Source organism: Fictibacillus sp. 23RED33, assembly GCF_015903925.1.
GTDB classification, from domain to species: Bacteria; Bacillota; Bacilli; order Bacillales; family Fictibacillaceae; genus Fictibacillus; species Fictibacillus phosphorivorans.
On sequence record NZ_JACZDX010000004.1, the window covers coordinates 57,672 to 114,792 of the forward strand.

At 40.0% G+C, this 57,121-nt stretch carries 60 protein-coding genes and 1 riboswitch (2 of these 61 only partly in view); of the genes, 46 read left to right on the plus strand and 14 right to left on the minus strand.

Annotated features, from left to right (window positions below):
- From IHV09_RS14805 to IHV09_RS14855, 11 genes are all read left to right on the plus strand, one after another.
- On the plus strand, positions 1-128 hold the 3' portion of the coding sequence (locus IHV09_RS14805; protein WP_197191931.1) for a hypothetical protein. It extends 70 nt beyond the left edge of the window; the window shows 128 of its 198 coding nt (coding positions 71-198); the start codon falls outside the window, past its left edge; its stop codon occupies positions 126-128.
- Between the two features lie 382 nt (positions 129-510).
- Entirely contained in the window at positions 511-1,749 is a 1,239-nt protein-coding gene (gene sstT / locus IHV09_RS14810; RefSeq protein ID WP_197132302.1) for a serine/threonine transporter SstT, read from the plus strand.
- 133 nt (positions 1,750-1,882) lie between these two features.
- Positions 1,883-2,278 carry a VOC family protein gene (locus tag IHV09_RS14815; protein WP_197132305.1) on the plus strand — a complete coding sequence of 132 codons (396 nt, stop codon included), beginning with the start codon at positions 1,883-1,885 and terminating at the stop codon, positions 2,276-2,278.
- A 176-nt stretch (positions 2,279-2,454) separates the two neighbouring features.
- Positions 2,455-3,558 (plus strand): sugar ABC transporter substrate-binding protein, encoded by a 1,104-nt coding sequence (locus tag IHV09_RS14820; RefSeq protein ID WP_197264837.1) that lies wholly within the window; start codon positions 2,455-2,457, stop codon positions 3,556-3,558.
- 92 nt (positions 3,559-3,650) lie between these two features.
- Positions 3,651-5,171, plus strand: a complete 1,521-nt coding sequence (locus IHV09_RS14825; protein WP_197132307.1) for a sugar ABC transporter ATP-binding protein — start codon at positions 3,651-3,653, stop codon at positions 5,169-5,171.
- Positions 5,172-5,183: 12 nt separating this feature from the next.
- Positions 5,184-6,359 (plus strand): sugar ABC transporter permease, encoded by a 1,176-nt coding sequence (locus tag IHV09_RS14830; protein WP_197264838.1) that lies wholly within the window; start codon positions 5,184-5,186, stop codon positions 6,357-6,359.
- 176 nt (positions 6,360-6,535) lie between these two features.
- Positions 6,536-7,513, plus strand: a complete 978-nt coding sequence (locus IHV09_RS14835) for a sugar ABC transporter substrate-binding protein (protein ID WP_197264839.1) — start codon at positions 6,536-6,538, stop codon at positions 7,511-7,513.
- On the plus strand, positions 7,510-8,973 hold the full coding sequence (locus IHV09_RS14840; RefSeq protein ID WP_197264840.1) for a sensor histidine kinase: 1,464 nt from the start codon (positions 7,510-7,512) through the stop codon (positions 8,971-8,973). The genes IHV09_RS14835 and IHV09_RS14840 overlap by 4 nt, the downstream gene beginning before the upstream one ends.
- Positions 8,951-10,471 carry a response regulator gene (locus IHV09_RS14845; RefSeq protein WP_197264841.1) on the plus strand — a complete coding sequence of 507 codons (1,521 nt, stop codon included), beginning with the start codon at positions 8,951-8,953 and terminating at the stop codon, positions 10,469-10,471. Before IHV09_RS14840 ends, IHV09_RS14845 begins: the two co-directional genes overlap by 23 nt.
- Positions 10,472-10,493: 22 nt before the next feature.
- Positions 10,494-11,585, plus strand: coding sequence for a D-xylose ABC transporter substrate-binding protein (xylF, locus tag IHV09_RS14850; RefSeq protein WP_197264842.1), 1,092 nt, complete (start codon positions 10,494-10,496; stop codon positions 11,583-11,585).
- Between the two features lie 111 nt (positions 11,586-11,696).
- Positions 11,697-12,410 (plus strand): VCBS repeat-containing protein, encoded by a 714-nt coding sequence (locus tag IHV09_RS14855; protein ID WP_197264843.1) that lies wholly within the window; start codon positions 11,697-11,699, stop codon positions 12,408-12,410.
- A gap of 49 nt (positions 12,411-12,459) precedes the next feature.
- On the opposite strand, the gene IHV09_RS14860 is transcribed toward IHV09_RS14855, so the two are convergent.
- Positions 12,460-12,918: a TspO/MBR family protein gene (locus tag IHV09_RS14860; protein ID WP_197191924.1), complete on the minus strand. Its 459-nt coding sequence runs from the start codon at positions 12,916-12,918 to the stop codon at positions 12,460-12,462.
- Positions 12,919-13,316: 398 nt separating this feature from the next.
- Between IHV09_RS14860 and IHV09_RS14865 the strand changes: the two genes are divergently transcribed.
- The 3 genes from IHV09_RS14865 to IHV09_RS14875 all read left to right on the plus strand — a co-directional run bounded on the left by IHV09_RS14865 (position 13,317) and on the right by IHV09_RS14875 (position 16,568).
- On the plus strand, positions 13,317-14,438 hold the full coding sequence (locus IHV09_RS14865) for an NADH-dependent flavin oxidoreductase (protein WP_197264844.1): 1,122 nt from the start codon (positions 13,317-13,319) through the stop codon (positions 14,436-14,438).
- A gap of 120 nt (positions 14,439-14,558) precedes the next feature.
- A complete protein-coding gene (locus IHV09_RS14870) occupies positions 14,559-15,344 on the plus strand; it encodes an SDR family oxidoreductase (protein ID WP_197264845.1) in 786 nt (261 codons plus the stop codon).
- 111 nt (positions 15,345-15,455) lie between these two features.
- Positions 15,456-16,568 carry an NAD(P)/FAD-dependent oxidoreductase gene (locus IHV09_RS14875; protein WP_197264846.1) on the plus strand — a complete coding sequence of 371 codons (1,113 nt, stop codon included), beginning with the start codon at positions 15,456-15,458 and terminating at the stop codon, positions 16,566-16,568.
- A 395-nt stretch (positions 16,569-16,963) separates the two neighbouring features.
- On the opposite strand, the gene IHV09_RS14880 is transcribed toward IHV09_RS14875, so the two are convergent.
- On the minus strand, positions 16,964-17,464 hold the full coding sequence (locus IHV09_RS14880; RefSeq protein WP_197264847.1) for a hypothetical protein: 501 nt from the start codon (positions 17,462-17,464) through the stop codon (positions 16,964-16,966).
- A 97-nt stretch (positions 17,465-17,561) separates the two neighbouring features.
- Between IHV09_RS14880 and IHV09_RS14885 the strand changes: the two genes are divergently transcribed.
- The 6 genes from IHV09_RS14885 (at position 17,562) to IHV09_RS14910 (ending at position 22,115) form a co-directional block, all read left to right on the plus strand.
- Entirely contained in the window at positions 17,562-18,146 is a 585-nt protein-coding gene (locus tag IHV09_RS14885; protein ID WP_197264848.1) for a vWA domain-containing protein, read from the plus strand.
- Positions 18,147-18,284: 138 nt separating this feature from the next.
- Complete coding sequence (locus tag IHV09_RS14890) at positions 18,285-18,671, plus strand: GntR family transcriptional regulator (protein WP_194270816.1); 387 nt, start codon at positions 18,285-18,287, stop codon at positions 18,669-18,671.
- Positions 18,668-19,570 carry an ABC transporter ATP-binding protein gene (locus IHV09_RS14895; protein WP_197264849.1) on the plus strand — a complete coding sequence of 301 codons (903 nt, stop codon included), beginning with the start codon at positions 18,668-18,670 and terminating at the stop codon, positions 19,568-19,570. Before IHV09_RS14890 ends, IHV09_RS14895 begins: the two co-directional genes overlap by 4 nt.
- On the plus strand, positions 19,551-20,294 hold the full coding sequence (locus IHV09_RS14900; protein WP_197264850.1) for a hypothetical protein: 744 nt from the start codon (positions 19,551-19,553) through the stop codon (positions 20,292-20,294). Before IHV09_RS14895 ends, IHV09_RS14900 begins: the two co-directional genes overlap by 20 nt.
- Entirely contained in the window at positions 20,291-20,998 is a 708-nt protein-coding gene (locus IHV09_RS14905) for a hypothetical protein (RefSeq protein WP_197264851.1), read from the plus strand. The genes IHV09_RS14900 and IHV09_RS14905 overlap by 4 nt, the downstream gene beginning before the upstream one ends.
- A 16-nt stretch (positions 20,999-21,014) precedes the next feature.
- Positions 21,015-22,115 carry a threonine aldolase family protein gene (locus IHV09_RS14910; protein ID WP_197264852.1) on the plus strand — a complete coding sequence of 367 codons (1,101 nt, stop codon included), beginning with the start codon at positions 21,015-21,017 and terminating at the stop codon, positions 22,113-22,115.
- A 72-nt stretch (positions 22,116-22,187) separates the two neighbouring features.
- Here IHV09_RS14910 and IHV09_RS14915 read toward each other — a convergent pair whose 3' ends face one another.
- From IHV09_RS14915 to IHV09_RS14925, 3 genes are all read right to left on the minus strand, one after another.
- The gene (locus tag IHV09_RS14915) at positions 22,188-22,802 is read right to left on the minus strand and encodes a TasA family protein (RefSeq protein ID WP_191754436.1); all 615 of its coding nucleotides are present in this window, start codon (positions 22,800-22,802) and stop codon (positions 22,188-22,190) included.
- Positions 22,803-22,884: 82 nt separating this feature from the next.
- Entirely contained in the window at positions 22,885-23,430 is a 546-nt protein-coding gene (gene sipW, locus IHV09_RS14920; RefSeq protein ID WP_197264853.1) for a signal peptidase I SipW, read from the minus strand.
- Positions 23,399-24,058: a DUF4047 domain-containing protein gene (locus IHV09_RS14925; RefSeq protein WP_197264854.1), complete on the minus strand. Its 660-nt coding sequence runs from the start codon at positions 24,056-24,058 to the stop codon at positions 23,399-23,401. The genes sipW and IHV09_RS14925 overlap by 32 nt, the downstream gene beginning before the upstream one ends.
- 154 nt (positions 24,059-24,212) lie before the next feature.
- Between IHV09_RS14925 and IHV09_RS14930 the strand changes: the two genes are divergently transcribed.
- From IHV09_RS14930 to IHV09_RS14965, 8 genes are all read left to right on the plus strand, one after another.
- On the plus strand, positions 24,213-26,030 hold the full coding sequence (locus IHV09_RS14930; RefSeq protein ID WP_370568983.1) for a M4 family metallopeptidase: 1,818 nt from the start codon (positions 24,213-24,215) through the stop codon (positions 26,028-26,030).
- A gap of 149 nt (positions 26,031-26,179) precedes the next feature.
- The gene (locus tag IHV09_RS14935) at positions 26,180-27,421 is read left to right on the plus strand and encodes a helix-turn-helix domain-containing protein (protein ID WP_197132364.1); all 1,242 of its coding nucleotides are present in this window, start codon (positions 26,180-26,182) and stop codon (positions 27,419-27,421) included.
- A gap of 142 nt (positions 27,422-27,563) precedes the next feature.
- Positions 27,564-28,574, plus strand: a complete 1,011-nt coding sequence (locus IHV09_RS14940) for a LacI family DNA-binding transcriptional regulator (protein ID WP_197132367.1) — start codon at positions 27,564-27,566, stop codon at positions 28,572-28,574.
- Between the two features lie 102 nt (positions 28,575-28,676).
- Positions 28,677-29,987, plus strand: a complete 1,311-nt coding sequence (locus tag IHV09_RS14945) for an ABC transporter substrate-binding protein (RefSeq protein WP_197132370.1) — start codon at positions 28,677-28,679, stop codon at positions 29,985-29,987.
- Between the two features lie 66 nt (positions 29,988-30,053).
- Positions 30,054-30,953: a carbohydrate ABC transporter permease gene (locus IHV09_RS14950; RefSeq protein WP_137791430.1), complete on the plus strand. Its 900-nt coding sequence runs from the start codon at positions 30,054-30,056 to the stop codon at positions 30,951-30,953.
- 129 nt (positions 30,954-31,082) lie between these two features.
- Positions 31,083-31,859 carry a carbohydrate ABC transporter permease gene (locus IHV09_RS14955; protein WP_225218915.1) on the plus strand — a complete coding sequence of 259 codons (777 nt, stop codon included), beginning with the start codon at positions 31,083-31,085 and terminating at the stop codon, positions 31,857-31,859.
- A 15-nt stretch (positions 31,860-31,874) separates the two neighbouring features.
- Positions 31,875-33,242 (plus strand): GH1 family beta-glucosidase, encoded by a 1,368-nt coding sequence (locus IHV09_RS14960; RefSeq protein ID WP_197264855.1) that lies wholly within the window; start codon positions 31,875-31,877, stop codon positions 33,240-33,242.
- Positions 33,243-33,356: 114 nt separating this feature from the next.
- On the plus strand, positions 33,357-33,569 hold the full coding sequence (locus IHV09_RS14965; RefSeq protein ID WP_197264856.1) for a hypothetical protein: 213 nt from the start codon (positions 33,357-33,359) through the stop codon (positions 33,567-33,569).
- A 264-nt stretch (positions 33,570-33,833) separates the two neighbouring features.
- On the opposite strand, the gene IHV09_RS14970 is transcribed toward IHV09_RS14965, so the two are convergent.
- The gene (locus IHV09_RS14970; protein ID WP_197264857.1) at positions 33,834-34,961 is read right to left on the minus strand and encodes an MGDG synthase family glycosyltransferase; all 1,128 of its coding nucleotides are present in this window, start codon (positions 34,959-34,961) and stop codon (positions 33,834-33,836) included.
- Between the two features lie 126 nt (positions 34,962-35,087).
- A riboswitch (cobalamin riboswitch) is annotated at positions 35,088-35,267 on the plus strand.
- A gap of 160 nt (positions 35,268-35,427) precedes the next feature.
- Between IHV09_RS14970 and IHV09_RS14975 the strand changes: the two genes are divergently transcribed.
- Positions 35,428-35,907 carry an acyl-CoA thioesterase gene (locus IHV09_RS14975; RefSeq protein WP_197264858.1) on the plus strand — a complete coding sequence of 160 codons (480 nt, stop codon included), beginning with the start codon at positions 35,428-35,430 and terminating at the stop codon, positions 35,905-35,907.
- A gap of 324 nt (positions 35,908-36,231) precedes the next feature.
- Positions 36,232-36,597: a YbaN family protein gene (locus tag IHV09_RS14980; RefSeq protein WP_197191909.1), complete on the plus strand. Its 366-nt coding sequence runs from the start codon at positions 36,232-36,234 to the stop codon at positions 36,595-36,597.
- Between the two features lie 47 nt (positions 36,598-36,644).
- Here the strand turns inward: IHV09_RS14980 and IHV09_RS14985 are convergent, their stop codons facing one another.
- Both IHV09_RS14985 and IHV09_RS14990 read right to left on the minus strand, forming a co-directional pair.
- A complete protein-coding gene (locus IHV09_RS14985) occupies positions 36,645-37,322 on the minus strand; it encodes a peroxiredoxin (protein ID WP_197264859.1) in 678 nt (225 codons plus the stop codon).
- 12 nt (positions 37,323-37,334) lie between these two features.
- On the minus strand, positions 37,335-38,096 hold the full coding sequence (locus IHV09_RS14990) for a ferritin-like domain-containing protein (protein ID WP_197132388.1): 762 nt from the start codon (positions 38,094-38,096) through the stop codon (positions 37,335-37,337).
- A 144-nt stretch (positions 38,097-38,240) separates the two neighbouring features.
- Between IHV09_RS14990 and IHV09_RS14995 the strand changes: the two genes are divergently transcribed.
- The 8 genes from IHV09_RS14995 (at position 38,241) to IHV09_RS15030 (ending at position 43,737) form a co-directional block, all read left to right on the plus strand.
- A complete protein-coding gene (locus IHV09_RS14995; RefSeq protein ID WP_197191907.1) occupies positions 38,241-39,221 on the plus strand; it encodes a spermidine synthase in 981 nt (326 codons plus the stop codon).
- A 230-nt stretch (positions 39,222-39,451) separates the two neighbouring features.
- Entirely contained in the window at positions 39,452-39,889 is a 438-nt protein-coding gene (locus IHV09_RS15000) for a LytTR family DNA-binding domain-containing protein (protein WP_197132394.1), read from the plus strand.
- An 18-nt stretch (positions 39,890-39,907) separates the two neighbouring features.
- Complete coding sequence (locus IHV09_RS15005) at positions 39,908-40,351, plus strand: hypothetical protein (protein WP_197264860.1); 444 nt, start codon at positions 39,908-39,910, stop codon at positions 40,349-40,351.
- A 186-nt stretch (positions 40,352-40,537) separates the two neighbouring features.
- The gene (locus tag IHV09_RS15010; protein ID WP_197264861.1) at positions 40,538-41,347 is read left to right on the plus strand and encodes an alpha/beta fold hydrolase; all 810 of its coding nucleotides are present in this window, start codon (positions 40,538-40,540) and stop codon (positions 41,345-41,347) included.
- A gap of 108 nt (positions 41,348-41,455) precedes the next feature.
- On the plus strand, positions 41,456-41,890 hold the full coding sequence (locus IHV09_RS15015; RefSeq protein WP_197264862.1) for a YciI family protein: 435 nt from the start codon (positions 41,456-41,458) through the stop codon (positions 41,888-41,890).
- Between the two features lie 2 nt (positions 41,891-41,892).
- Positions 41,893-43,140, plus strand: coding sequence for an RNA polymerase sigma factor (locus IHV09_RS15020; RefSeq protein WP_231618347.1), 1,248 nt, complete (start codon positions 41,893-41,895; stop codon positions 43,138-43,140).
- A 92-nt stretch (positions 43,141-43,232) separates the two neighbouring features.
- Positions 43,233-43,403: a hypothetical protein gene (locus IHV09_RS15025; protein WP_197132409.1), complete on the plus strand. Its 171-nt coding sequence runs from the start codon at positions 43,233-43,235 to the stop codon at positions 43,401-43,403.
- The gene (locus IHV09_RS15030) at positions 43,396-43,737 is read left to right on the plus strand and encodes a DUF1801 domain-containing protein (protein ID WP_197264864.1); all 342 of its coding nucleotides are present in this window, start codon (positions 43,396-43,398) and stop codon (positions 43,735-43,737) included. The genes IHV09_RS15025 and IHV09_RS15030 overlap by 8 nt, the downstream gene beginning before the upstream one ends.
- A gap of 45 nt (positions 43,738-43,782) precedes the next feature.
- On the opposite strand, the gene IHV09_RS15035 is transcribed toward IHV09_RS15030, so the two are convergent.
- Together IHV09_RS15035 and IHV09_RS15040 are read right to left on the minus strand one after the other, a co-directional pair.
- Positions 43,783-45,285, minus strand: coding sequence for a sodium:solute symporter family protein (locus IHV09_RS15035; protein ID WP_197132414.1), 1,503 nt, complete (start codon positions 45,283-45,285; stop codon positions 43,783-43,785).
- Positions 45,286-45,486 (minus strand): DUF3311 domain-containing protein, encoded by a 201-nt coding sequence (locus IHV09_RS15040; protein ID WP_137791444.1) that lies wholly within the window; start codon positions 45,484-45,486, stop codon positions 45,286-45,288.
- Between the two features lie 225 nt (positions 45,487-45,711).
- Here IHV09_RS15040 and IHV09_RS15045 point away from each other — a divergent pair, with 225 nt between their 5' ends.
- Positions 45,712-46,419: a proprotein convertase P-domain-containing protein gene (locus IHV09_RS15045; RefSeq protein ID WP_197264865.1), complete on the plus strand. Its 708-nt coding sequence runs from the start codon at positions 45,712-45,714 to the stop codon at positions 46,417-46,419.
- 372 nt (positions 46,420-46,791) lie between these two features.
- Here IHV09_RS15045 and IHV09_RS15050 read toward each other — a convergent pair whose 3' ends face one another.
- The gene (locus tag IHV09_RS15050; protein ID WP_197264866.1) at positions 46,792-47,238 is read right to left on the minus strand and encodes a DUF2269 family protein; all 447 of its coding nucleotides are present in this window, start codon (positions 47,236-47,238) and stop codon (positions 46,792-46,794) included.
- Between the two features lie 11 nt (positions 47,239-47,249).
- Positions 47,250-47,597: an ASCH domain-containing protein gene (locus IHV09_RS15055; protein WP_197191898.1), complete on the minus strand. Its 348-nt coding sequence runs from the start codon at positions 47,595-47,597 to the stop codon at positions 47,250-47,252.
- Between the two features lie 165 nt (positions 47,598-47,762).
- Here IHV09_RS15055 and recQ point away from each other — a divergent pair, with 165 nt between their 5' ends.
- From recQ to IHV09_RS15080, 5 genes are all read left to right on the plus strand, one after another.
- A complete protein-coding gene (gene recQ / locus IHV09_RS15060; protein ID WP_197264867.1) occupies positions 47,763-49,904 on the plus strand; it encodes a DNA helicase RecQ in 2,142 nt (713 codons plus the stop codon).
- On the plus strand, positions 49,901-51,097 hold the full coding sequence (locus IHV09_RS15065) for a class I SAM-dependent rRNA methyltransferase (protein ID WP_197191896.1): 1,197 nt from the start codon (positions 49,901-49,903) through the stop codon (positions 51,095-51,097). Before recQ ends, IHV09_RS15065 begins: the two co-directional genes overlap by 4 nt.
- Before the next feature lie 19 nt (positions 51,098-51,116).
- Positions 51,117-51,779 carry a futalosine hydrolase gene (locus IHV09_RS15070; RefSeq protein ID WP_197264868.1) on the plus strand — a complete coding sequence of 221 codons (663 nt, stop codon included), beginning with the start codon at positions 51,117-51,119 and terminating at the stop codon, positions 51,777-51,779.
- A 5-nt stretch (positions 51,780-51,784) separates the two neighbouring features.
- Positions 51,785-52,624, plus strand: a complete 840-nt coding sequence (locus IHV09_RS15075) for a 1,4-dihydroxy-6-naphthoate synthase (RefSeq protein ID WP_197264943.1) — start codon at positions 51,785-51,787, stop codon at positions 52,622-52,624.
- A 211-nt stretch (positions 52,625-52,835) separates the two neighbouring features.
- Positions 52,836-53,024, plus strand: coding sequence for a hypothetical protein (locus tag IHV09_RS15080; protein ID WP_066390930.1), 189 nt, complete (start codon positions 52,836-52,838; stop codon positions 53,022-53,024).
- A 42-nt stretch (positions 53,025-53,066) separates the two neighbouring features.
- Here the strand turns inward: IHV09_RS15080 and IHV09_RS15085 are convergent, their stop codons facing one another.
- Positions 53,067-53,519: an SgcJ/EcaC family oxidoreductase gene (locus IHV09_RS15085; protein WP_197132711.1), complete on the minus strand. Its 453-nt coding sequence runs from the start codon at positions 53,517-53,519 to the stop codon at positions 53,067-53,069.
- An 88-nt stretch (positions 53,520-53,607) separates the two neighbouring features.
- Positions 53,608-54,711 (minus strand): PRK06851 family protein, encoded by a 1,104-nt coding sequence (locus tag IHV09_RS15090; RefSeq protein WP_197132436.1) that lies wholly within the window; start codon positions 54,709-54,711, stop codon positions 53,608-53,610.
- Between the two features lie 914 nt (positions 54,712-55,625).
- Between IHV09_RS15090 and IHV09_RS15095 the strand changes: the two genes are divergently transcribed.
- Complete coding sequence (locus IHV09_RS15095) at positions 55,626-56,291, plus strand: 5-bromo-4-chloroindolyl phosphate hydrolysis family protein (protein ID WP_197132439.1); 666 nt, start codon at positions 55,626-55,628, stop codon at positions 56,289-56,291.
- Positions 56,278-57,121 carry the 5' portion of a toxic anion resistance protein gene (locus IHV09_RS15100; protein WP_197132441.1) on the plus strand. The gene runs 329 nt beyond the window's last position, so the window shows 844 of its 1,173 coding nt (coding positions 1-844); the start codon lies at positions 56,278-56,280; its stop codon lies off the right edge, out of view. Before IHV09_RS15095 ends, IHV09_RS15100 begins: the two co-directional genes overlap by 14 nt.

The following is a 57,121-nucleotide window of genomic DNA, read 5'->3' on the forward strand; positions in this document are numbered from 1 at the left end:
GTACGAATTGTTCAGGCGTCACAACGATTGAAAATTTTACGATAGAAGATGCTTCATTTGGAGTTGTTCTAAAAGGCAAGTGTAAGGAGTGTGGACATGGAGTGGCAAGGGTTATTGAATCTGAATAGTACTATTTGTTCACCCTCATCATCGAACCTTTCTAGTGTTAGTCACAGTTAATTTGGCTTGGAGTGGTCAGTATTGATCTATAAAACCTTATAAAACCGTTACTAAAAAGTGAAACCCTCAGGAACTTAATCCTGAGGGTTATTTCTATTAAAACAAGTCCGTAATTTTTATCAAAATATTCTAAGAATTACAACTTTTTTAAATACATTGTAATAAGTCGAAATACTTACTATAATACTACTTAATAGAAAGACAATTGTCTTTTTCAGGTGGATGATATTTGTCCTACTTCAATTGTCCTATCAGTTTAAGGGGTGTCCTTGGTACAGGTTTATTCAGATAAACAGCTTTACAATTCTAACTAGATTGGTGATGACATCTATGAAACGTATACTGAAAAAGTGGAATCAGTTAAGTCTTGTTAAACAGATCATTATAGGATTGATTGTTGGTATTATCCTAGCTGTAACGATTCCGCAAGCAGCAAAACCTGTTATTATTTTTGGCACTTTATTTGTAGGTGCACTAAAAGCAATCGCACCTGTTTTAGTATTATTCTTGGTTATGTCGGCGATCGCGCAACATAAAGCGGGCCATCAGACGAACATGAAAGCCATTATTTTATTTTATCTTATAGGTACATTCTTAGCTGGATTAACAGCTGTTATTGCAAGTTTTATCTTCCCTGTAGGTCTGACTCTTGGTAAGGGAGCTGAAGGGGTTACCCCTCCGGGTGGTGTTGCTGAAGTACTAAAAACGCTGCTGATGAACGTTGTTGATAATCCATTCAACGCTTTGGTTAACGCGAATTATATCGGTATCCTGGCATGGGCAGTGCTTTTAGGACTTGCTTTAAGAAGTGCACAGGAAACGACAAAAACGATGATTTCAAACGTTTCGGACGCTGTAGCTAAATTGGTAACATGGGTCATTAAGTTAGCACCTCTAGGAATCATGGGACTAGTCGTTGAATCAATTACGTCAAACGGTATTGAATCATTATTGGGTTATAGCAAGTTGTTAGGACTTTTAATTGGTTGTATGTTATTTGTTGCCTTGGTTGTGAATCCACTTATTGTTTTCGCAGCAATCAGACAAAATCCTTATCCGCTTGTTTTCAAATGCTTGAAAGAAAGTGGAATCACAGCATTCTTCACACGTAGCTCTGCTTCCAATATTCCTGTTAACATGAAGTTATGTGAGAAGCTTGGTTTGGACAAGGATAATTATTCTGTATCCATCCCATTAGGGGCGACGATCAATATGGCAGGTGCTGCGGTTACGATTTCTGTTTTAACACTTGCTGCGGTTCATACACTAAACATTCAGGTTGATCTCGGAACAGCTATTCTTCTAAGTGTTTTATCCGCTGTATGCGCGTGTGGCGCTTCAGGGGTTGCTGGTGGATCGTTATTATTGATCCCTCTAGCGTGTAGTTTGTTCGGCATCCCAGGTGATGTGGCGATGCAAGTAGTTGGTGTTGGCTTTATCATCGGTGTTTTACAAGATTCTTTTGAAACAGCATTAAATTCATCAACAGACGTACTCTTTACAGCAGCTGCTGAGTATAAAGAGTGGCGTAAAGAAGGAAAAGAAATTAACATTCAAAAAGCAGCATAATAGATGGCACCTGAGACGTTGTTTAGCGTTGAAGGTGCCTTTTTGTTGCCGTATTTTCTCGTTTAAAGGATTTACTATGATGTGTATGGAATGACATAAGTGGTTTTATTATAAAAAAATCAGGAGGTTACTCATGGGAAGATTAGTGCATTTTGAAATTCATGTGGATGACATGGAGCGGGCAATGAAGTTTTACGGTGAGGTGTTTGGCTGGTCATTTCAAGATTGGAGTGAATTTGCCGGAATGCCTTATTACGGTGCAGTGACTGGAGACGACAAAGAAATGGGGATCAACGGTGCTTTGATGCAAAGACAGAGCCCGCCGCCTGAACCGAACCAAGCATTAAATGGATATGCATGTACGATGGGTGTTGAAAGCTATGATGAAACAGAAGCCAAGATTTTGGAGCAAGGCGGAAAAGTAGCGATGCCGAAGTACGCGCTGCCAGGAATGGCTTGGCAAGGATACTACATAGATACAGAAGGCAATATTTTCGGCATTCATCAGCCTGATGAGAATGCGAAATAGATAATAATGGTGAAGACAACGCTAGTATATTGGCGTTGTCTTTTTTTGCGGCTGTTAAAAACCCCCTTAGTTAAAAAAATACAGACGATGTTAATAAAGTGCTAATGATAGCGCTTTCATACCCTCTTTTTCGGTAGCTATAATTATCTTGTAAGTACTTTTTAAAGGGGGAACTAATGATGAAGAAAAGTAAATTACTATCTCTGATGCTTGCTGTTGTCATGCTTATGCTTGTTGCAGCTGGTTGCAGTGACAGCAATAGTGAGGTAAGCGTGGGGATCGTCTTACCTACGAAAGATGAGCCTAGATGGGTGCAGGACGAGCAAAGATTTAAGGATGCTTTAAAAGGAACGGATTACACGACTGAGATTCTGTTCAGCCAAGGATCTTCTGCAAAAGAAAAAGAAAACGTTGAAACATTGATCAACAAAGGAATCGATGTTCTTATCATCTGTCCACAAGACGGTGATGCAGCAGCTGCGGCAGTAGAAGCAGCGAAAAAGGATGACATCACGGTTATCGCGTATGACCGTTTGATCACGAATACAGACGCGGTTGATTATTATGTAACGTTTGACAGCTTGGCAGTAGGTGCTGCACAAGGTCAATACTTGATCGACAACGCTAAAGGATCTAACACACCGCTTTACCTTTATGCTGGAGCGGCTTCTGATAATAATGCATTTTTATTCTTTGAAGGAGCTTGGAAAGTACTTCAACCTAAGATTGCTGATGGGACATTCAAGATCGCTAACTCTAGTGAAGCTGAAGCTTTAAAAGATAAAGCTGAACTTTCTCGCGATGAGCTGAGCAAGATCATCGGCCAAGTAACAACGAACTGGGACGCAAACGAAGCGAAGAACAAAGCGCAAACACATTTGACAGCTGCTATGGCAGACTTGAAAGGTGATGTTGCGATTCTAGCTCCAAACGATGGAACAGCTCGTTCGATCGCAGATGTATTTGGATCAGACAGCGCGGTTTCTAGCTACCTCGTAACAGGACAGGATGCAGAGAAAGCTTCTATCCAATATGTGATTGATGGCAAACAATCGATGACTGTATTTAAGGATGTTCGTACACTTGTTAAGGATGCAATGGGAATGGCAGTTGAGATCCTTGATGAGAAGAAGCCAGAAACAACAGGTTCATACGACAATGGAAACGTGGAAGTAAAAGCAAAACAAACGAACGTAATCGTTGTAAACAAAGACAACGTTAAGAAAGAACTAATTGATTCTGATTATTATAAAGCCGACGATTTTACAGGGCTTGAATAAGAAAATAGCAGGACGAGAAATAGTGATAGATTCTACGTCTATCACTATTTTTCACAATGAAGACAGTGGAGTGGCTAATTGGAGGGATCATGATGAGCGGATATATTTTGGAGATGAACGAGATCTCCAAATCGTTTACCGGAGTGAAAGCGCTCAGTAATGTAAATTTTAAAGTAAGAAAAGGCGAGATACACTGTTTGATCGGGGAGAACGGAGCAGGGAAATCCACGCTGATGAAAGTGCTAAGTGGGGTTTATCCTTATGGAACGTATGAAGGAGACATCGTGTTTGAAGAAAGTGTTCAGCAGTTCAATAAGATTAGTGACAGTGTTCAAACCGGCATCGTTATCATCTATCAGGAGTTAGCTTTATTTCCGGATCTCACGGTTTATGAAAATATTTTTGTTGGAAACGAAGTTAAACGTGGAAACTTGGTGGACTGGAATCAGACGATTGCTGAAGCAAAGAAAATGCTGAAACGGGTGGGGCTCGATGTTAATCCTGAAACACTTGTGAAGGACTTGAGTGTAGGAAAGCAGCAGTTGGTCGAGATCGCCAAAGCGTTAAGTAAGGACGTTAAGTTGCTTATTTTGGATGAACCGACTGCCGCACTGAATGAGGATGACAGCGAGAATTTGTTAAAACTCCTAGGTGAGCTTAAGAAACAGGGCATCACGAGTATTATGATTTCACACAAGCTAAAAGAAGTCATATCGATTGCTGATCAAGCGACGGTCCTGCGTGATGGCAAAACAATCTGTACGCTCGATGCTTCTAAAGGAGAAATATCAGAGAACATGATCATTAAAAATATGGTCGGACGGGATATTGATGATATTTATCCGAAGAGACCAGATAAAAAGATCGGTGAAACAATACTCGAACTGAATGATTGGTCTGCTTATAGTACCGAGCTTGGCAGACATGTGTTAAGAGACATCGACTTTCATGTAAAAAAAGGGGAAATCGTCGGAATCGCTGGGCTTATGGGCTCAGGACGAACAGAACTTGCACTAAGTGTGTTTGGAAATCCGAAAAATTATAAACTAGAAGGTCAACTAAAAGTATTAGGTGTGGAAAAAACGTTCAAGCATACGAGTGACGCGATTAAGTCAGGCATCGCTTATGTAACAGAAGACCGAAAAGGTGACGGACTGTTCCTCATTCAAGATATTAAGAACAACATAACGGCGGCCAATCTTAACGAAGTCGCTGATAAGGGCATCATCAACGAGAATGAAGAGGTAAAAAGAGCAACAGAATACAAGAGGTCCATGTATATTAAAGCATCCTCACTAGAGCAAACGGTCGGTAACTTGAGTGGAGGAAATCAGCAGAAGGTATCACTCGGGAAGTGGTTGTTCGTTGGGCCAAAGCTATTGATTTTGGATGAGCCTACTCGTGGTATCGATGTAGGTGCCAAATTTGAGATCTATACGATTATGAACCAGTTAATTAGCGAGGGTATGAGTATTATCATGATTTCTTCTGAACTTGGTGAAGTGCTGGGAATGAGTGATCGTGTCTACGTCATGGCTGAAGGAAGAATGAAAGGCGAGCTGCCGATTGAAGAAGCCAATCAAGAAAACATCATGCAGCTTGCAACGCAATAGGGGGTTAACGCAATGGGATTTATTAATGAAGCAAGAATGTTAGTGAAAGAGAATATCCGTGATTATGGGATGTATATCGCGCTGTTTGTGATTATGCTTACCTTCTCCATCATGACGGATGGGCTGTTCATGTCATCACGTAATATTAGTAATCTATTAGATTCAACAGGTTATATTGCTGTACTCGCAGTCGGAATGACCCTCGTCATCGTTATTCGTCATATCGATCTATCTGTCGGGTTTGCAGCAGGATTTCTTGGTGCGATCACGGCCATTCTTTTAACAAAGATGGGGCTGCCTATCTATGTGACAATTCCGGTGATTCTGGTGCTTGGAATACTTATTGGTCTGTTTAACGGTTTGTTGATCGCAAAATATGCCATTCCTTCGTTCGTAGCCACGCTCGCGGGGATGTTGATCTTCCGCGGTGCGCTTTTACAAGTAACGGAGAAAACAGGAACAATTATTATCAAAGACGATGCGTTTAACGCGATCGGCAACGGATTTATTCCTTCTCTTATGATCGTAAACGGCTTGCATCTTTTATCTTTAATTCTAGGTCTACTATCGATATTACTGTACATTTATAGCGAAATTTCTACTCGTCGGAACAAGATTAAATATCAGTTCGACGTTGTATCTAAAGGGATATTTACGTTTAAACTCATTTTTGTTTCAGCGATTATCGCCTATGTAACCTGGATCCTAGCAGGTTATAACGGCTTTTCTTGGACCGTTGTTATTATGCTTCTTGTCGTTGTAGCGTATCATTTCTTAACGACGAAAACAGTACTTGGACGTCACATTTACGCAGTAGGAAGTAACCCAGAAGCTGCACATCTCAGCGGTATCAATGTAAATAAAATTACGTACATGGTGTTTGGTTCTATGGGAATGCTTGCTGCACTCTCTGGTATTCTTTTTACTTCGCGTCTTCAATCGGCTACGACAACAGCAGGAACACTATTCGAACTTGATGCTATTGCAGCAGCATACGTGGGTGGTGTATCGTCAGCCGGTGGTGTCGGAAAAGTAACGGGTGCCATCATCGGTGCCATTGTTATGGCTTCCTTATCAAGCGGGATGAACCTTCTTGGGGTTGGGGTTTCCATGCAGTACATGATTAGAGGTGGCGTGTTAGTTGCAGCAGTATTGTTTGATGTGATGACACGTAAAAAGAGAGGATAAAACTTAAACTCGTAGTTCGTTAAAAGTGGAGACATCGGGATAAAAGATGTCTTCACTTTTTTAACTCTTATACGTTTTGCATATACCTATAATTGGAAAATAGGTAAGCGTTTGCATCAAGTTTCTTATGATAAAATAAGACTAGTAAATTATCGGAAAAAAAGGGGATACTTCACTTGCGCAAAGCTGGGATAATCTTTCTAAGTTTCATATGTATCTTCCTCAGTTATTTAACGTTTATAACGGCACAAAAAGCGTTTCAATCTGATTGGAAACTACCTGCAGCTTCTTCTCAGAAAGAAGATCGTTTTCGTATTGTTCTTATTACTCAAGAGTTAGATACGCCTTTCTGGGACAAGGTTGGAATAGGTGCGGAACAACAAGCTCAAGAAAGTGGAGCAAGCCTTGAAGTCTGGGGAAGCTACGGCAAGAACCAGGATGATTTTCTGAAGAAGCTTGAAATTGCTATTCAGTCAAAAGTAGATGGCATCATCGTGCAAGGACTTGATACAGAACGTTTTAAAGAGTTGACGAAAGTGAAAGCGGCGTTTTATGGAATTCCTATTATTACGGTAGGTAATGACGTGCCTAAAGCAGAAAGCCTCCGAAAAACATACGTTGGTTCAAATCAGCACTTAGCAGGAATGATGATTGCAAAACTCATGTTGTCTGACATGGGGCAAGAAGGGCAAGTCATTTTATTAAGTGATAGCCAAAAGGAGTATTATCAGGAAGAGCGGCTTTCAGGCATTAAAGAAGTGCTTCAAAGCTTTCCTAACGTAAAGACGGTTTATGCAGAAACACCTGAGACGAGAGAGCAAGTTATTGCAAAAACAAGAGACCTTTTGAATCAGTATCCCGAGGCGGACGGCTTTATTGCCGTGAACGCTAATACGGCTGGGGCCATGATTCAGGAGATTGGTAGACGAGGACAGGTAGAACCCTATTTTATTTATTCTTTTGATGATGGATCTGAATCGATCACATTACTTAATCAAAAGAAGTTGGATGGTGTGATTGAGCAGTCACCGGAGATGATGGGAAGAAAAAGTGTAGATGTTTTGATGCAGTGGCTGAAGAACGAAACCGTTCCTCTTGATGCGGATGGTTATTCCAGTGAAATTCGAATGATAAAGGCGATGGATGAGAGATGAACAGAATACAGAAAAAAATATGGATGCTCGCATCAGTCGTTCTGATCATCATGGCTATTATTTGGATAGCGCTTACCTACTATAATCAACAAACGCAAAATCAATACAATGACATTCTGCAGCGATACTTGAGCATGAATGAAGTTACAAGCAGCAGTCAACAAGTGGTGACAGATCTCAATAATTACTTGCTAGAGCCCTCTGAAGAAAATGTAGATAAACTCAATCTAAGCAAAGTAAAACTTAACGAGGCGAAAGGGGAAATCGGAAAGCTAAGAAACTCTGAAAATGATTTTGCACTCATGAATTATATGAATCTTATTGATAGTTTGATCGAAACAACAGACCGCTCTCTTATGTTCTACGAAGAATCTGACACCGAGACCTCAAACAAAGAATTTACCGAAGCGACGCGTCTCTCAAAATATATTTCAGAAATGACCCTTACCTTGATCGATACAGAGCTAAGGACTTACGACGTATTTTATAGAGGTATTATCGATCAGTCTGCAGAGTTTAAGAAATTAGGAATCTGGCTGATGCTTCTCATCACGCTTGTGTTACTCGTAATTACGTATTGGTTTAGTTTAAGTATCACAAGACCTGTGCAGCAGTTAACACGTGCAGCGAACGAGCTGTCTGCGGGAAAGTTTGATAAAGAGATCAAAGTTGAATCGAATGATGAGATCTCATTTCTTGCTCAAACCTTTAACCGAATGCGCATCAATATTAATAATCTGTTTCAGGAAATACAGCAGAAGGCGCAGCTTGAGCATGAATTGCAGCAAAACAAGCTTCTGTTGCAAGAGAGTCAGCTTAAGAATCTACAAAGCCAGATCAATCCGCACTTTTTATTTAATACGCTGAATACGCTCTCAAAAAAGGCTTACTTGGAAGGATCAGAAGAAACGAGTGATTTACTTGTAAGTGTGGCTGGTCTCTTGAGGTACAACTTAAAGTGGTTGGATAAATCCGTTACGCTTCAAGATGAAGTGATGGTGATTCAGCAATATATGAACATTCAAAAAGCAAGGTTTACTGACCGGCTGACGTTGCACCTCGATATTGATCAGTCTTGTTTAGAGGTTCAACTTCCTGGCTTGACTCTGCAACCCATAATTGAGAACGCCGTGATTTATGCAGTTGAACCAAGAGAAGATGGCGGACAGATCTGGCTTCGAATTATAGATGACGATAACATGGTGATGATTGAAGTGGAGGACGATGGCCCTGGTATTCCTGAGAATATTAGGAGACAGATTTTAAACGGTGAGCTGATCGAGACGAATCGTGCTTCAACAGGTATAGGGTTTACGAATGTTGTGAAACGGCTCCGACTTTTTTATGGTATGGAAAACTTGATGGATATTCAAAGTGATATCGGTGCAGGAACGAGGGTGTTAATAAGAATTCCTAAGAAGAGGGGGATGGAACAGCATGCTCAAACTCTTGATCGTTGATGACGAGCAGATTGAACGAGAAGGGCTACAAGTGATTCTGCAGAAGGCATTTCCTAATCTCGAGATTCATCAAGCGAAAAATGGGAAGGTCGCTGTACAAGTTGCGGCGGAATTAAAGCCTGACTTAGTGATGATGGACATTCAGATGCCAGGAATGAACGGACTAGAAGCGATTCAGCAGATTACATCCACGAATCCTTTTATTAAATTTGTGATGATTACAGCTTTTGATATGTTTGATTATGCTCGTCAGGCGATCAAACTAGGGGTGAAGGATTATTTATTGAAGCCAAGCAGAGTGAGCGAGATTGAGGAAACGGTCGGGAAAGTCTTAATGGAAATTGCAGAAGAACGCAGATCTCTCAAGGTTTTGGAAAGTACGTTGCCGCTCGTGGAAACAGATGTTGTCACACAGCTGTTGTTTGATCATGTACATGACGTCCATCTGGATATGCTTGTTGATATGCTCGACATTTCTTCCACTCATGAATCATTTGTGATGAGTATTCTACTTCCACAAGGGGGAGAAAACCTTTATTCGTTGATCAAAGAAAAGGTTAGGAAATCGGCGAGTGGGTGGGTTGGAGCATTGTATGGCCACCAGCTTCCTATTATCGTTTTTCGTAAACCAGACTGTTCATTCCGTTCTCAAGCCATTTCGCTTGCAAAAGATATTCTCTCACTGCAAAAAGTAAATTCAGACGATGGATGGTTTATCGGAATCGGAAATGTGTGTCATTCTCTAGATCAAGTTCGGCAGTCCTATCAAGAATCTCTTATTGCTACGATGGATTCCTCCTTGCCTGTTAAATATCGCTTTTATCATGATGTTCCAGTGCTTGGGAGTACAGAGGACAAACCTCAATCCAAACAGCGTGAAAAACAGTTCTTAGATGAGATTAGGTTAGGAAAGTGGACTGAAGTTCAGAAAAAAGTAATGGATCTCATCAAACGGTGCGAGAATGAGGGGGTGGATTTGCTCCAAACGCAGCAGCGTGTTCTCGAATTGCTCTGGGTCACAGCAAGAGTGATGAGCGAGATGGGAGTGGAGACAGAAACGCCTTTCTTTTCCTATCAATCTCAAGATTACCGTCAGCTTCGTTCTGAATCAGAACATTTATTAAAACAGATGCGGACTTCATACGAAGAACATTATGAACAGGTTGAGGCCGATACGATTCATCAAATCAAACAATATATCGTAAAGCATTCGCATGAAGACATCTCTCTTGAGACGTTAGGAAGAAAAGTGGGTATGAGTCCTATCTATATCAGTAAGATGTTTAAAGAAAAACTAGGAATCAACTATATTGATTTTTTGACAGAATGCAGGATTGAAAAGGCGAAGAAACTGATGGCAGATCCAGAAAAAAGCTTAAAAGAAATCACGTTTGAGGTTGGATATCACGAACCTAACTATTTCAGCAAAGTGTTCAAAAAAATGGTTACGCTTTCACCTACAGAATACCGTAGAACTGTTCTTGGGAAAAAAGGATGAAGGACGTAAAGGAGTATCATTCATGAGAAACATTATAAATCGTTTAGGCCTCGTCCTGTTATTCATAGCCATGATATGTGCTTCCGGATGCGACAAAGACAGTACGAGTAATGAGACACTTGGAAAAGCGATTTCTTCTAAAAGTGAAAAAGTGGGCAGTGAAACAGCGGAAGAGGAAAAGATTAAAATCGGTTTTTCCATGGATACGTTATTGGAAGAACGGTGGCTTAAAGACAAAGAACTCTTTAAAAAAGCCGTAGAGAATCTTGGGGCAGAAGTAGAGATACTTGCGGCCAACGGTGATGATTCTTTGCAGATTGCACAGGCTGAAACACTCATCCAAAATGAGGTTGACCTTCTTGTCGTTGTTCCTCATAACGCTGAAGCTATGGCGGCGATCGTAAAAAAAGCACATTCAGCAGGGATTAAGGTGATGGCATACGACCGCCTAGTCAAAAATGCAGACCTTGATATGTACGTATCTTTTGACAACGAAAAGGTAGGCGAGCTTCAAGCTCGAGCGATAACAAAGCTCGTTCCGAATGGAAAGTACGTGTATATAGGAGGAGCTGAAACGGATAACAATGCTCATCTGTTCAAAAAAGGCGTATTCCGAGTTCTGCAGCCTCTAATAGATAAAGGGGTTATCACGGTCGTGTACGATCAATGGTCCAAAGACTGGACACCTGCTAATGCTTTTAAAAATATGGAGTCAGCGTTGAAAGCTAACAACAATGAGATTCATGCGGTAATTGCAGCAAACGATGCTACTGCGGGTGGTGTCATACAAGCGCTTGAAGCACAAGGGCTCGCAGGGAAGATTCCGGTAGCTGGACAAGATGCCGAACTTGCTGGCGTGCAGCGGATCGTGCGTGGAACTCAAGTGATGACGGTATATAAACCGATTCAGGCTTTATCAGAGAAAGCTGCAGAATTGGCAGTGAAGATGGCAAAAGGCGAAACGATAAAAACAGAACGAAAGATAAACAACGGTAAAATGGAGGTTCCTTCTGTTTTATTATCACCGATTGCGGTTGATAAGGGGAATCTTGAAGTAACGATTTTTCGTGATGGATTCCATTCTAAAAGTGATGTTTATCAGAATCAGCAATAAATCAGTCTCCGTGATCTTCATATGGCTCGGGGCTTTTTTGTTGAATAAAGATTGTGTCATTCCCGTCAGGTGCCCATAACATGTTAGTAAACGATATCTAAGGAGCATGTTATGTATAACCATTACAATTATAGAGTAACTCCGAGTGTTGTTGCGTTTGCTAAGGGAGATGTGACTGGAGATCGTGTACCAGATGATGTATACCTAACAGGTACGAAGAGTCAGGACAGCCCATTTATTGAGAACATTACGCTTTTTGTGAAGAATGGGAGAACAGGTTCACAAACAAGAGTGCCTCTTTCTGACAATGCTGGATACAATCCAACTTTGTTTCTGGGAGATTTTACAGGTAACGGTGTTTCAGATGTGTTGGTCAGCATCAATTCGGGTGGAAGCGGAGGATTCATGTACCATTATGTGTACTCGTTTATAGGGAACACACCACAAGAAATGTTTAATTTCAACGCTTACAATGCTGCTTATGAATATGATGTGATCTACGAGAATAACTACAAAGTTCGAGTGGTAAGTAAGCGTAATAGAAAAACGTATATCATTGATATCTCTCTGAGAGACAAAGAGTATTTAAATGAAATATATGATGTGAACGGAAAGCTAAAGAAACCAATTACCGGCTTTGTAAATCCATTAAGCGGTCTATATCCAATCGATTTTGATTCCGACGCAGTTTACGAGCTTTCTGCTTATCAAAAGATCGCAGGGTTATATAACGCAGACGCTCTAGGGTATGTAGTCAATACGCTAGGATGGAGTAACAACCGGTTTGTTCTTCAGAATCAATACGTAGCGATTTCTGGAACATAATAAAAGAGATCTAGCCTTTTGAAAAGGTTAGATCTCTTTCTCTTTTTGTTTAAGCATTCATGCTATAGATCGTCCATGACAAGTAGGTAGCAAACGAACTCCAGAGAAGATAAGGGATGAGCAGCCATCCTGAAACTTTTCTTAAACGACTCGCATAAATGACTAAAAGTAAAGTCGTCACTGCAATCAATAGTGCGTCGATGCTCGCTGCGAACAAATCTTTTTGTGTAAATTGAAAATATCCGAAAGCTTGGTTGAATACATAGTTGACAGCGAATAAAATCCAAAAGCCGATTGGTTTAAAACCGTATTGATTGTAGATAAGTGTAGCTGATAGTGCGATTAAAAAGAACAAAACAGCCCATATAATACCAATTGTTTGTCCTGACGGCGTCCATGATGGCTTGTTCAGTGCATCATACCACTCGCGGTCGATTGGAAACAGAAAACTGGAAACATAGAACAGAGCGAAGATGATGACAAAGACTGCAATACTGGATTTTTTCATGCGTTACCTCCTGGGTTGTAGTGGGATTCGTGTAAGCAATTGTCTATATTTCTTAGAAGTATACTGTTCCCTTTTTAAATTATTCTTTAAACCAGAAGCGTATTTTTTGCATTTGGAAACAGAGGGTATTATTATAATAGTTACTTTAAAAAAGAAAGTTATAATTCGGGCTATTTCATAGTTAGTAATGTATGTGGTTGATTTCCGTTCCAGAATGCTCGCTTTCCGGGGGGAGTGCGGTGAGCCTCTTAGCGCTCTGCGCTGTTAAGAGTCTCACCTGTCCCTCTGATCCCCCAGGAGTCTCGCATCTTGCACTTCAATCAACTTTCATGGAAGAAAAAAGATAAAAGCAAAAACGACTTGAAGAGCCCAATAAAAATAAGAGGTGGAAGACAAACATGATGAATAAAAAATATGTACCATTGTTTGAATCTTATCGTTTTAAAAATGGAGTTGAACTTAAGAACCGTGTTGTCATGGCACCGATGACAAACTTTTCTTCAAATGAAGACGGAACTGTAACAGATGAAGAAATTCGCTACTACGAGCGCCGTTCTGAAGGTGTTGGAATGGTGATTACAGCTTGTACGAATGTTACGGCTAACGGTAAAGGATTTCCGGGAGAGTTCGCTGGAGATACGGATGAAATGATTTCGAGTCTTCGTCGTTTAGCTTCTTCCATAAAAGCAAAAGGATCAAAAGCGATTCTACAAATCTTTCATGGTGGTCGTGAAGTACCGCCTGAGCTTGTTCCGAACGGAGATGTTGTAAGTGCGAGCAATATTCCTTCAGCTGAAGGAAAACCTGTGCCACGCGAACTGACTTCAGAAGAAGTATCTTCTATCATTCGTGATTTTGGTGAAACCACTCGACGAGCGATTGAAGCGGGTTATGACGGTGTTGAGATCCACGGTGCGAACGGCTATCTGATTCAGCAGTTCTTTTCGCCACACGCTAATCGCCGTGAAGACCAATGGGGCGGCTCATTAGAAAAACGTATGGCGTTTCCTTTAGCGGTTGTAGATTCAGTGAAAAAAGCAGTAGCTGAATATGCAGATGACTCATTCATCGTAGGCTACCGTTTCTCACCAGAAGAACCTGAAACACCAGGAATTACGATGGCTGATACGTTAGCGCTCGTCGATGCACTCAGTGCTAAGAAATTAGATTATCTTCACGTTTCGGTAATGGATTTCTGGTCTGAACCTAGACGAGGAGTTGAAGATACACGTTCACGCATTGAGATTATTAACGAAAGAGTGGGCGGTCGTGTACCTGTTATGGGAGTAGGTTCAATCTATACAGCAGATGATGCGATCAAAGCATTAGGATCAGGAGTACCTTTGATTGCTCTAGGTCGTGAATTAATCATCGATCCAGATTGGGTACAAAAGATCGAACAAGGGAAAGAGTCTGAAATCGTAACGAAACTTGATAAAACAAAGCAAGATGAACTAGTAGTACCAGATCCGTTGTGGAACGCGGTATTGAATGCACCAGGTTGGTTCCCAGGAGTTTAATAAAAGATATAAGAAAAAGCAGGAGCTGATCCTGCTTTTTTATTTTGTAAACACAACAAAGTTTACTTTCAACAGGTGTGGGAAGAGATAGAGTAGACATAAGACTGGGAGGCAGATTGAATGAGTAAAACTATATTTATAACAGGCGCAGGAAGTGGATTAGGAAAAGGTGCCGCAATCGGACTCGCTAAAAAAGGGCACGCAATCATCGCCACAACTGAAACGACATCACAAAAAACAGCCCTTTTAGAAGAATCTAAGGATCTAGGTCTTGATATTGAGGTGTTCAAACTTGATATTACAAATGAACGAGATTTAAAACAAATAGTGAAATATGACTTTGATATATTTGTAGCAAATGCAGCGATCAATGAGGGAGGCGCATTAGCTGAAGTTCCGATGGATCGCGTTCGTGCACTATTTGAAGTTAACGTATTTGCTACGCTAGAATCCGTTCAGCTAGCAGCGAAAAAATTCGTCGAGAAGCGTAGCGGGAAAATTATCTTTTTAAGTTCTATGGCAGGTATATCAGCGACACCATATGTTGGCCCGTATACGGCAACAAAGCATGCGATTGAAGGAATTGCTCAAACGATGCAGGCTGAGCTTCAAGAGTTCGGTGTAAAAGTGGCAACCATCAATCCAGGTGCTTATGCAACAGGCTTCAATGATCGAAGTGCAGAAGAAAAATACAAATGGTATGACCCCGAAAAGAATTTTACAAGAAGAGAAGATATGAAGAAGCAAGAAGAGAAGCTGAAGAATCAATATGATCCAGAGGACATGATCGAGAAAATGATTGAAATCATCCCTGCTGAGCAACACCAATTCCGAACTGTTCATCCACAGGAAGTAGAAGAACAGTTAAAGAAAACGGAGAAAGAACGTTGGGAAATGAAAATATAAAGTAATCAACATCTGAGGAGGCCCTGATGAAAAGTCAGGGTTTTTTGAGTTTTGTTTAAGAAAATACTATAGTTAGATACATATATAACGGGATAGTAGGGATGTTGGAATATGAAAAAAATAATTGTTATCGGGTCCGGAATTTTAGGAGCGTCTACCGCTTATCATCTTAGTAAATTTGATGTAGACGTTCTATTAATCGATAGAAAAGATAAAGGACAAGCGACAGATGCAGCAGCTGGCATCGTGTGTCCGTGGCTATCTCAGCGTCGTAACAAAGCTTGGTATCAGTTAGCAAAAGGCGGAGCGCGGTATTATCCTGAACTCATCACGATGCTCGAGGAAGACGGTGAAACGGATACGGGTTACAAACGGGTAGGTACACTGAGTTTACATGCAGATCCTGAAAAACTTACAAAAATGGCAGAACGCGCTCTGAAACGTAGAGAAGATGCACCGGAAATCGGTGAGATCACGATACTTTCTCCTGAAGAAACGAAGAAACGCTTTCCGCCTTTATCCGATGATTTCGGATCGGTCTTCGTAAGTGGTGGTGCTCGTGTAAACGGAAGAGCGATGCGTGACGCTCTGTTGAACGGAGCTAAGAAAAACGGAGTGCAAATCCTCCAAGGAAATGCGAGCCTGCTTCATGAAGGAAACAAGGTTTCTGGTGTTTCTGTTAACGATCAAACCATTCTCGCTGATCAAATTATCATAACAGCAGGAGCATGGTCGAATGAGATCTTAAAGCAACTTGGAATCAACTTTAAAGTAACGCCACAAAAAGCACAGATCATCCACTTGGATTTGCCAAAAACAGATACAGCTGATTGGCCAGTGGTGATGCCGCCGACAAATCAGTACATCCTTACTTTTGATGATCGCGTCGTTGTAGGAGCAACACATGAAGATGAGGCAGGTTTTGATAACCGAGTTACGGCAGGCGGTATTCATGACATACTCTCAAAAGCCTTAGCTGTCGCACCTGGTCTTGCAGAAGGATCACTTCTTGAGACGAGAGTAGGCTTCCGTCCGTTCACGCCAGGTTTTTTACCTGTAATCGGGCCACTTCCTAATTTTGATAACATCTTGGTCGCGAACGGCCTCGGTGCATCAGGGCTTACAAGTGGACCATACTTAGGAGCTGAACTTGCGAAGATTGCATTAGGAAAGTCTACAGAACTAGATATATCTAACTATGATGTTTCAGGTGCTATTGAATAATCGTTATGAAAAAAGACAACTTCCACATAAGTGAGTTGTCTTTTATTTAAGCTTTTTCTAAAAAGTTGTCGCTGTTAAAAATGATTTTAACTCTTCTATACAAGTTGATTGAAGAGTAAGGTTTGCCGACTCCTATGGGAAGAGCGGTCAGGTGGAGACTCCTAAGGGCGCAAAGCGGCAGTACGAAAAGTGAAAGTGACTCGTTCAGCCCCGACAAGCAAAAGGTAAATGGGCTTGGAAGGCGTACTTTGCCTTCTTGACCGTTTAACTTTTGACCTCGAGGGGCTAGTCACTGCAACTAGACAGGAGGCTCACCGTTCGCCCCATGGAAAGCGAGCAATCTGGAGCGGAAATCAACTACTTTTGGGGAGCAACTATATATACGAAAACACTTTTTATATGGTACTCCCAATCGGTTTTAGGCTGAAATACACCAGGTACTCATTGACAGCATCTATATCATAGATTTTTTTGTTAATGAAAAATTTAAAGATTAAGTCGTTTGTATCACTGTGAGATAGTGAGTATCCTGCACTTTCCAGAAGCTCTTCTGTATCATCTTCGTCCAATTCCAAACCAAGAGCCAGCGCAAGAATCGTATTTTTCTTTGGTCGGTAATCTGATTTAGAGCGAATCTTAGAAAAGTGCTTTCGATCTAAACCGGCTTTCTTATAAACATCTGCGTCGGTCACACCTTTTTCATCAATCAGTTGAAAAAGCCTTTCTTGCAGCGTTGGCTTTTTGTTGTGATGAATAAACGCATCTAACTCAAAACGAAGACTGCTTTCTTCTAAACATTCCTCCATCATCTTAGGAGATCGACAAACTTCTAATTCCATTATGAAATAATTATTCAGGTAAGTTTCTAATTCTAATAAAAGCTTTTGATCAAGCATACCCGACCAACTCCTAAAATGTCGCTTCACAGGCGACCATTTGCTGAATCTTTCTAGCTATGATTATAGCATGACAAATGTTAGGAGATGGTTAAGGATGAACAGAAAAATAACAGAAATCGTATTTTTACTTGATCGAAGTGGTTCGATGTCAGGACTGGAGAGGGATACTATTGGAGGGTTTAACTCGTTTATAAAAAGGCAAGTTGAACGTAAGGGAAAAACACTTCTTACGACCGTTTTATTTGATGATCAGTATGAAATTCTATGGAATGGTGTAGCTGCAGAACAGGCGCATCTAACGAGCGAGGACTATTATGTACGCGGAACTACAGCGCTTTTAGATGCTGTAGGCAAAACCATATTGGATGTGGGTTACAGGCTATCACGCACTGAAGAAAACGATAGACCAGGTAAAGTGATCTTTGTGATTACGACAGATGGAATGGAAAACGCGAGTTCCGAATTCACACACGAAAAGGTAAAGAACCTTATTGAACATCAGCAAGAGAAATACAATTGGGATTTTATTTTTATGGGTGCAAATATTGATGTGATTGCTGAAGCTAAAAATCTTGGTATTAAAGAAGAAGATGCATTTCGTTTTGAAGCTACCGATGAAGGTGTAGAAAATTTATATGCCATGATGAGTGAAGAAATCATACAGCGAGGAAATAAATAATCTGACCATCAGACAGTCTCCATATACAGGAGAGTGTCTTTTTTTATGTCATCATAAACAACATATTGCATATATTGGAAATCTATAGTACATTACATATGTAATGTACTATAGTGGTAAGTTGGAGGTGAGGGAGATTTGCTGCTAAATGCTGATAGTATGAAACCGATTTATGTTCAGATTTCAGAATGGCTCGAGAACGAAATCTTGAACGAATCGATTTCAGCAGATGAAAAAATATATTCGCAATATCAACTAGCTGAAATGTTTAATGTGAATCCAGCTACTGCCGGTAAAGGCATCAATTTGCTGGCTGACGATAACGTTCTTTATAAGAAAAGGGGATTAGGAATGTTTGTTGCGGCGGATGCAAGAAAAATTATCCTCGGTAAAAGAAAGAGTTCTAAGCTACATTCACTTGTAACCGAATTAGCCCAAGAAGCCATTCAGTTGCAGGTTGAAGAAGAAGAACTTGTAACGATGATCAGGGATATGCACCAAAGAATAAAGGAGGAGCAATCATGAATGTTGTCGTTTGTCATGATCTGACTAAACAATATGGTCGATCGAAAGCAATCCAAAATATGACCTTTCGTATAGCGGAAAATAAGATTACCGGTTTGATTGGAAGGAACGGTGCGGGAAAAACAACGTTATTAAAAATTATTGCTGGTTATCTTCATCATTCTGCGGGTGATATACAAGTATTCTCTGAAAATCCGTTTAATAATCTAAAGGTTTCGGCAAATACAATCTTCATCGATAACGAGATGAGTTTTTCACAAGGGCTAACATTAAAAGAACTGCTTGAAACAGCGGGGAGTTTTTATCCGAATTGGAACCACGAATTAGCATTGAAATTATTTGATTATTTTTCTTTTAACCCTAATCAATATCATGGAAATCTGTCAAAGGGAATGAAGAGCACGTTTAATATGATTGTTGGCTTAGCGGCACGCTGCCCACTCACGATCATGGATGAGCCAACAAGCGGGATGGATTCTGCGACACGTAAGGATTTTTACCGAGCGTTATTAAAAGAATACATCGCCTATCCAAGAACGATCATTCTTTCTAGCCATCTATTAGATGAAGTAGAAGATCTGTTAGAAGAGGTACTACTCATTAAGTCTGGTGAAAAGTGTCTTCACCTACCCATCGATCAACTAAAAGAGTACGCGATTGGCGTGAGAGGAAAGACGGTTAATGTGGAGAAGTGGACTGAAAAAATGGAACCGATTTCCATGCAAGAGATCGGCGCATATATGTCATATGCGGTCATAAGAAACGATCGTTCAATAAAAGAATTAGAGGATGCTAGACAGTTAGGGTTAGAAATCACGCCAGTTTCTGCAGAAGATATTTGTAGTTATCTAACAAGTAAAACAAAGGGTGGGATCGATCATGTATTTAGCAGAGGTTAAGGCTTGGGACATCGTGAAGAAACAATACCGCTATAAGCTAAAATCATACTTTGGTGTTTTTACATCGTTAATCGTGATCCAGTTGCTAGCGATTCTTTTTTCTTTTAATGGAACGGGCATGGGTGGTGGTTCCTCGAATTCATTAAGCTATGAGTTTTACTATTACACGAGTGATATAATCCTAGTCTTTATGATGATTTGGGCGTTTATAACAGCCATCATCATAACAACGAGAGCGTATCGTTATGATGATTTTTCTTTTGTCACGAACCGTACCATCAGCCAAGTTTCTAACATTCTATTCCTTATTTCAGCTAGTATCTTTGCAGGTATAACGGTATATCTTTCTACTCATCTCTTTCAAATCTTAGCGTTTTACTTCAAAGATAATTATTCAATCATCGTTGATTCATTATCGTTTACTGAATTAGTCATGGGGATGATTACTTCCATTCTTTATATTTTTCTGTTTGCTTGCGCAGGGTATCTTGTTGGTATTTTAATTCAGCTTCATAAAGGTTTCTTGTTAATTATTCCTACTATCTTGTTTGGAGGCTTAATTTTGGATGGAGTTGGTGGCGATCCAGAATTATTTGTAAATATAACAAGGTTTTTTGGAGAAGAAACATCATTTATTCTGTTCATTTGTAAAATTGCTCTCGTTTCGTCCCTTTTACTGCTAGCTAGCCTTGGGATTTCTAACAGAATGGAGGTAAGAAAATGATAATTATATCTTTCTTGCCAATTTTAATTGTGTTTATTATCGTCGCATTTGGAATTGGAATCATGAGATCAAACACTAAAGTAAGCTTAGGAACAAGAAAAATTCGCTGGATCCTTGGCGGATATACATTTATTCTAGCGATTGCTACAGTTATTTCACTAAGCATCCTTCCAGACCACAAGAATGATCAAAAGGTAGCTACAGCAGCTGAAATGAACAAAATAGAAAACGCTCAAAACAGGGCAGTAAACAATTTGTATTCAGGAAATCTAGATGACCTTGATAAAGCATTTTCTGAAAAGAAAAAGTGGTCTTTTCCATTTAGTGAAAAGGCGTTAGACATTGTTTTAACAGAGGGGGAAACAGGCATTATGAGTGTTTTTGCTGAGCGGAAAAGCGCAAATGATGGGGAGATTGAAGCGTCTTACTATATAGGAAAATCTTATATTGATGGTGTAGATTTCACAGAAGAATTGCATCCACCAGAGCTATTATTAAACGGACAACAGCTAACCGTAAATAACCCATCTTTAGTGACAGTTAGTTTCTCTAGGTTTTCACCAGGCTTTGCATACAGCCAGTTCTCTAAAGGTGGACACTTTAGTCAAGAAAATCGTAACTCTGTGATCGGCCGTGATTTTATTCTTTTAAAAGTACCTAAGGATATTGAGCTAAATGGTGATATTAGCTGGATAAACGAATAGAGGGGAGCTTGTTACGTTGAAGAACCAAAATACATTACTAGACGCCTACAAAAATGCAAAATACCAAGTAACCGGACACGGAAAAAGAGACATTTCTGTTCTGTTAGATTCTCTTTCAAATCAAACCGGGCAGGAAGAAAGTGATATGTATGGCAGTGGCCACATCATTGATAGCTTTCAAGAAAAGATGGCTGATTATTTAGGAAAAGAATCTGCTGTGTTTTTCCCGAGTGGGACGATGGCTCAACAGATCGCCATGCGTATTTGGTGTGATGAAAAGGGTATCCAAAAAGTTGCGTATCATCCACTATGCCACTTGGAGATTCACGAAGAAGATGGTTTGAAAGAACTTCATCATATTGAACCCTTGCTGCTTACTGATGCTAATAAGATCATCAAGCTCGATGACGTTGTCAACATGATGGAGGACGTTTCTTGTTTACTACTGGAACTTCCTCAACGAGAAATCGGGGGGCAGCTGCCGAGTTTTGAAGAATTACAAGCTATTTCTGATTACTGCAGAGAAAAAGGAATTAAACTGCATCTTGACGGAGCAAGATTGTTTGAAATACTTCCCTATTATAAAAAGACGGCAGCTGAAGTTTGTGCACTTTTTGATAGTGTATATGTTTCTTTTTACAAAGGGATCGGTGGAGTTGCTGGTGCAATCTTAGCTGGGCCAAAAGACTTTACTGAAACATCAAAGGTTTGGAAAAGACGACATGGCGGTGACTTGATCAGTCTATATCCATATATCTTAAGCGCAGATTTTTATTTCGATCAGCGGGTTGGAAAAATGGAAGAGTACTATGAGGGTGCAAAGGAATTGGCAACGCTCTATAACGAGTGTGAAGGTGTACGTACACTCCCTATAACGCCAGTTTCAAACATGTTTCATGTCCATGTCCAAGCACCACAGAATGAAGTGGAACGCATTTTTGCAGACACTTATGGTGAAAGTGGAGTTGGATTAACAGGACATCTTCGAGAGAATGGTGAGAATAGCTGTTTCTTTGAAGTAAGCATAGGTGACAATTATTCTACAGTACCTAAAAGTAATTTAAAACAGACGTTCACACTGCTAAACAAGAAGTTGAAGACAAGAGCTTCAGTATAAATAATAACGTTGTAACTAAGGATAAAACAGCAAAGAACTGCTAATCATAGCAGTTCTAGCTTGTTCTAAAACTTAGTTATTCTCTGGATCCGTATCGTCGTTATAAGCACCTGGTGCTTGTTTCGCGTTAAACGTCCAATCCACTTTAAGCTTGTCTCCTTGGAACTGGTTTTGATCTTCGCCATTATCTACGAACTGGAACAATACGAACATTTTTTCTTTCTCACCTGGAGGAATACCATCAGGACGCTGAACTGTACCAACGAATTCATCAATTGCTGTTAGATCAGGTTGTTGTTCTTTAAGTTGGGCTAATGTTGTCTCAACAACAGGAACAGTTGCACTGCTCGTGTTGTACATGATTGTAATCTTAATGTGGTTTGCTAGATCATCTGTATTATCTGATTTTGCATCTTCAACTGTATATTTCGTATCTAGTAGTACTTGATAGATGTCTAGTGAACCCTTATTCTCAAACGTAAATTCACGGTACACTTCATCGCCTGGTTTGATGTTGTCAATGTTAACCACAGCGTTTGGATTGATGGAAAGATCTAACGTACCTGCAGCGAAAGTGTTCTTCGTTTCAAACGTGTCACTAAAGTAAGCGAACGTTCCTCCTCCCATTAAAGATAAACCTAGTGCAGCTGTCATAACGCCTTTGCTAATTGTCTTCGTAAACCCCATTCTTCTCAACCTCCATAGATATGTAATATAAATTTATTAAACTCGTATGTATGATTTAAATACATAGAGAGCTAACCCAAGTTTATGCTTTTTCGACATCTAGTTTTCTAGCTGCTTTCACTATAGAAAAGACAGCTGAACTTAATAATAAGAACCCTGGAATAAATAACAAAAGTGCAGATGCTTCCTTAGATTGAGTTACATTTAATGCATATCCGGCATAAGGAATCGTAAATCCTGTGTAGCTTCCAACCACATCATTTGAAGGAACTGACCACATATCAGGTCCGTCATTGTTATCGCCCTTTGTGTGATAGAAAATTTGTCCGTTTTTATTTTCAACATCAATAATTCTATGAGTAATCAGCTTATCTTCCATTTGAAAAGTGATAATGTCGCCTTTTTCAAAGGTAGTGTTATCGTCTGTCTGTTTAATAGAGATGATAGACCCTGTTTGAAAGATAGGCTCCATCGATCCAGATAATACCGCTTTAATCTGATAGCCAAAAACGGAAGGTTCTGATCCTGAAACACGGGACGATAGGATGATAAAAGCAAGCAAGCAGAGCAATACAATAAAAGAGGTACTTGCTAGTTTAGTCGTGAATTTCAACAGTCTTTTCGTCATGTTTTGTTTCTCCTTCACTTTGAATAGAATCATCAGCAAATTCGTTTTGTTCTATTTGATCAGTAGCATTCTTCATCTCTGCTGAATTAATGGGACCTTCAATCTTCTCAGCATCTTCTAACTTGTTGATACGAACTTCAATAGAATGGTGTAATTGTTTAATAGGTTGTAAGTTCACTGTTTCTTTTATTTTTTTGCTCAATTCGTTTGCCTCATTACACCCTTCATAGACAAATTGGTATGTCTTTGAATCCAGATTCTTTACCTGTTTCTCATAGTTCAAGAGCTCATTATGTATGTCTTGAAAATCATTGAGAAGTGAGTGAAGTGCTTGTTCTATTCTTGTAATCTTCTCGATCGTTTTTTTTAGCTCCTGTAAACTTGCATCATCAGCGGCGTTCGGAACGGTATTGTATAGAGAGAGTATGTCCGAATAAATGATCATAGCTTTTCCATTAAGATCTCCCACTGTGTCTGGAAAGACAATTGCAGCTGAAAGTTCAACCGGTTTTATTTGAGCTCGGCTTGAAAAGGCAGCTTCAGTTTGACCGGTAATTTGAGCACCACAATAAAAAGATAGAGAGCACAACCCCAATAGAACAGTTCCTTTATGAAGCTTGCCTTTCATATCAGCCCTCCTCGTCTAGTGATTTGACCCTATTATTGCAGAATGTGTTCGAGATTGTTATTGGGTTAATTATTCAAGAAATATGGACATTTTTTGTCGAATGAAGTCCTTAAAAGCTATTAACCCTTGAAAAACTAAGGATAAATTAACCCAATTGACCACATTTGTAATGTTCTTAATAATTGGAATTATTCCGGAAGCACAATTTGATGAAGAGGTGAATGGGTTGAAAAAGAAAAGACAAAAACGATTGAACAAAAAAGTGGTAATTCCAGCAGTTCTAGCATTGTCCGTTACACTTGGAGGATTTTCATTACCTGGATCTAATGCACACGCGAATCCTACAACTGTTTTATTCCAAGCTCCTGAAGGGTTGAGTAAAGCTGAAATCGTTAAAGCGTATCTTCAATCACAGGTCGTTTCCGAGGTTGGAGCGAAATCAGCATCTACAATAGGAGAGCAGTTTAAGATCGTAGAAGAGTTTACAGATAGTAGCACAAATACATACCACGTGCGTACTATTGAGCAATACAACGGGATTCCCATCTACGGCAGTGGACAAACCGTTGCATTAGATGCAAACAACAATGTGTACGCATCATTTGGGAAGGTAACTCAAAAACTAGGTCGATCGATCATTTCGACAGATCCGTCCATATCGAAGGAAGCTGCAGAAAGAACAGCGAAAGAGCAAGTAGTTGCTAAGATTGGAGAAGTTAAGCAGTATGACGGAGTAGAAACCGAATTAACAATCTATCCGCATGAAGGAAGAAACTACTTAACATACTTAGTCAAAGTTTCGACTTCTGTTCCTGCACCTGGGTATTTTCATTATTTTATTGATGCAACTACTGGAGAGATTGTTGATCAGTTTAACGCGGTACATGAAGCAGATGCTCCAGCAGTAACACCGATAACAGGAAGAGGACTAGATTTATTCGGTAAAGTTCAAAATTTTATCGCTGTAAAAGATAGTACATCCGGGAAAAGCTATCTGCATGGTGCGGCAATAGGAGGAGGAACAACGACGAATCCGAACATCGTCCCAGTTCATACGTACAAAGCGAACCGCATGGGTGAGACACCTTTCATCCTACTATCCGGACTTTTTGGGTTCTCAGGTTTTGAAGTAGAAACAGGTACGTCTTTCTTTGCTGATCCAGCAGCGGTTTCAGCTCATACGAACTCTATCAAAGTAAATACGTATTACCAAAATATCCACAAACGTAACAGTATCGATGGAAACGGAATGCCGATCATAAGCACGGTCCACATTGGGTCTAAATGGAACAATGCAGCATGGAACGGAAAGCAGATGCTTTACGGAGATGGTGACGGTATTCTGTTCAGTTCATTAGCAGGTGCGATGGATGTTGCAGGTCATGAGATGACACATGGTGTAATCTCAAAAACAGCAAACTTAACCTATCAAGGAGAATCAGGTGCGATTAATGAATCACTAGCTGATATCTTCGGTGCGTTGTCTGAGATGCATTCACACGGATTAACAAGTCCATCTGAGTGGGAGATGGGTGAAGACATTTACACACCAAACGTACCTGGTGATGGCGGACTTCGTTCCATGAGTAATCCTAAGTCCAGAAAGCTATCTGCAGCTTATGGATTGAAGGATAATGCATATCCTGATCACTATGAAGACCGTTACTTAGGTGAACTGGATAAGGGTGGGGTTCATATTAACAGCTCCATCAACAATAAAGCAGCTTATCTCATCTCTGAAGGAGGAGAGCACCACGGAGTTAAAGTCACGGGTATCACACGTTCGAAAACAGAGAAAATCTTTTACCGTGCGTTAACGAACTATCTTGTACCGTCATCAGGATTCAAAGAGATGCGTGCTGCAGCGATTCAATCCGCTCGAGATCTTTATCCAGACCGAAATGGAGCTCCATCTGCCGAAACAAAAGCGGTAATGGCAGCATACGATGCGATTGGTGTACCGGCTCAATAAGCAATGTGATCCACGAGAGAGTATTCTTTCGTGGATTTTTTATGGAAAAATGGTGAGCATTAAGACTCAAAAACATGACTTTAGAAGGAAAAAAATAATTCAGAAAGAAACTTTTATCATTAAACATTTGTTCATGAGGAGAGACACGTATGATCGAGGGAGAAATTATTAAATTTTATCGGAAAAGAAGAGGACTTTCTCAAGAGCAACTGGGCAAAGATATTTGTACGACAACACATGTTAGTAAAATTGAGCGGGGGCAGACGAAGTATTCAACGGAGATTATAACCTTATTCTCAAAACGGCTAGATATCGACATACAGAAGGAGATGCAGTTCTTTCAAGATATGGAGAAGAAACTTCATCAATGGCACAACTCTATTATCATGCAAAGAATGAAGGAAGTAGAGAAAACAAAAAGTGAATTAGATCAATTTCCGATTGTTAAATCCTCAAAACATGCAGCACTTTATCAGCTAGTGCTTGCTCGTTATTATCTTTTAAAAAAAGAGCCACAAAAAACAGCAGAGATTTTAAACCGAATAAAAACTGAGCATCTGACTCCTTTTGAATACAACATGTATAAGCATGTAAAAGGAATCTATTATTTGGAGAAGTACAACAATTTTTATGTTGAGAATCGCAAGAAAGCGATCGAGCTCTTGAGTACGATTGATAAGATTGCCTATGGAAATGAAGAATACTGTTATCATTTAGCGATGGCTTATCAATGGGTTGAATCAAAAACGATGGCTTATATCAATGCCAAAAAAGCAGTGGACTATTTTAAGAGAAACAACAACTTCTCAAGAGCCATCCAAGCAGAATCAGTCATGCTGCTTCAAATAGAATGCGCCACTCAGCATGAATTTGAACAAAAAGTTAACCGTTACCTTCAGTTGATTCAGGATAGTGAAACGCTAAACGAAATTGGTATTATCGGAATGCTTCTGCATAATCTAGGGCTTGAATTTTTCAAAAGAAAAGATTATGAGAATGCGCACATCTATTATCGAAAAGCGTTAAAGATGGCTGATAAAAAAACAGCGATCTATTTAAATCGATTGTATAATTTTTTGGACAATAGTATCGATGGAAAACTTCAGTCTCAAAGGCAGAATTTAAAAAGTGCAGAAGAAGGATTAACAGCAGCCAAAATGGTAAAGCACCAGTTATATTTGCATTTGTTTCAACTTCACCTGTATATCTTAAAGGGCGAGATGGAGGCTTATTTCAGTTACTTAGAAAATATAGCAATGCCATTTTTTCAAGCTCATAATCAATTTAGCAGGATCGATAAGTTTGGAAAGCAGCTATACCACTATTATGCCGATACGAAGCAGTACGAGAAAGCAATTGAAATTTCCTCTCTGTTTCTAGCTAGAGATTAAATAAAGTCATGCAAGATAGGTTGGATAAAAAGTCCCCTGTCTTTTTTTGTTCGAAAAAGTTAGAAAATTTATATTGAAAGTTATTTTACTGTCAGTTATAATTTTTATTAACGAAAGCGCTTTCGGTAAAGAGGAGATAACAATGGCTACAATCTATGATATTGCAAAAAAGACGGGTTTCTCAACGACAACCGTCTCAAAGGCACTCAATAACTATTCTGATGTGAGTGAGAAAACGAAGCAGAAGATTCTACAAGCAGTCGAAGAAATGGGATATCTGCCTAATGCACATGCCCAATCGCTTTCTACAAAAAAGTCTTGGACGATTGGTGTGATGTTTTCTGAATCGAATGAAGTAGGAATGAAACATCCTTTCTTTAGTGCCATAATAGAAAGTTTTAGAAAGAATGCAGAACGAGAGGGATATGATCTGATCTTCGCTTCAAGAAATCTGCGTAATCGGGATATCAGCTATTTGGAACACTTTTCTTACCGTGCCGTTGATGGCATTGTAGTAATCTGTTCTGATCCACAAGATCCGCAAGTACAAGAGATGATAAACAGCACGATTCCTATCGTTGTTATAGATATGAACAAACAGAACTGCAGTCTTGTCTTCTCGGATAATATTGAAGGTGGAAAGCTGGCAGTTAACTACTTGCATTCACTTGGTCATACAAAGATCGCTCATATCGCTGGCGATGCTTTAACTGATGCAGGTGCAGAAAGAATTAAAGGATTTAAAAAAGCGATGAATGAGTTGAACCTGCCGATTCATGAAGGCTACCTTATCAATGGTGGATTGTTCTCAATCGGTGAAGGCAAAGCGGCCATGGAAAAGCTGTTGATGTTAGATGATGTACCTACAGCGGTATTTGTTGCAGGAGATCATATGGCTATCGGTGCAATTGAGGCCATAAAAGAGAAGGGTTTATCTGTACCCGAAGATATTTCAATCATCGGTTATGATGATATTGAAATGGCAGCATACATTACACCGAAGTTAACGACGATTAAGCAAGATACGGATATGATTGGATACCAAGCAGCAAAGTTGTTGATGAAACAAATTATCCAAAAGAAAAAACTGATCACATCCAAACGTATTCCAGTCGAACTAATCATTCGAGAATCATGCTCACAAAAAAAATAAAAATTTTTTTAGGATAATTCGAAAGCGGTTTCGAATATTTATTTTGAAACAAAACGAAACCGCTTTCGCTCTATAAATTTTAAAGAAGGAAGGGGTTTATACATGAAAAGGAAGTTAAGTATCTTTTTGGTATCGATTTTGTTGGTGGGATTATTTGCAGGTTGTTCAAGCGATTCGAAAACATCTGGTAATGGCAAGAAAGATGTTGATCTAAGAATCTGGTCGTTTACAGATGAATTAAAGAAACCGATCAAAACATTTGAGGAAAAGAACGGCGTAAAAGTGGAGTTAACGATTGTTCCGATCGCTGACTACCCGACAAAGTTAAAGCCAGTACTTGAGAGTGGTGTTGGAGCTCCTGACGTTTTCACGGGCGAGATTGCATTCTTAAAACAATGGGTTGATGCAGGCTATTGGGAGAACTTATCTGAAAAGCCTTATAACGCAGATAAGCTTTCTGATAAGTATGTACCTTATGTATTTGACCTTGGTAAAGATAAAGATGGCGATGTACGCGCTCTTTCTTGGCAAACAACGCCAGGAGGCATCTATTATAAGCGAAGCATTGCAAAGGAAGTATTAGGAACAGACGATCCAACTCAAGTTGGTGAAATGATGAGCTCTATGGATAAGGTGTTTGAAGTAGCAGAAAAGATGAAGTCAAAAGGCTATAGCATGTTCCCAGATGAAGGTGCGATCCGCTGGTTCACACAAGGTGACAATCCACAGCCTTGGGTAAACGACAAGAATGAGCTTCAGTTAACGGAAGAAAAAATGGAGTACATGGATTACTCGAAAAAGCTTCGTGATAATCAATACACTGCTCTAGCACCTGAATGGTCACCATCTTGGTTCGAAGGCATGGATAAGCCGATCAAGGTAAAAGAGGGTGGCAAGGAAAAAGAAACGCAAGTGTTTTCATATGTTCTTCCTACATGGGGATTACATAGCGTCCTGAAAACCAATGTTAAGGAATCTGTTGGTGACTGGGCGGTAACGAGTGGTCCGAGTCCTTATTTCTGGGGTGGAACATGGCTTGGTGTATACAACAAATCGGATAATAAGGAACTTGCTTATAAATTTGTGAAAATGATGACACAAGACGATGAGTTCTTAACATCTTGGAGTAAAGAAACAGGTGATGTCCTTTCTTATCTACCTGTAACAGAGACAATTAAAGATGACTTTAGCGACAAATTCTTAGGTGGACAGAACAACTATCAATTCTTCCTGGATCAATCTACTAAGATTACACCTGGGATCGTGACGAAGTACGATCAGCAGCTAGATACGCTTTACGGAAATGCCGTTCAGCAATATGTAACAGGTAAGAAATCTAAAAAAGAAGCGATTAAAGAATTTTATCAAAAAGCACAAAATGCTTATCCAGACATCAAAGTACCGAAAAAATAAGTTTTATGGACGGTGGCGGGAAACTTTTTCTCGCCACTGACCTATCTATTGAAAGGGGGAGGAGAGATGAAAAATTTAAACCGTTATGGCTATTTTTTTATTGCTCCGTTTTGGCTCGTCTTCTTAGTGTTCAGTATATATCCCGTCGCCCTAACCTTTTATTATAGCTTTACAAATTATACAGGCAGTGGTGAAGCACAGTTAGTAGGTTTAGCAAACTATAAACGACTCCTTACAGACACATATTTTGTTGAAGCTTTTTTTAACACATGGAAGATATGGGGTGTGAACTTCGCACTTCAAATGGGACTTGCTCTTATCCTGGCTATGATCTTTTCAGATATGAGAGTGAAATTAAAAGGTATCGCATTCTTTCGAGCGATCTTTTATCTACCAAATTTAATTACGATCAGTTCGGTTGCTCTATTATTCGGGATTTTACTAGATTGGCAGCACGGTTCATTAAACATGATGTTGATGAAGGTAGGAATCATTTCAGATCCGATCAACTGGCTTAACGAACCAACGAGTGCACAGTTATCGATCTCATTGATTTTAACGTGGATGTGGTTTGGGCACTCTTTTATCGTTGTGATGGCAGGCGTATCAGGTATATCGAAAGACTACTACGAAGCAGCATTGATCGATGGTGCAAATCGCTGGCAGACGTTTTCTAAGATTACGATTCCGCTATTGAAGCCTATCCTGCTTTATATCATGATTACCTCGCTCATTGGAGGTCTTCAATTGTTTGATCTACCGATGCTTTTAACAGATGGAATAGGATCACCAGATGGCTCGTTAAATACGATGGTGCTCTATTTATACAATCAAGCCTTCAAGTATAACAATTACGGATATGCTGCAGCAGTCGCATACGGGCTATTTGTTATAACGCTCATCTTCTCTGCTTTCATTTTCAAAGGGATGTATGGGAAAGAACGTAAACAACCAAGGCAGGTGTAAAGCATGATAGGAAAAACAGCGGTAGATAATAGCCTTTCAAATTCTGTTGAAAAGAAAAGTGTTATAGAAACAAAACCGAAGCGAAAAGTCAGCATACCAAAAATTCTGATCTATACCGTATTGATCGTTATGGCAATCGTGTGTTTCATTCCGTTCTTAATGATGCTTGTTAACGCCACACGCTCAAATGAAGCAATTCTTTCAGGCTTCACCTTGCTTCCAGGTAGTGCAATCGTTGAAAACTATCAAACGATGATGAGCTATATCAATATTTGGGCGGGTTTTAAGAACAGCTTAATCATTTCCGTTCTCGTGACATTATTGTCGGGTTACTTTTCAGCATTAACGGCTTATGGTTTTGCGTTCTACGTGTTTAAGGGCAAGAATGCGATGTTCGTTTTCATGTTAGTGATGATGATGGTCCCAGGCCAGTTAGGGTTGATCGGCTTTTATGAGCTTTGTAAGAACTTAGGGATATTGGATACGTATATTCCATTAATCATTCCCGCAGCAGCGAGTCCTTTCGTGGTGTTCTTCCTGCGCCAGTACATTTTAACAACGCTGCATCCAAGTTTGATTGAGGCGGCACGAATTGATGGAGCAAGTGAATTTAAAATCTTTCATACGATCGCGATTCCAATCATGATGCCAGCGATCGCGACCATGTCTATCTTTACGTTTATCGGGTCGTGGAACAACTACATCATGCCGTTAGTTGTATTATTCTCACCTGAAAAGTTCACGCTTCCTGTGTTGATGGGCTTCTTAAAAGGTTCACAAGTGGCTCAAAACTTGGGGTCTATGTATTTAGGTATCGCGATCTCCGTGGTGCCGATCATGGTAGCGTTCCTATTTTTATCAAAATATATCGTTAACAGCATTTCAGCAGGTTCTATCAAAGAATAGAGGAGAGAAACAGTTATGCATTTTAATAAGTCATTCGTGTTTGGTACAGCAACATCTTCTTATCAAATTGAGGGAGCTCGTCTTGAAGGAGGCAGAACACTTTCAATCTGGGATACGTTCTGTGATACGCCTGGAAAAGTATATCAACAGCATAATGGAAGCATAGCGTGTGATCATTACTACCGATTTGAAGAAGATATTCAGCAGATTAAGAAGCTTGGCGTAGAAACGTATCGCTTCTCAGTTTCCTGGCCTCGTATTTTTCCTGAAAAGGGTGTTTTGAATGCAGAGGGAATGGACTTCTACAAGAAATTAACGCAGCGTTTACGTGAAGAAGGAATCAAACCTGCGATTACGCTTTACCACTGGGACCTCCCACTATGGGCCCATGAAGAAGGCGGATGGGTAAACCGTGAGTCAGTCGATTGGTTTATGGAGTTAGCAAAAGTTTGCTTCCAAGAGCTTGATGCAGAGGTGGATTCTTGGATTACGCATAACGAGCCGTGGTGTGCTGGTTTCTTAGGTTATCATCAAGGATTTCATGCGCCAGGACATACGAACATGGACGAAGCTGTTAAAGCGGTACACCACATGCTTCTTTCTCACGGAAAAGCTGTACAATATTTAAAGAACGAGCTTCAATCCAAAACGCCGATCGGTATTACGTTAAACCTGTCACCGATCTATGCAAAAACAGATTCTGCGAACGATCAGCTTGCAGCGAATAATGCTGACGGTTATTCCAATCGCTGGTTCTTAGATCCTGTTTTCAAAGGGCAGTACCCTGTTGATATGATGAACCTGTTCTCTAAATACGTTCATTCGTATGATTTTATTAAAGCAGGGGATATGGAAATCATCTCAACGTCTTGTGATTTCTTTGGCATCAACTATTATAGCCGAGGGATTGTTGAGTTCTCTGCAGCGAATGACTTCTTACATAGAGGGGCTCATTCTGATTATGAAAAGACCGGCATGGGATGGGACATAGCGCCAGAAGAATTTAAAGATCTGATCAGAAGATTGAGACAGGAGTATACGGATCTTCCTATCTATATTACCGAGAATGGTGCAGCCTTTGATGACGTGCTAGAGAACGGACGCGTCCACGACTCTGGCCGTGTGGATTATATCGAAAAGCATCTTCAAGCGGTTTCTGATCTGAACGATGAAGGCATGAATATTGAAGGGTACTACCTATGGTCTCTGATGGATAACTTTGAGTGGAGCTTCGGCTATGACAAACGATTTGGAATCATCTACGTAGATTTTGATTCTCAGGAGCGAATCTGGAAAGATAGCGCATACCGTTATGCAGAGATCGTGAAAAACAGAGGGACCAATAACAGCAACAAAGAAACAGATGCTATTTCAGTAAGCTAATTTATTTCTAAGATAATAATAACCATTGAAGTCCCTGACATAGGTTAGGGACTTTTTTGTTCTGTGTAAAATTTTCCTGAGTGGAGAAGCTAAAAACGTATAGGAGGGATAGATATGAAGGATAAGAATGAGGAACGAATCGATGAAGAAACATCAGACGGAATGAATGAGTTAGTAGAGATCATCAATGCAAAAGGTGATACGGGTGAATTGAAGGAAATCGTTGAGAGCTATGATAATAAAAAGGAACATTCCCCTTTATGCAATGATGATTTTTTCTATGCAGACCTTCGGGCCATTGCGGAAGACTGTGCTAAGGAAGATTAAAGTTTTAAAACTGGCAGAAACGCTGATGATAGCGATTCTGCCAGTTTATTTTTTGGAGTGCGCGAATAAGTTAAGTTTGCACTGCTATGTTGAGGTAGGAGGTATAGGGCTAGTGTGTCTTGTCGAAGTGTGACGACTCGCCGGTTTATGACCAAAACTCGCCGGAATAAATCCGAAATTTCTAGTATTATTTCAAAAATTTCTCAAGATAGTAGTCGCAAACCCCGCCCAGTTTTATCAGAAGCTATATCCATCAATAGCTACTTAACGTGTAATTTGAGTTAGCTGTTGTATATCTTCAACAGCATAATCAGCAATCAATGAGGAAGAGTGAGATTTATGAATGAGTTCTAAACTTTTCTGCATGTTACATAATAAAGCTTCGTTATTAAATAGCCTCTGAACATTCTCCACAATTTCGTCTGCGGTATGAACAACTATTGCAGCACCTTTTTCTTCAAAATACTTAGCATTTTCTCCTTCTTGGCCAGGAACGGGCTTATATAGAATAAGTGGCACTCTTACAGCAGCAGCTTCAGTAATGGAGATGCCACCTGGCTTGGTTACTACGCAATGTGAAATCTTTAAGACTTCATGAAGTTCGTCTACGTAACCGAATAATCGGAATGAACCTGGATGTTGTTCGGCTAGTGGTGTTAATTTCTCATACAACGTTTTATTCTTGCCACATACTACAATTACTCGCAGAGAAGGATCTTTTAATAAAAGCTGAGTAAGAACCTTAACATTCCTTAGCACACCTTGAGCACCAGCTAGGATCGTCACGACACGTTTACTTGGCGTAACTCCGTATTTAGTAAACACTTTCTCTTTATGAATTGGGCGATAAAAGTCTGAACGAATGGGAATACCGCTAACAGTAATTCTATTTTCTGCCACACCATGTTTGATCAGTCCGTTTTTGACTGAATCAGATGCAACAAAATAATGATCAATCGCTGGATTGATCCAAAATGGATGAGCGAAATAATCAGTGATCACGGTATAGATGGGGATGTTAAACCGTGATTTTTTAATAAGAAATGGCGCAGCGTGAAGGGGAAAGGTTGTTATTACAAAACGGGGTTGATGTTCTTTAATCAATTCTAGAAATCTTTTTCTTCCTAAATAACGAGAGAATTGTGTAATCGTATTGGCATTCAATTTGTTTGTTCCATAATAAAACCATTTATAAAAAGAAGAGCCGTGTGAAAAGCTTTTGATAAATATGGATTGCGTAACTTGGGACATGATGGGGTGAGCTTCACCAAATAAATCAGATATGACAGGTTGAAATCCTTTACTCTTCATTTCTTCAGCGAGGACATTAGCCACTTGAACATGACCGCTGCCATAGTTAGCTGTAAGGATTAATGCTGTTGGACGTATCATTAGAAAACCTCCCCAGTCTTTTGAGATAAGAATAGCAGGAGATTTTAAACGTGATATGAAGAAGACTAAAAGGTTTTGTAAAAAGTAAAAATTGTTAGTGGTACAATAAGATAGATTCAAAATTTCATAAGATCCGATAATTATGGTGTCTGTTGCAGACTTAATAGGGAATCTGGTGTGAGGCCAGGACTGTACCCGCAACTGTAAGTGCTGACGAAATAAGCAAAACCACTGTCTATCTGACGGGAAGGGCTTAGAGTAGGCTGATGCACGAGTCAGGAGACCTGCCATCTTTATAGCGTTGATCTTCTTCGGGAGTTGGGAAGATAGGACGAGGGGTATTTAATAGATCATTCTTTCTGTTATTTATTCTTACGTACCCGTCTTTCGTGATGGGTATTTTTCTTTGTTCACTAACTCCCTCAAAATAAGAGGAGCTTTCAAGCTTCAGAAAAGAGGGTATGGTATGGAACAGCAGTTATCAGCAAACATCTCAAGAACGATTCAAACAAAGTTGGTATTGCCGCCTGACACGAATCACATGGGAACGATATTCGGTGGTACCGTTTTATCGTACATTGATGAAATCGCAGCGATTGCCGCCATGAAGCACAGCAAGAAAGTGGTTGTCACCGCATCCATTGATAATGTAAACTTCTTATCGTCAGCTAAAGTGGGAGACATCCTCATATTAGAAGGTGTAGTGATCTCAACGGGAAGAACGTCTATGGAAGTATACGTAAAAGTGGAGTGTCAAAATCTAGAGACGGGGAACATGACGTTGAACACCACGTCAATCTTAACGATGGTGGCCATTGATCAAAACGGTAAGCCGTTTCCGGTACCGAGTGTCATTCCTGAGACAGAAGAGGAAGAAGCACTCTTTAAAGGTGCTCCACTAAGGAAAGAAAGGCGTTTGTTATATAAAAATGTAAACAAAATTTAAGGTTTCTTTAAAAGTTATAGTTGTAGTTTTTTTCTTTCTTCTTTGTAAGTTGGTTGTAGCGGAAGGTTGCCTGCCTGCTACATGAGAAGCTTCTCGCAAGGCATGCGACGAGGAAGTCCACTTTCTAGCATAAACTTGTAGACGCAGGAGCAAAGAGACAACTTTGAAGCGGTCAGATGGAGACTCCTAATGGCGCAAAGCGGCAGGAGGCTCACCGTTCGCCCCGTGGAAAGCGTGCAACCTGGAGCGGAAACCAACAACTAACAAAAGCAACAATGTATACAAATAAACCTATTTTAAAAGGAAAAGGAAGTGAGAATCCCAATGAAAATTAAAAATATCATATTTGTAGCATTGGGGTTCTTTTTCCTAGGTTTAGGCGTTATCGGTATCGTCTTGCCGTTGCTTCCTACCACACCTCTTTTATTATTGGCATCTTATTTCTTCGTAAAAGGTTCAAAAAAGTTTGAAGTGTGGTTTAAAGGAACCGACATTTATAAAAAACATCTAGATGATTTTGTTAGGAATCGTTCGCTCACTAAAAAGAAAAAGATCATGATCAGCCTGTTTTCAGATTCGATGATCTTGATTACTTTTATCCTTACAGACAGTATGATCGCAAGAGTGATTTTGATTCTTGTGGTGATGTATAAATATTATTATTTTATCGTTAAAATTAAAACGGCATAGAGAATGTGTGGAGATAAAGAGAGCAGCCTAATCAAAGGCTGCTCTCTTTATCTATCATGAAGAGGCTTTGTACATAACCACCAATCGTAGCACTCGATCTCTCCTGCTTGTGCTTGTTCTGCCCGTTTTTTAGCTTCTTGTACTGTGGCAGCTGGAGGAACGATAAGACGGTCTCCAACAAGCTCGTTTTTCGGCCAGTTTGCAGGTGTTGCTGCTTTATTTCTATCTGCTGTCTGCAGCGCCTTAACCGCTCTTAGGATCTCGTTGATATTACGGCCAACATTTTCAGGATACGTAAGGATAAGACGAATCTTGCCTGTCGGATCTACGATATAAACACTCCGTACTGTTCTTGTTCCCATCGTAGGGTGTATCATTCCTAGTCTAGTAGCAATCCGGCCTAGACTATCCGCGATGATCGGAAAAGTAATCTCTACTTTTAAATTCTGCTGTATCCATTCGATCCATTTTAAGTGTGAGTATACTTGTTCTACAGATAATCCGATTAAGTAAGTGTTGAGCTTTTTAAACTCAGGCATGAGCTTTTGAAACGCAACAAACTCTGTTGTGCATACGGGTGTAAAGTCACCCGGATGGCTAAAGAGGACAAACCAATGACCTTGATAGCTTGTTGGGAGGACAAGTTCCCCAAGGGTTGTATGAACCGTCATCTCCGGAAATTGATCGCCAATAAAAGGCTTTGAAAATGTTTGTGTAGATTCCATCCCTCTCTTCTCCTATCTTCCTTGGTTTCCCATCATCTTGCTCTTTTTCAACAGCTGAGACTCTCCTGTTTTTTCCCACTCTTCTACCTGTTCAATAGCTTGTTGAGGTGTAAATCCTTGACCAACAAGAACACCAGATAAAATAAATTCCTGATAGAGATGAGTTAAGTTAATGCCTTCTTCGGTCTCTTTTAATGCTCTTTGTACTAACGGATCAATGTACGAAACCCATTGGTCTGCTAAGCTCTCCGTTTGAGGCATTCTGTGTTCTTGATGAAAAGAACGAGGAGCACTTGATGTACTGTTTAACGTGAATAAATAGTTGTACTTAGCGCTGTGCTTGATCTCATCTGTAATGATGTTAAAGAGAATATCTCGATAATACGTATTAGGAAGTCCTTGGCGAATAACGCGATATTTCTCTACGGCAGCAAGTTCGCCAAACAGCGCTTTTACAAGTCCGTCTTTATAGGTTTTCGGTTTCTGAAACTCTTCTCCGTTCATTGGTGGAACTTCTTGGCCGGTAAGATCTTTGTAGATCATTCTAAAGAGTTTGTTATGCCTTTTCTCATCATCTCGAATAGATGCGATGATTAATTTTTGTTCGTTTGTGGGTGCCTCAGAAATTAAATAGTCGTAAAATAATTCATCTTCCCTTTCGCCAGCAACAGCTTCTCTAATGAGTTGAAGAGATAGTTGAAGTGCTTGCTGCTGCCCATCACTCTGCTGTTGTCCGGTGTCTTGTTGCTGTTGTTGTGGGTTCATATAGCTCATCAAGATAACCTCCAAAAAAATGATTGTCGCATTAGTATATGCACACGCCTAAATTTTGTTTATACACAAAGATTTAAACACCACATGTCCGATGCATGAATAAGAATGAGCATATAGCTCGTTGAAAAATAAGGAGTGTTTATAGTGGATGAACTCATGTGGCTAGCGATCGGTGCAGCCGCAGTTTTTATAATAGAAGCGGGTGGTTATTTATATTGGAGGTTTTTGGGAAGTGGCTCACTTAAACTCTATATAAATGATGGTCAGAGACCCGAAAGAGACTTCAAACTGATTCAGACGTTCAAAACGTTGACACAAAGAATTGCACTAATCGATGTCTCAGGAGAAGTATGGGTCTACAGCAATGGTGAAATCATGTTTGGCACGAAACAAGATGAAAATGAGTATGCAGAAGTGATCGTACATGTTCCGATGGCCGCAGCGAAAGAGACTAAACGCATCTTAATCATCGGTGGCGGAGGCGGAATCAGTGTGCGAGAGGTTTTGCGTTATGAGAACGTTGAGGAAATTATCGCTGTAGATGTTGATGCGGAGATGATGGATCTTGGAAAGAACTTCGATCGTTTAGTTACATTCAATGAGGGTTCATTAAATCATCACAGAGTGAGAACGGTGATTGAAGATGGCAGACATTTTGTAGAAGAAAGCCTAGAAACGTGGGATGTGATCATTGTAGACATACCAGAACCGACTGAAAGATGTCCAAGTCTATCCCAATTGTTTTCTTTAGAGTTTTATCATCAATTAAAAGAACACTTAAACCCGGGTGGTGTTGTATCCATTGCTTGTTCAACCGTCAACCTGATGCCAGAATATATGTGGAGCATCGAAAAGACGTTAAAAGAATGTGGACTTTTCACAATTCCTTTTCATAATTTCTCTAACAAGACGGGTGTGGATTGGGGTTATGTCCTCGCTTCGACATTACCGGTAAAGCGAGAAGACATCCGATTAAAAGTTACCGTTCCATTCTTAACAGAAGGAAGACTGAAGGATGTGTTGGAACTACCTTACTACTTGAAAAACCTTGAAAACAAAGGTGATATCCAGACCGATCAGAACACCGTCCTCTTAGATATTGTAAGAAGAGAATTGAATAATTGACATAGATAGCACTTGTGTAACTTACAAGTGTTTTTTTAATGATTAATATTATGGATTAGGAGTAACTAGCATTTCTAATAAACTGAACGTTAATTATTTTTGTTATTCATGAAGCTGAGTGTGCAACTTGGTAACGGCTTGTGACAGGTTGGTCAGAAGTGGATTTACGATGAGAAGATCATGACATATACTGGTTAAAAATAAAGTGAAACACATAAAGGGGGCGTGAGATGAAGCTTACAATACTTGAAAGTGATGATCATGAAGGCTTGGAAATCATTGTGAAATGCAAAATGTTAAATGATGAAGTTATTAAAGTTCTAACTTCGTTGAGGTCCCTTGAAAGAAAAGTATTGGGTACAAAGGATGGAAAGGTCTATCTTCTTTTACCAAATGATATTTATTATTTTGAGTCAGTTGATAAAAAGACATTTGCTTATACCGAAAAATCGGTCTATGAGGTGTCATTAAGGTTGTATCAAATTGAAGAGCTCTTCGGTGATGTGAATTTTTTTCGTGCTACAAAAGCAAGTATATTGAATCTCGATCGATTACAATCCATTTCCCCACGAATTGGAGGCAGGTTAGAAGTGAAAATGGAGAACGGAGAGAACCTATTAGTGTCCCGTCAGTATGTGCCTGTTTTAAAGGCAAAGTTAGGTTTTTAAATTAAAGGAGGCGATGATATGTTTAAAAAAGTAATGGCGTATACGGTAGCATTTAAAACGATTATGAGCTTATTCTTTTCGGCAGGAATCATCATCTATGTTGTGTTCGGCTATATGCTCGGAAAAAGGGAGATCGCCTTCGAGATGATCGTTCAAATCTTTTTTATCAGTATTCTGGTTACTGGTTTGCATTACTTATTTTGGACGGAGGACACTAAAGTAAAGTTAACAAATAGTTGGAAACTGATCATACAATATTTTATTCTCGGCTTCGTTTTAATAGGGATGGCCCAAGTATTTAACTGGTTCGAGTGGGGAAGTAAAACATTTTATATGATGTTGGTTCTGTTTCACATTCTTTATCTGGGCGGCATACTTGGGTTCACTATCTATTTTAAAGTGCTAGGATTTCAATTCAATCAGAAGATGCAGCATTATCGAAAGCAGAATCAAGTTCGCTAGTTTATAAAATTTTTTTTAAGAGTATAGTGGGGTAACAATCATAATCGCAGCGACTTCGTTGCGATTATTCTTTTTCTGTAAAAAAAACTGAAAAGTATTAAAAAAGTGTGTCGATATTATCGTCTCCTCTTCGTCGTATAAGTAAATCAACTTAAAAAACAATTGAAATGCTAAGGAGAGATTCATATGAATACTGTAATTTCAAAAGATGGAACAAAAATTGTTTATGACAAGGTAGGGAATGGACCTTCACTCATCTTAATCGGAGGCGCATTCAGTTATCGAAAGTTCCCAGGCATGGTTAAACTTGCAAAATTATTATCAGACCATTTTACAGTTTACACATACGACCGACGTGGCCGTGGGGATAGCGGTGACGCAGAACAGTATGAACCCGTACGAGAGTATGAAGATCTGGATGCAATTATCTCAATAGCAGGAGGAACGGCATTCGTTTGGGGGTTATCATCAGGAGCTGTTCTTGCTTTACAAGCAGCTGCTCATGGAGCGAGCATTGCAAAATTAGCGCTCCACGAACCACCATTTATCGTCAATGACAAAGATCATGTACCACCAAGGGATTTTTCAAAAAAGGTTAGTGAACTTGTTGCTGATGATCGCAGTGCCGATACGATTAAATATTTCATGACGAAGGGCATGGGGGCTCCTTCATTCGTTGTAACTATGATGCGTATGATGCCTGGTGTTTGGTCCAAGCTTATGGCGGTTGCACATACCCTTCCGTACGATGCGACATTATTAGAAGGATATATGGAAGGAAAGTCATTGCCTGAAGATTTTTGGAATAACGTTACAGTGCCAACAATTGTACTTAAAGGTACAGAAAGTCCTTTAATGCTTCGTGACGGAGCAGATGCTTTAGTAAAAGTGCTTCCTAATGCTGAATTAATAAGTAAGAAGGGACTTGGACATACGAAACAGCTTAATGTTAAAAGTATTTCTTCTGAGCTCGTCTTATTTTTTTCTGCTGTATAAACTAGAGAAAATCACTAAAGGATTTTTTTAACAAATACCGAAACCTTTTTATAGATTTATCGTGCAGATCATTAAAATGAAGAGTTAAAAATGAGGAGGCAACTACACATGAGATTTATGATGATCGTTAAAGCGACAGCAGATTCAGAGGCGGGGGTTATGCCGAGCCAGGAATTAATAGATGCCATGCAAAAATATAACGAGGAATTAGTAAAGGCAGGTGTGCTTCTTGCTGCAGACGGCTTACAACCTAGTTCAAGTGGTATACGAATTTCTTACCCGGAACGGGGCGGTCGTCCTAAAGTAATTGACGGCCCGTTTACAGAAGTAAAAGAACTAATTGCAGGCTATACGCTCATTGAAGTGAAGTCAAGAGAAGAAGCAATTCAGTGGGCTCTGCGTATGCCGGATCCACATGGATATGGGCATGGTGAGATTGAACTGCGACAGGTTTTTGAAGCGGAGGAAATAATGGAAAACCCTATTCATTTAATGAAAGAAAGAGAAATTCGAAAAAAGGCTGAGGAGCAGCAAAAAGCGTGACAATGGTCGATGTAAATCGAGCGATCGAAGAGATATGGAGAATAGAATCTGCGAAGTTGGTCGCAAGCTTAACGCACATGCTGCGAGATGTAGGTATCGCTGAAGATATTGCTCATGATGCATTAATCGTCGCATTAGAAAAATGGCCAAATATCGGTATCCCAGATAATCCGGGGGCATGGCTGATGACTGTGGCCAAACGGCGTGCGATTGACTTAATAAGGCGTACAAAAAAACGTGAACAAAAATATTCCGAGCTGGCCAGAGGAACTGATCTTTACACGGAAGAAGATGTTGATCATGTGATAAACGAAGAAATTGGAGATGAACTTCTTCGTTTAATCTTTATGACCTGTCATCCGGTGTTATCACAAGAAGCTCGGGTTGCACTAACATTGCGTTTATTATGTGGTTTAACTACTGATGAGATCGCCCGTTCTTTTCTTCTGTCAGAATCTACTGTAGCGCAACGAATTGTACGTGCCAAAAGGACACTTAAATCTGAAAAAATTCCTTTTGAAGTTCCAGCAAACGAAGATCGAAAAGAACGTCTATCAACGGTGCTTGAAGTTATTTATCTGATGTATAACGAAGGGTATGCGGCAACATCAGGCGATCATTGGGTTCGTCCTTTATTGTGTCAGGAGGCATTGAGATTAGGGCGCATTCTTGCTGAGCTCGCCCAAAGTGAATCAGAAGTACATGGTCTAGTAGCATTAATGGAAATACAATCTTCACGGTTGAAGACTAGGGTAAATGCAAAAGGGGAACCAATCTTACTCATGGATCAAAATCGAGCACAATGGGATCGTTTACTGATTCGTCGTGGATTAGCTGCACTCGAGCGAAGTGAAAGGATAGGTGTACCACTCGGACAATATGCGATTCAAGCGAAAATCTCTGCTTGTCATGCAGAGGCTCATTCGGTTGAAGAAACGAACTGGGTAAAAATAGCTGCGCTTTATGAGGCGTTATACAGGGTATCTCCTTCACCTATCGTTGAATTAAACCACGCTGTTGCCATCTCAATGGCATTTGGTCCTTCTATAGGACTTCAACTTGTAGATGAATTAAGTGGGGAATCTTCTTTACAGGAGTATCACCTTCTTTATAGCGTGCGTGGAGATCTTCTTTTTAAATTGAAAAGATTTGATGACGCTCGTATAGAATTTAAACGCGCTGCATCTATGACTAAGAATGAAAAAGAGAAAAGCCTTCTGATGACCAGAGTAAAAGAATGTGAGTCTTGAACGAAGTTTTTTTCAAACCTAGTCGATTATAGATGTTCAGTTTCGTAGTAAAGGTAGGAAAGCTGATCACAATCCAAAGGAGGAAACGATGGATGCGATATCAGAGAGGTAAAGTAGAAAGCAAGGGACATCATTCATTACGTCGAAAGCCACCACTTTCGAGTCCAAGTAAAGAAAGTCTGAAAAAGGACTTAGAAGAACATATATTTATGTTGCAAAAGGCCGATAGGACAAAAATAAAGGAGACAGTAAACGATGAATAACGATGTGACCCAATTTATTGACGAATTAAAAGAATCCTGGCAGGTAGAGTTATCTACGAATCTACGCGGAGTTGTTCACCAAGCGATACCTGAAGTTCATGAGCGGATTCAGTATAAAAAGCCTCACTTCTTAAAAAACGGAAAATACGCTGCAGTGATCTCGACATCCAAAGATGCCGTAAGTTTTACGATTTTTAATGCAAATTCATTAAAACTTCCAGAAGGTCTCTTCAGTGGCCCTCCAGAACGTAAAACTATTAAGCTGCGGAAAGGTGACACGATTGATTCCGAACAACTGGCTTCTTTCGTCAGTGAAGCATCAAGTTCTCTATGAGCTAAAAAAGCGTGAGTCCAAACGATTTGGACTCACGCTTTTTTGTTATGCTCCTTTTCGTACAAGTTGTTCTTCCTTTGATGACTGATCAAACAAGTATTTCTTTACAGCGTTTGAGGAATGCTTCGCTTTTTTAACAAAGAAAGGGTTCAACCCAACTACCGTTATAAAGTTAGCCATCAATCCCCAGAAACCTTCATAGATTCCAAGGCTTGTACCTGTTGAGTAGACTGTGAAGGTAACCACGAGTCCGACAATCAGGCCAATAATGGTAGCTTCTCTAGATTGATTTCTCCAGAACAAGCTGATAACGATTGCAGGGAAAATCTGCACCATTCCTGATACACCAAGCAACTGTAGGGAAACGAGCGCTTGTGGAAACACAAGACCGAACAATAACGCAAGTCCGATAACAACGAAAACCATGCCACGAGTGATCATCGTTAGTTTCGGTCCTTTTACTTTCGGATTGATGAGGTCACGATAGATGTTGTTTGCAAATAGGTTCGATGCACCGATCGCCATGATGGAACAAGGAATGAGTGAAGCCAGTGCGATTGTTGAGTACGCTAAACCCTGACCGATTCCACCATAAGACGTTTGAATCAATGCAAGAAGAGCAAACCTAGGATCCGTCCCATCTGGTAAAACAAGAAAAGCGATGAATCCAAGGAAAACAACAAGAATTAAAACGATATTATAAAGCGGCAGAAACAGTGCATTTTTTCGAATGGCATCTGCACTTTTTGCTGTGAAAACGCCTGTTGCCGCATGTGCCCACATAAAAAGAGCGAGTGATGATACAAAAGCTGCTGTAATGAACCATGTAACACCTTTTGGCCCAGAGTCTGGAATCGTTAAGAGGTGAGGAGCTTCCGTTACGATTTTATCAACCATAGGATTCCAGCCACCAAAGTGCATGATTGGAAGAGACACGACCATGAATAACATGATTGCCCACACTAAAACATCCTTAATAATCGCTGTATAAGTCGGTCCTTTGATCCCACTGAAAAATGTATAAAGTGCAACAAGCAAGAAAGAGGTGATCACGACCACTTTTACATTGATAAAGCCTGTCCCAGCAACCTGAAGCGTATCTTGAATACCACTCAGCTGCAAACAGATATACGGAATCAGCATAAGTACGCCGACGATGGCGATGAGTGAAGATAATAACTTAGAGTCAAAACGTTCGCGAGCATAGTCTGCTAGAGTGGTTAACTTATGCTCATTCGCCACTTTCCATAACTTCGGAAGGAAAAAATAAGAGATAAAATAGGCTAGAACCGAGTAGGGAATCGCGAAGAAGGCGAGACTTCCTGCTGTGTAAGCGGTACTTGTTAATCCTAGGAACGTATAAGCTGTGTAAAGATCTGCACCGACTAGAAACCAAACGAGTAAGCCGCCAAAGCGTCTTCCACCAACAGACCATTCTTCAACTGAGCTTCGGGTAGCTTTGTCCCTTCCGGCAAGAAAGCCGATCAGAACGACTGTTAAGATAATAAAAATCGTGATAGATAGTGCTGTAAGATTACCTTGCTGCATTTAGTCCAGGCTCCCTTCTGATTTCTGAAGTTGATAGATTCCTAATGTGCAAAAAGGAGTTAGCACAATCCACAAAAACAACCAAAACTGAAGAAACGGTAGTCCGAAAATGATAGGATCGATCCTGTTTACGAACGGTAGAACGACCAGTTGTGCGATAAATGGAGCGGAAATCAATACAATCAATAATAATTTCTTCATGCTGCATGTGTCCCTTCTGTGGTGTTTTTAGAAAGATAATGTTCACAATCATAACAGCTTAAAAAGATAGGGACAAGGGTAATTATATAAATTTTTAAAATATTTAATATTATTAGATAATGAAAGTGTTTTCATTAGCTGTGAAATTAAATACTGTGTTACCTAAGCGAAAATCGGAGACTAGCATATAGTAGAAGTAACCGTATAAGAGGGAGGTGGGAAACAATGATTCATTCATGTGTTTGTCACACGTTAAAATGTTTGAATTACGGACAAGTCGTTGTGTTAGTAGTGGGTGGTAGGCAAGTTCCTTTTATTTTTCAAGGGATTAGAGGGAATTGTGTCGTAGGAATCACGAGTGGTAATCAATTGCTAGCTTTAGACTGCGGATGTATTACAGCCATTATCTGTGGAAGGACTGCAGTAAACACAAATCGCTTTGCTAATCCTACCGTCATTACAATTCCTGATAGCGGAGCAGCAACACCGTATCCATCGATTATTAATGTATCAGGTTTATTTGGGACAATTACAAATGTAACGGTAACTCTTCGTAACCTTACACATTCATATCTATCAGATCTGCAGGTACTACTTGTCGGTCCTCAAGGACAGAATGTCATCTTAATGTCTACTGTTGGAGGCACTAATCCTGGAGTTGTAAATGTTACGTATACGTTCAGTGATACAGCAGTAAATTCAATGACAGAAAATACAATTCCTCCACCAGGCATTTATAAACCAAGCACTTTTCCTCCAGTTACAGCATTACCAGGTGCGCCAGGTCTTCCATATGGAACGACGCTTAGCGTTTTTAATGGTACGAATCCAAATGGCGCATGGCAACTGTATGTATATGATCAATTTACTCAAGACGTAGGAGCCATTAACAGAGGTTGGGAACTGACTATAACAACACGAGATTCATTGTAACCGTAAGGCCTCCAACCAAAGGAGGTTTTATTTTTTGTTACCAATCTTTTCGCTGATGTTTACCTTCTATTCTTTCAGAACCATCCGGCATGCTAAGACCGTGCTGTCTCACAGTTTATTCTATATAGAGAGGCGAATTTCTTCTTACATAGGCGGCCATTTCTATGCCAGCTGGACACCAAGATAATGAATCCACAAAAATAGCTTCTGAATCCAGAAATTTGCATGCTTAATCCAAAAGTTTAGCTGTTTAATCCACGAGTTTTAGGCTCCAATCCACATTTTTTGTCTACCAAGTTAAATTTGTCCACTCCATATGGACGCAACGAAAAAGCTGCACCCTCACAACAAAAGGGAGCAGCTTCCGCCAACCTATCCAAACCACAAATATGGTTTTCCGACCATAAACCAAAGCATAATCATCAATAATCCGAGGTATATCCAAACGGCACGCTGGAGTTTCTGAGCTAGCGCCGTTTTATCATGCGTTTCATCATCAAACTTTCGAAGCGTCGGTGAAAAGGCGCGCGCTAAAAAGAACAGTGAGCAGAACAAGATGATTAAAGTCATGAGGATCCATGGTGTGTCCCACGTCCAAGGTCCTGTGAACACGAGCAATAAACCTGACAATACTAAGACGTGACCCGCGTGTTTGGCGAGCCAAACGACAAACCGAAATGTGCCGAGGTGAGCCTGCATCTCATCTTCTCTAGCGGTTCTCAGTTTTTTGATCAGTGGGAACAGGATAAAAAACGGTCCAACTGAAATAATCACGCTTAAAATATGGATATACAAGAAAATAGGATACAAAACATCCATGGAGTTCAGATCTAGCCTTTAGCAGGACTGAATTCGTGAACCCATACTTGCATATGAGGAAGCCACGGCATACCAGGGTGGTATGAAAGAATAGCGTTCTTATACTCTTCAACCGTTGCAAAGCCTTCGTCTTGGGCGTGTTGGTCAGTTAGTTCACCAAGAGATTGTCGGTATACGTTGTTCACTACGAACGAATGCCCTTCTAATTCCATGATTTCCCCAATGTCAGCATAGCGTCCGTTTCGGCGAGTTGCCGTTTTCTTGCCTTCTAGAACTTTAGCAACATCAGCTGGCATCGTTACGAGTCTTTCAATTGAACATGTTTTTGGTGGCAAATTGTTGTTTTCTTGAATTGTCATATGTAAAAACTCCTTTTCCATTTCTCCAATTCCTAATGTATCACACTTTATTAAGTAGTCTGTCTATTTTTATCGGAAGAAAACGGTAAGATGTGTCTTTGCTATGTTGAGTCAGTACCTTTATAATCAAGAGATGACTCTACCTGAGGGAGGCTAATTTAAGTTTTGATAGAAAAAGCAAAGCAAATGCTGAATTTGCATTACGGTTATTCTTCATTCCGGAACGGACAAGAGCAAGCGATACAATCGGTTTTAGCGGGTGACGATACACTCTGTGTTATGCCTACTGGTGGCGGAAAATCGATCTGCTATCAAATACCTGCCCTTGTTTTTGAAGGAACAACAATTGTTATTTCTCCTTTAATTTCATTAATGAAAGATCAGGTTGATACATTATTGCAGTTGGGTATTTCCGCGGCCTTCATCAATTCTTCACTTACAGCAGCAGAGGCGAGAGAACGAATTGAAAAGGCGAAAAGCGGTGAGTATAAACTTTTATATATTGCACCAGAACGCTTAGAATCCTATGACTTTATGGATCATTTGAGACAGATCGATATACCTTTAATCGCGGTAGACGAAGCCCACTGTATCTCGCAATGGGGACACGACTTCAGACCGAGCTACCAACGTATTCAAAGAATGATCGGAAATCTGCCGAATCGTCCGGTAGTGCTCGCGTTAACGGCAACAGCTACACCGCGTGTTCGCCAGGACATCTGTTGGTCGCTCGATATTGATGAGAACAAGACAGTATTAACAGGATTTGAACGTGAAAACTTATCTTTTTCTGTGATTAAGGGACAAGATCGTCTTTCTTACTTAAAAGATTTTCTCAAAAAGAACGAGAAAGAAGCGGGAATCATATACGCAGCAACACGTAAAACGGTTGATCAGCTTTATGAAACACTCCAAAAAAATGGTATCAACGTTTCTCGTTATCATGCAGGAATGAATGACAACGAGCGTATGGAACAACAAGAACAATTTCTTCAAGATGAATCATCGGTTATGGTGGCTACTTCTGCGTTTGGGATGGGTATCGATAAATCGAATATCAGATATGTTATCCATTTTCAGCTTCCTAAAAACATGGAGAGTTATTATCAAGAAGCCGGTCGTGCTGGTCGTGATGGACTTCCAAGTGAATGTATACTGCTATATTCTTCGCAAGACGTTCAGGTACAGCGTTTTCTGATCGACCAGTCTAGTGAGCAGGATCGAATGGCGCAAGAGCTGGAGAAGCTTCAGCTCATGGTGGACTATTGCTACACAGAAAGTTGTTTGCAGCAATCAATCGTCCGTTATTTTAGTGATGAAGAAATACCACCATGCGGCCGGTGCGGCAACTGTACGGATAATCGCGATAGCATCGATGTAACAAGAGAAGCGCAGATCGTATTGTCCTGTATCGTGCGGATGGGACAGAAGCGGTTCGGTAAGACGTTGATTGCGCAAGTACTGACCGGGTCTAAGAATAAAAAGGTTTTAGAGATGAGATTTAATAAGCTGCCAACATACGGCATGCTGAAAAATAAAAGCACGAAAGAAATTACAGATCTCATCGAGTTTTTTATCTCACAAGAGATCATCGCTGTTGAGCATGGGACGTTCCCAACTCTTTATATAAAGGAAAAAGGAAAAGACATCCTGCTCGGAAAAGAACAGATCATGCGTAAAGAAGCGGTCGTAACGAAACAAGTGGCTGCAGATGATCCGTTATTTGAAGAGCTTCGAATCGTGCGTAAGACAATAGCTGAACAAGAGAACGTTCCACCGTTCGTTATTTTCGCAGATACCGCGTTAAAAGATATGTGTGTGAAGCTGCCTGAGTCAAGAACTGAATTTTTGAGTGTGACGGGTGTTGGTCAAAATAAGCTTGAGAAGTACGGAGAGCAGTTTATCTCTGCTATTTCTACTTATTTGGTTGAGCATCCAGAGCGAAGAGAAAGTACGGATCAGAGCACCGTTGCAAAAGAGCCTGCCAAAAAGACAACGCCTGATTCTCATCTTGAAACATACACTCTCTATAAAGAGAAGATGTCAGTCAATGAGATTGCTGAACAGCGCAATCTAGCCGTGAGTACGGTCGAGAGTCATCTCGTTCAATGCATACAAGATGGAATGGACGTTCATATGGAGGATCTCATTCCAGATGAATATGTCTCAGAAATCGAACATGCCATTCAACAAGCTGGCGGAGAAAAGTTAAAGCCGATCAAAGAATTACTTCCTGAAGAAGTAAGTTACTTTATGATTAAAGTGTACTTGCTGCAAAACGAAAATAAGAAACGGGTGACAAGATGAAGAAGAATGTCCGATTAAAAGTAAAACCATCTTATGTTAAAGGTTTAAAAACAGGTTTTCCATTGATCACGGAAGATGCTGTTCAAAATATAAGCAACGTAAAAGAAGAAGGAACGATCATAGAACTGTTTGATGAAAAGAATGTGTTCCTCGGTAAGGGATACTACGGTAAACAGAACAAAGGCCGTGGATGGGTACTCACGCAAAATTCACAAGAACTCATCGATCAAGAATTCTTTGAAAAGAAAATAAAAAAAGCGATCAACCATCGCCAAGATCTTTTTAACAATTATGAAACAACAGCATTCCGCGTTTTTAACGGTGAGGGAGACGGAATTGGTGGGCTGACGATCGACCACTATAACGGCTACTACGTTCTAACTTGGTATAGTGAAGGCATCTACTCTTTTAAAGAGGAAGTGATCGCCTCACTTAAAGAACTTGTTAAAGTAAAAGGGATCTATGAAAAGAAGCGTTTTGCTGTAAAAGGAAAATATATTGATGATAACGATTTTGTTGAAGGTGAACAAGCACCAAGTCCACTAATCGTAAGAGAGAACGGCATCCACTTTGCCGTTTATCTAAATGATGGTGCAATGGTCGGTGTGTTCTTAGATCAGCGTGATGTGCGCAGAACCATTCGTGATCAATATGCGAAAGGGAAAACCGTTCTGAATACGTTCTCTTATACAGGTGCGTTTTCAGTTGCGGCTGCTCTTGGCGGTGCTCTGAAAACGACAAGCGTTGATTTAGCGAATAGAAGTCGAAGCAAGACACAAGAACAGTTCAGTGTGAACGGTCTGAACTATGAGGACCACGACATCATTGTAGAAGATGTATTCAACTACTTTAAATATGCTGTTCGAAAAGAGCTGTCGTTCGACCTAGTAATCTTAGATCCTCCGAGCTTTGCACGTTCTAAGAAACACACGTTCAGTGCTGGGAAAGATTATCCTGATTTATTAGCACAAGCGATCCAGATTACAGAAAGAAACGGTGTAATCGTAGCCTCTTCTAACTGCTCAACGTTTGGGATGAAAAAGTTTAAAGAGATGATATCATCAGCTTTTAAACAAACAGGCGGCACGTATAACATTTTAGAAGAGTTTAAGCTTCCACAAGATTTTAAAACACACAAAGAGTTCAAAGAGGGTAACTATTTAAAAGTAGTGTTCATTGAAAAATTAAGCTAACCGGCGAAAGGGGATCTTCATGTCGATGAATAACGAACGCCGTATTTTAATTATGACTTCTGTAGCTGCTGAAAAAGAGGCAATCTTAAAAGGAATTGGCCAAACGTCTTCCGTTGATGTGGTATTAGCTGGAGTTGGTCCGATATCAGCTGGTATCCAAACAACAAAAGCTTTATTAACAAAAGACTATGACCTTGTCATTAACATGGGGATTGCTGGAGGCTTTCGTGATAAAGCAGATGTTGGGACAGTTGTGATTGCAGATGAGATGATTTCAGGAGATCTTGGGGCAGAATCTCCTGAAGCGTTCATCACATTAGATGAGCTTGGTTTTGGTGCTTCAACGCGCATAAAAGCAGACAGCGAACTGGTCATGCACTGTTTAACGTCATTAAAACTCGCAGGAGTACCTGTTCAACTCGGTCACGTTCTAACGCTATCTACTGTGACAGGAACTTCTGAAACAACGAAGAATCTTCAGGATCGTGAGCCTGATGCTGTAGCAGAAGCGATGGAAGGCTATGGTGTAGCGCTTGCGGCACAAGAATTTGGAAAGCCGGTACTTGAGATACGTTCCATATCAAATCCGATTGGTCCGCGAGATCGTTCTGCTTGGCGTATGAAGGAAGCGTTCGATACACTAGAGAGAGCTAGTAAAGTTATCGCGGAGGTTTTGTTATGAGTAAAATGAGTATTGCGTTTTCACCTTGTCCCAATGATACGTTTGTTTTTCATGCATTGGTTCATGGGCTTGTTCCTGGTGCTCCAGAACTTGATGTTACATATGCAGATATAGATATCACAAACGGATTAGCTGCTGAGTCAGATGAACTTGATATATTAAAGATCTCATACGCAGCGCTTCCTTATGTTTTGGATAAATATGCTCTGCTTCCATGCGGAGGTGCACTTGGTCGTGGATGTGGTCCGTTAGTTCTTGTGAAGGAGCCAGGTGATGTTACGCCTGACATGCTATCAGGAGCAAAGGTGGCTGTTCCAAGTGAACGCTCTACCGCTTACATGCTGTTCCGTTTATGGGCGGCTCAAAATGTACCAGGCGGAGTGGGCGAGATCATCGTTATGCCGTTTAATGAAATCATGCCTGCTGTAAAAGACGGCAAGATTGATGCAGGTCTTGTAATCCATGAAGCTCGCTTTACGTATCAAAATTACAGGTTAAATCTGTTGGCGGATATGGGAAGCTGGTGGGAAGAAGATACGGGACTGCCCATTCCCCTCGGAGCGATCATCGCGCGCCGTTCACTAGATTTAGAGTCTATTACAGCTTGGATACGTGAATCAGTAGAGTACGCATGGCGAAATCCTAAGGCATCTAAAGATTATGTGATGCAGCATGCGAGCGAACTCTCTGAGGATGTAGCGAAATCCCACATCGATCTGTATGTGAATGATTTTACCGCTGATCTTGGAGAGAAGGGCTTCGAGGCCATTACGACTCTATTGAACCGGGCTGGAGAAGAAGGCATCGTACCGAAGAAGGATTATACGAAACTACTGAAAATTTAAGAATGGACAAATTAATTCTTAGATTGGATAGATTATTAGGGACATTGGACAGATTATCTTGGGAATCGGACAGATTAAAGTGAACATTGGACAGATTAACTCCTAGATTGGACAGATTACCTAATAAAATCTGCATGATAAGGAATTAACCACTCTCCACATCAGCGCATACCTTATAACGAGAAGAAAAACTGTTATAAGGAGGCGCAATATGTCTAATACAAATGTATTAACACTGATTGGGGCTTTGTTAGCTGGTTATTTTCTACTTGCACTTCCACTAGGCGGCACGTTTTTAGCTGCATTCGGTCCAGCTGTTAAAATTATCGCGATTTTAACGGTTCTTGTTTTTGGAGCTGTATTAATTTATAAAGGGCTCAAGGAAATATTAAGAAAATAGACATGAAGAAACCCGCTGAAACTTAAGCGGGTTTCCTTGTTTTTATTTAGGAAGCAAATCACGAAGCTCTTCTGTCATCTGATCTAAAAGCTCAGGACGTCCGTGAAATTGAGCAGGTGTGTTTTGAAAAAGTTTAATGAACCATTTACCCTCAACTCTAACGGCAATTACCGTATGATGTGTGTTTAACTCTTGAGATAGTTCCGTTTTCCCTACTGGTATCATGCCAGCAATAGCGCGAACCATGACAGCCTCATCGCTTAAGAAAGATACGTTCTTCACTTTTGCGTAATAAGGTGGAGTTGGGAAGCTGCTAAAAATGGGCTCGAGATGAGCATGAATCTCTTCAGGACCGAATGCCTGACTCCCATCATATCCAACCATCTCACCGTCTTCAGTAAAATAATCAGCCATAGCACGTGAATTCCGCTCGTTCCACGCATGTAAGAAGTTAAAATATAAATCTTCAACAGCTTTTGTATGTTCTGTTTGCATCACTCAACCTGTCCTCCATATGTAAAAGTGTCTTATGTTCATCATAACAAAACAGCCACCATCCTCAAAATAGTGGCTGCATCAAATATTATTTTTGTTGTTGTGCAGCGGTTAGTTTTTCGATTTCTAGATCAATCTTCTTATGAATTTTGTCGATTCTTGAAAAATTCATCGCTGCAATATAAATCTTTTCTAAATCATCGTGCTTACTTTTTGCGTCTGCTAGATATCCGATCGCTTCTTTCATCTTTTTTGAATAACGCCCACTGATCTCTTTTAAATTATCAAAGAATTTTTCATCCGTACCCTTTTTGATCGTCTTTTCATACATGTCTATGATGGAGTCACCTTTACGTTCAGGGAAATACTCATGAGGTGCTGTACTGTCAAAAATCGCGAAGCCGAGCTCTCTCACGATCACCATATCCAAGCTGTTGGGATCGAACCCACAATGATAAATCTCAACATCATAACCTGAAGCTTCTGCATTTGCGGCCAGCTTTTTTAATAAAGTTGATTTTCCAGACCCAGGTCTTCCCTTAATAAAATATCTCTTTTCCAGACCTTCAGTTAAGTTAGGCACAAAATCGACAGCACCTTTTGGGGTAGCTGCACCTAGAAAACGGTGATAAACATTAGCGGGTTTATTTACTTTCTTAGAAAAAAATTGATGCATCAGTTCATCCGTAAGGTCGTTTGCTTTTTCATAATTCATGTTCATAATATAAATTTCTTCCCATTCATCATGGATAAGGAGCGCTTCATGGAAAGTCGCATATGCTTTTTGATAATCAGCAGAAATGGAATCAGTAATCTTTAAAATTTCCGCCTTTTTGTTGGCCAGCTTTTTAGAATCCCACGCTTCACCTAAATTTACGTATTCCTCGATTGCCCCAGGTGCTTTTGGTTCAATAACATGTGGAGAAGTACCATCCACTATTCCTATTCCTAGTTCTCGGATAATCACGCCATCAATGGATCCGTTGTCTGAAGCGCAATGGATGTATTCGATATCGTAGCCTTCCTTGTTCCACTTTTCCCCGACCGCTTTCATGAGTGTAGACTTACCAGTGCCAGGTCCGCCCTTTAAAATAAAGAGGCGATCAAGACCTTTAAGATTTGATGTAAATAAGTTGTGAAAACCTCTAGCTGTATTGCCACCAGCATAATAATTCAGAATTTTTCCAGTCAAGGTTCAAAACACTCCTCTTTTTTGTAGTTGTGTTTCTACATGCATGTTATGTTGGGAAGCTGGAATAGGTGAAAGCCTAAAAAACACATTTATTATTTAAATTGTTGAAATATGATGAAATAAAAAGAAATTTTACGAATGAAGGAGTATGGCTTAAAAAAGTGGAATAAATACACCCTAAATCACATAATATTGATTATTCTGAATATTTAAATAAAATTTAGAATGGGTTAATATGTAGTTAACAAAGAAACACTACTTCAAATAAAGGAAGGCGTGATTCCAATGAAATAAGGAAGCGAAGCATATCAAATCACATCCAGTTAGAGATCAGCCAGTGAAAACTGATTTCGAGATGTGTGGATATGTGGGAACGCGCAAATACACATAACGAAAGAGGATGATTCCAATGACGTATGTGAGCGAAGCATGCTAAGATCGTGTTGCAGATGGAAATAGCCGGTGAAAACTATTTTCGCAGCATGTGGGCGTGTGGGAATTTACCAGAAGTAGAGGAAAAATAAGATCTAATGCAAGGCAATTGATTGAACGAACAATTAATTGAAGTCTAGTTAGGGACAATAACTAGCATTTGTGTATTAGTAAGAAAGGAAAGAACGTTTAAGTGAATAAAGTGATTTTAAGCTAAAGGCGCTGTTTATGTGATGTATACATATTCAGCGTCTTTGTTTTGTTTATATCCTAAATTTGAATACTCAGCTCCATTATGAGTTTTTATATATACGCCTCAAGTCTTAGAACACATTACTTCTTAAAGCCATGGTGATTTTAGGAAGGTTTCGATAAGGTAATAATAGAAACATAGTATAGATGAACTTTTTTTATTTAAACGAAACTCAGAAACCGTTACATCCGTATGAATAGTAAAGAGTTTATGTCAGGAGTCGATTACAATGAACGGATTTTTAGCTTTTTTTATCCGCATGTTTGTTGCTATCCCAGCTTCAGTAGGAGTATGGCTGGCAAGTATTATCGGGTATGACCAGACCTACCTTTTGTCGTCAGGGATCGCAGTAGCTGGAGGAGCTGCCGCATACACAGCAACAGGACTTCTTCAAAAACAGAGATTTCTAAGTGAACATCACTTATCTAGAAGAGAGTATAAATACATCAGAAAAAATTTAGATGAAGCAAAACCTAAAATTTACAGACTACAAAAAGCAATGTTTTCAGTCCGTGACCTGCCAACTTTAAAACAAAGAGCGGATCTTGTACGTGTAGTTAGAAAGATCCAGAGTTTAACCCAAAAAGAGCCAAGACGTTTTTATCAAGCTGAACAGTTCTATTTTTCTCATTTGGATTCAGCCGTAGAGCTCACTGAAAAATATATGTTTCTATCCTCACAGCCAAGAAAATCGAGGGAATTGACACATTCTTTAGTAGAAACGAGAAGAACTCTAGACGAACTGATCGTTCAGATCGAAAAGGATTTATACCAAGTATTGTCAAATGATATAGATGACCTACATTATGAGATCGATGTAGCGAAGTACTCAATTAAATCTCAAAATGACTCCCAATCCATAAAAAAGGCAGGAGATATAAATGAAAGAAAATAATGCACCACTTAACCATTCAGATGAACCGACAAATCTAATGGATGACTTGTTGGCAAATCCTTTTGGCGAACAGCAAGAATCTACTGTGCCTTCTAGTGAAAACAAGCAGGTACGATTAATCGATGTTCTGCCAGAAGAAAATAAAGAAAAAGCGTATCAGCTGGCGAAACAGATCGATCCGACGAATCACCAGACGATGATCACGTACGGGGCACCTGCACAGGCAAAGCTTCATTCTTTTTCGAACACGATGCTCGATCATGTGAAAAAGAAAGACACAGGGCAAATCGGTGAGATCATTGGAGATTTGATGAGAAAGCTTCAAGATGTCAATCCTGAAGAATTAAAGTCAAACAAACCTACATTGATCGGCCGCATGTTCGGAAAGATCTCGGGCTCTGTTCAGGAGGTCCTATCAAAATATCAAAAAACAGGAGCTCAGATTGATCGTATTTCGGTAAAGCTCGATGGCAGCAAGAATGTTCTTATGTCCGATATCGTCATGCTTGAAAAATTGTATGAAAACAACAAAGAGTATTTTCAAGCGTTGAACGTATATATAGCGGCGGGAGAACTTAAGCTGGATGAGCTAAACCAGGTTACGATTCCTGAGATGAGAAGAGTAGCTGAACAGACGAACGATCAGATGAAGTTCCAAGAAGTAAATGATATGGTTCAGTTTGCCGATCGTTTAGATAAACGTGTACATGACTTAAAACTAAGTCGTGAGATTACGATTCAAAGTGCACCACAAATTCGCCTTATTCAAAACACGAACCAAGCGCTGGTAGAAAAAATTCAGTCGTCCATCATGACAGCTATTCCATTAT

Excerpts from the sequence above, each read along its gene's own strand:
- sstT (WP_197132302.1), top strand. The coding sequence starts at position 511 with ATGAAACGTATACTGAAAAAGTGGAATCAGTTAAGTCTTGTTAAACAG.
- IHV09_RS14815 (WP_197132305.1), top strand. The coding sequence starts at position 1,883 with ATGGGAAGATTAGTGCATTTTGAAATTCATGTGGATGACATGGAGCGG.
- IHV09_RS14820 (WP_197264837.1), top strand. The coding sequence starts at position 2,455 with ATGATGAAGAAAAGTAAATTACTATCTCTGATGCTTGCTGTTGTCATG.
- IHV09_RS14825 (WP_197132307.1), top strand. The coding sequence starts at position 3,651 with ATGAGCGGATATATTTTGGAGATGAACGAGATCTCCAAATCGTTTACC.
- IHV09_RS14830 (WP_197264838.1), top strand. The coding sequence starts at position 5,184 with ATGGGATTTATTAATGAAGCAAGAATGTTAGTGAAAGAGAATATCCGT.
- IHV09_RS14840 (WP_197264840.1), top strand. The coding sequence starts at position 7,510 with ATGAACAGAATACAGAAAAAAATATGGATGCTCGCATCAGTCGTTCTG.
- IHV09_RS14845 (WP_197264841.1), top strand. The coding sequence starts at position 8,951 with ATGCTCAAACTCTTGATCGTTGATGACGAGCAGATTGAACGAGAAGGG.
- xylF (WP_197264842.1), top strand. The coding sequence starts at position 10,494 with ATGAGAAACATTATAAATCGTTTAGGCCTCGTCCTGTTATTCATAGCC.
- IHV09_RS14855 (WP_197264843.1), top strand. The coding sequence starts at position 11,697 with ATGTATAACCATTACAATTATAGAGTAACTCCGAGTGTTGTTGCGTTT.
- IHV09_RS14860 (WP_197191924.1), bottom strand. The coding sequence starts at position 12,918 with ATGAAAAAATCCAGTATTGCAGTCTTTGTCATCATCTTCGCTCTGTTC.
- IHV09_RS14865 (WP_197264844.1), top strand. The coding sequence starts at position 13,317 with ATGATGAATAAAAAATATGTACCATTGTTTGAATCTTATCGTTTTAAA.
- IHV09_RS14870 (WP_197264845.1), top strand. The coding sequence starts at position 14,559 with ATGAGTAAAACTATATTTATAACAGGCGCAGGAAGTGGATTAGGAAAA.
- IHV09_RS14875 (WP_197264846.1), top strand. The coding sequence starts at position 15,456 with ATGAAAAAAATAATTGTTATCGGGTCCGGAATTTTAGGAGCGTCTACC.
- IHV09_RS14880 (WP_197264847.1), bottom strand. The coding sequence starts at position 17,464 with ATGCTTGATCAAAAGCTTTTATTAGAATTAGAAACTTACCTGAATAAT.
- IHV09_RS14885 (WP_197264848.1), top strand. The coding sequence starts at position 17,562 with ATGAACAGAAAAATAACAGAAATCGTATTTTTACTTGATCGAAGTGGT.
- IHV09_RS14895 (WP_197264849.1), top strand. The coding sequence starts at position 18,668 with ATGAATGTTGTCGTTTGTCATGATCTGACTAAACAATATGGTCGATCG.
- IHV09_RS14900 (WP_197264850.1), top strand. The coding sequence starts at position 19,551 with ATGTATTTAGCAGAGGTTAAGGCTTGGGACATCGTGAAGAAACAATAC.
- IHV09_RS14905 (WP_197264851.1), top strand. The coding sequence starts at position 20,291 with ATGATAATTATATCTTTCTTGCCAATTTTAATTGTGTTTATTATCGTC.
- IHV09_RS14915 (WP_191754436.1), bottom strand. The coding sequence starts at position 22,802 with ATGGGGTTTACGAAGACAATTAGCAAAGGCGTTATGACAGCTGCACTA.
- sipW (WP_197264853.1), bottom strand. The coding sequence starts at position 23,430 with ATGACGAAAAGACTGTTGAAATTCACGACTAAACTAGCAAGTACCTCT.
- IHV09_RS14925 (WP_197264854.1), bottom strand. The coding sequence starts at position 24,058 with ATGAAAGGCAAGCTTCATAAAGGAACTGTTCTATTGGGGTTGTGCTCT.
- IHV09_RS14935 (WP_197132364.1), top strand. The coding sequence starts at position 26,180 with ATGATCGAGGGAGAAATTATTAAATTTTATCGGAAAAGAAGAGGACTT.
- IHV09_RS14940 (WP_197132367.1), top strand. The coding sequence starts at position 27,564 with ATGGCTACAATCTATGATATTGCAAAAAAGACGGGTTTCTCAACGACA.
- IHV09_RS14945 (WP_197132370.1), top strand. The coding sequence starts at position 28,677 with ATGAAAAGGAAGTTAAGTATCTTTTTGGTATCGATTTTGTTGGTGGGA.
- IHV09_RS14950 (WP_137791430.1), top strand. The coding sequence starts at position 30,054 with ATGAAAAATTTAAACCGTTATGGCTATTTTTTTATTGCTCCGTTTTGG.
- IHV09_RS14955 (WP_225218915.1), top strand. The coding sequence starts at position 31,083 with ATGGCAATCGTGTGTTTCATTCCGTTCTTAATGATGCTTGTTAACGCC.
- IHV09_RS14960 (WP_197264855.1), top strand. The coding sequence starts at position 31,875 with ATGCATTTTAATAAGTCATTCGTGTTTGGTACAGCAACATCTTCTTAT.
- IHV09_RS14965 (WP_197264856.1), top strand. The coding sequence starts at position 33,357 with ATGAAGGATAAGAATGAGGAACGAATCGATGAAGAAACATCAGACGGA.
- IHV09_RS14970 (WP_197264857.1), bottom strand. The coding sequence starts at position 34,961 with ATGATACGTCCAACAGCATTAATCCTTACAGCTAACTATGGCAGCGGT.
- IHV09_RS14975 (WP_197264858.1), top strand. The coding sequence starts at position 35,428 with ATGGAACAGCAGTTATCAGCAAACATCTCAAGAACGATTCAAACAAAG.
- IHV09_RS14980 (WP_197191909.1), top strand. The coding sequence starts at position 36,232 with ATGAAAATTAAAAATATCATATTTGTAGCATTGGGGTTCTTTTTCCTA.
- IHV09_RS14985 (WP_197264859.1), bottom strand. The coding sequence starts at position 37,322 with ATGGAATCTACACAAACATTTTCAAAGCCTTTTATTGGCGATCAATTT.
- IHV09_RS14990 (WP_197132388.1), bottom strand. The coding sequence starts at position 38,096 with ATGAGCTATATGAACCCACAACAACAGCAACAAGACACCGGACAACAG.
- IHV09_RS15000 (WP_197132394.1), top strand. The coding sequence starts at position 39,452 with ATGAAGCTTACAATACTTGAAAGTGATGATCATGAAGGCTTGGAAATC.
- IHV09_RS15005 (WP_197264860.1), top strand. The coding sequence starts at position 39,908 with ATGTTTAAAAAAGTAATGGCGTATACGGTAGCATTTAAAACGATTATG.
- IHV09_RS15010 (WP_197264861.1), top strand. The coding sequence starts at position 40,538 with ATGAATACTGTAATTTCAAAAGATGGAACAAAAATTGTTTATGACAAG.
- IHV09_RS15015 (WP_197264862.1), top strand. The coding sequence starts at position 41,456 with ATGAGATTTATGATGATCGTTAAAGCGACAGCAGATTCAGAGGCGGGG.
- IHV09_RS15020 (WP_231618347.1), top strand. The coding sequence starts at position 41,893 with ATGGTCGATGTAAATCGAGCGATCGAAGAGATATGGAGAATAGAATCT.
- IHV09_RS15025 (WP_197132409.1), top strand. The coding sequence starts at position 43,233 with ATGCGATATCAGAGAGGTAAAGTAGAAAGCAAGGGACATCATTCATTA.
- IHV09_RS15030 (WP_197264864.1), top strand. The coding sequence starts at position 43,396 with ATGAATAACGATGTGACCCAATTTATTGACGAATTAAAAGAATCCTGG.
- IHV09_RS15035 (WP_197132414.1), bottom strand. The coding sequence starts at position 45,285 with ATGCAGCAAGGTAATCTTACAGCACTATCTATCACGATTTTTATTATC.
- IHV09_RS15040 (WP_137791444.1), bottom strand. The coding sequence starts at position 45,486 with ATGAAGAAATTATTATTGATTGTATTGATTTCCGCTCCATTTATCGCA.
- IHV09_RS15045 (WP_197264865.1), top strand. The coding sequence starts at position 45,712 with ATGATTCATTCATGTGTTTGTCACACGTTAAAATGTTTGAATTACGGA.
- IHV09_RS15050 (WP_197264866.1), bottom strand. The coding sequence starts at position 47,238 with ATGGATGTTTTGTATCCTATTTTCTTGTATATCCATATTTTAAGCGTG.
- IHV09_RS15055 (WP_197191898.1), bottom strand. The coding sequence starts at position 47,597 with ATGACAATTCAAGAAAACAACAATTTGCCACCAAAAACATGTTCAATT.
- IHV09_RS15065 (WP_197191896.1), top strand. The coding sequence starts at position 49,901 with ATGAAGAAGAATGTCCGATTAAAAGTAAAACCATCTTATGTTAAAGGT.
- IHV09_RS15070 (WP_197264868.1), top strand. The coding sequence starts at position 51,117 with ATGTCGATGAATAACGAACGCCGTATTTTAATTATGACTTCTGTAGCT.
- IHV09_RS15075 (WP_197264943.1), top strand. The coding sequence starts at position 51,785 with ATGAGTATTGCGTTTTCACCTTGTCCCAATGATACGTTTGTTTTTCAT.
- IHV09_RS15080 (WP_066390930.1), top strand. The coding sequence starts at position 52,836 with ATGTCTAATACAAATGTATTAACACTGATTGGGGCTTTGTTAGCTGGT.
- IHV09_RS15085 (WP_197132711.1), bottom strand. The coding sequence starts at position 53,519 with ATGCAAACAGAACATACAAAAGCTGTTGAAGATTTATATTTTAACTTC.
- IHV09_RS15095 (WP_197132439.1), top strand. The coding sequence starts at position 55,626 with ATGAACGGATTTTTAGCTTTTTTTATCCGCATGTTTGTTGCTATCCCA.